A 57,671-nucleotide genomic window follows, 5' to 3' on the forward strand; every position below is an offset into this window, starting at 1 on the left:
GGTTTTCACCATTGGAGTTATATTTTTAACTGTCGGAATATCAGGTAACCCACGATATTCGTAAGAAATATCAATACCACGTGTCTTGAAGAAATCAGTACCCGTAGCTCCTAATGAAATAACAGTGAATTTGCTCTTATCGCCATGATACTTCTTGCGAAAAATATCCATCATAGCTTTGAGAATATTACTGTTATATCCACCAACTAAACCACGGTCACTTGTAATAACAACATACGCTGTTTTCTTTACCTCACGTACTTGAAGAAGATTGTTCAAACTCCAAGGATCAGAAGAATTTTCTGTGACTGGAATTTCATTGAACAAATTACCCATAGTTAAATGTCTAATAATATCTTCAACTTTTTTTGCGTACAATTGATAAGCAATAGATTTCTTTTCAATACGAGAGAGTTTAGCACCAGAAACCATTTGCATGGCTCTTGTTATTTGACCGGTTTTCTTAGTAGAAGAAATTCTTCTTTTGATATCCATAAGTGACTCAGCCATAATTTAAACCTCCTGTATTATTTATCTTGCTTTTCAGATTTTGAAGCCAAGAAGTTTTCGGTAAATTCATTAACACCGTCACTCATCTTGTCTTCGTCAGGTAGTGTACCTTTTTCTTTAATTTCTTGTAAGAGATCAGAATGGTTAGCGTCGAAGAATTCAGAAAGTGAAGCTTCATATTCTTTAATATCATCAACTTTGATCTTATCAAGGAAGCCTCTTGTCAAAGCAAACAAGATCAATACTTGTTTTTCAACAGCGATCGGTGAATGTACAGGTTGTTTTAGAACCTCAACTGTACGACGACCACGGTCTAGCTTAGCCTTAGTAGCTTCATCAAGATCAGAACCAAATTGAGCAAATGATTCTAGCTCACGGTATGAAGAAAGGTCTAGACGCAAAGTACCAGCAACTTTCTTCATAGCCTTGATCTGTGCATCACCACCAACACGAGAAACAGACTCACCAGCATTAATAGCTGGACGTGTACCTGAATAGAATAAGTCACTACTCAAGAAGATCTGTCCATCAGTGATGGAAATAACGTTTGTTGGGATATATGCGGAAATATCACCGGCTTGTGTCTCAACGATTGGTAAGGCAGTCATTGAACCACCACCAAGATCGTCACTCAACTTAGCAGCACGTTCTAGCAAACGTGAATGCAAGTAGAAAACATCACCAGGATATGCTTCACGCCCAGGTGGTCTACGAAGCAATAGTGACAGTTCACGATAGGCAGTAGCTTGCTTACTTAAATCATCGTATACGATAAGAACATGCTTGCCGTTATACATGAAGTATTCACCCATAGCTGCTCCAGCATATGGTGCGAAGTACAACATAGGGGCAGGTTGACTAGGACCAGCTTCGACAACGATAGTGTAGTCCATAGCGCCGTTCTTTCTTAAAGTTTCAACCTGATTTCTGATTGTTGACTCTTTTTGACCAATAGCGACATAAACACAAATCATATCTTGATCTTTTTGGTTGATAATTGTATCAATAGCGATTGAAGTTTTACCAGTCTTACGGTCTCCGATAATCAACTCACGTTGACCACGACCAATTGGTACTAATGAATCGACAGCCTTCAAACCTGTTTGTAATGGTTGGAAAACTGATTTACGTTGCATAACACCTGGTGCAGGTGATTCAATAGGTCTTGTTTTATCTGTCTTTATTTCACCCAATCCGTCAACTGGTCGTCCCAAAGAATTAACAACACGTCCGATAAGTTCGTCACCTACTGGAACTTCCATGATACGACCAGTTCTCTTAACTGTATCGCCTTCACGAATCTTGTCGTAATCTCCTAAAATGATGATACCAACATCATCACTTTCAAGGTTTTGAGCCACACCATATGTACCGTCTGGGAATTCAAGTAACTCAGATGCCATAGCATTTTCAAGGCCATTAGCACGAGCGATACCATCACCGACGTATGTAACTGTACCTACTTCATCAACTGAGAGTTCATTTTTATAGTTCTTCAACTGTTCTTTGATCAGTGAACTAATCTCTTCAGTTTTGATGCTCATTCTTTTCACCTCGACTTATTTGTTAACCAATAGCATATGTTTAATGTCGTTAAATCTCTTAGCGACACTTCCATCTAGAACTTGATCACCAACACGGATTATCATCCCACCGATGATGGATGGATCTACTATTTTCGTTAAATTTACTTTATTTACTGAAAATCTTTGTTCAATAACCGATTTCAACTTATCTTCTTGATCGGAATCCAATTCGACAACAGATGATACAGTCACTTCTACAATACCGTTATCGATATCGTATCTTTTGACATAAGCATCATAAATGTCTTCAAAACAGTTTAGTCTGTTTCTGTCAAAAAGCATGTCGATAAAATCTTGCATGAGTTCACTATGACCAGATTTTAAGTTGCTTACGATCTTTGACTTTTCAGTGCGAGAAATTGAACGTCCTGAAAAAGCTATGTTAAGATCGGGATTTTCTGTAAATATTACATTAAGTGATTCTAACTCTTCCAATGTATCTTTAACAGAATCCTGCTCTTCAGCTACTTCATAAAGCGCTCTACTGTAACGTTTTCCCACTTGAAATTTACTTAGTTTCATTGTTTACGGTCAACTCCTTAATGTAAGAGTCGATCAGTGATTTTTGGTCATTTGCATTGAGCTCTTTGGAAATAATCTTTGAGGCTACTTCCAAAGACAAGCCAGCAATGTCGTTTTGTGCTTCATTCATTGCTTCTTGTTTAGCTCGTTCAGCATCTGACTTAGCTTTTTGTCTTACTGACTCAGCTTCACTATGAGCATCGGCCATGATGTTTTTCTTTTGATCTTCACCATTCTCTTTGGCCTTGTTAACAATCTCAATAGCTTCAGCACGTGAATTTTTAAGAGCTTCTTCACGTTCCTTCCCAAGCTTGTCAGCACGTGCACGTTCTTGATCAGCGTAATCTAGATCTCCAGATATTTTCTCTGATCTGGCATCCATCATTTTAGTGACGGGACCCCATGCAAATTTCTTAACAGCTGCGGTAAGGATGACGAACGACACAAGAATAAAAAGCATATCACCTAAAGCTAATTTACCTGCTCCAAGCACTAATAAACTTGCCAATATTCTTCACTCCTTCCTTTCCTATAAAACATAAAAAGGCGATTTATTTTATTATCGCCGAATGAAATTGTATGTATTATACGAAAAGAATAACGAAAGCAATAGCAATGGCGATGATAGGAACAGCTTCAATCAAACCAACACCAATGAACATTGTTGCTCTTAAGTCACCAGAGATTTCTGGTTGACGAGCCATACTGTCCAAAGTCTTTGAAATAACAAGTCCGTTACCGATAGATGCTCCAAGAGCTGCAAAACTAGCTGCAATAGCTGCCGCGATTTCTTTCATGATTTAAAATTCCTCCAATAAAAATTATTCTTTTTCCAGTTTACGCGAGATATAAACCATTGATAATGTGGTAAATACGTACGCTTGGATGGCTCCAATAAAGACTGAAAAGCCTTGCCAAATCATTTCCAGTGGTAAAGCGACCACGAGAGAAACAATCCCAAAACTCTTAGCAACAGTTCCAATAAGTGCAAGAAGTACTTCACCGGCAAAAATATTACCGTAAAGACGTAGTGATAACGTCAAGAAGTTGGTGAACTCTTCAAGAATATTTATTGGTAACAAGAAACCTACGGGTTTCACGTAGTTGCTAACGTAACCGCCAAATCCAAACTTCTTCACTGAATAATAATGTGAAATCAGCAACGATATCAAGGCAAGTGCCATGGTTACCATTGGATTGGTCGTAGGAGATTTAATATAAGTATAACCGCCTACCTTCACTTGGAATATTAATCCCAATTGGTTTGCAAAGAAGACGAATGTGAATAATACGAATGCGTACAATCCGAATTGCTTTACCGCCGCATCAGGCATTAATGATTTTATAATTCCATTTGTAAAATCAATTAGCCATTCTAACAAATTCTGCGCCTTGCCCGGCTTCATAGTTACTTTACGAGACAGTGCAAAGACGAAGATAAATACCAGTATCGCAGCAATCAACGCTGACAAGTCATTAGCAACATTGAATCTTAAACCAAGGAAATCAATAAACTTATATTTATCATCCAATAATACCCCCCCTTTCTTCGCTTATTGAAAACAATTGATACCACAAAATAATAACACTTCTAAAAATATATTCAAACCATGTTTTTATTTTATTTAGTACCAAATAATCTATCACCAGCATCACCTAAACCAGGGAAAATGTATCCACTCTCAGTGATTTTTTCATCAAGAGAGGCTGCATAAATGTCTACATCAGGATGTGCTTCTTGAACTGCCTTAACACCTTCTGGGGCAGCGACTAGAACGACTAAGCGCATGTGCTTTGCACCACGTTTTTTAAGTGCTTCAATAGCCATATTTGCTGAACCACCAGTAGCTAACATTGGATCAACGATGAATAGTTCACGTTCGTCAATATCGCTAGGAAGTTTTACAAAATATTCATGTGGTTGAAGTGTTTTTTCGTCACGATACATACCGATATGACCAACTTTGGCGGCAGGGATCAACTCCAGAACACCGTCAACCATGCCTAAACCTGCACGTAGAATAGGAATAACAGCCAATTTCTTACCTGCAAGTACCTTTTGAGTAGACTTACCCATTGGAGTTTCGATCTCAATATCTTTAAGTGGCAGATCTCTTGTGATTTCATAGACCATTAATTCACCAATTTCATTGGCAACTTCACGGAATACCTTTGTTCCAGTATGTTTGTTTCTAATAATCGTTAGCTTATGTTGGATCAGTGGATGATTTAATACTTGAAATTTAGACATTTTGTAATTCTCCCTTTTAACTAGTTATTTATAATAACCATTTCATTATTTAGTAAAATGCTTTTGACCAGCAGATTTATTCAAACGGTTTCTGTATGCCTCGCCATGATCAGAATCTGGAAATCCCTGTGCCAAGATGTACTCTACACCTGTACTATCTAAGCCACGTAAACCTGCAAACAACTCTCTAGATGCACTGTAAATGTCACTTCCTAATGAGAACTTAGTAAAGTTAGCTTCATCAGAAATAGTTGACAATATGTCCTCAGTTGCCATGATTCCCAATTTTGAATTCTTATATTGAGCAACAGCAGTTGAAAAATCATTTGTATCATCAACGATGATCACCTGTGCACTAGGCGCGTAATGCTTATATTTCATTCCAGGGGCCCTTGGCGTCTCACCGGCACCTACTTTATGGTGATCGCTATTAACCGTGTCTAGGACCTGTAAAAGGTCCTCCTCGGTGATCATACCCGGACGTAAGATAGCCGGAATGTCAGTCGAAAGGTCAATGACCGTCGATTCAACCCCGATCTTAGTTGGACCATCATCTAAAATAGCAGATATCTTACCATTTAAATCATGAAAGACATGCTTCGCCAAAGTTGGACTGGGTTTGCCACTAGTATTGGCTGACGGACCAACGATCGGCTTGCCAAATTCTGCAATCAGATTCAAAGTTGTTTGGTTGTTTGGCATTCTAAAAGCTGCCGTAGCTAATCCACCCGTCACTTCTTTTGATAAACTTCCTGCTTGAATCGGCATGATGATCGTTAGTGGACCGGGCCAAAACTTATTCATGAGTTTTTCAGCCAATGGCTTGTAGCTGTTATCTGCATATTCCCAAACCATATCTGGACTGGAAACATGAACGATCAGCGGGTTATCACTCGGACGACCCTTCGCTGCATACACATCCTTTACTACGTCAGGACGCGTTGCGTCTGCACCTAATCCATAGACAGTCTCGGTTGGAAACGCGACAAGCTTACCATCAGCAAGAAACTTAACCGCCTCCGATATTTGAGTATTTTTTAATATCTCTGTTTCCAAAATCTATAACCCCTCCCTTTGGGCTTTAAGGTATCGATAATTGCCACTCATGTCCTTATGAAATTCTACATTAAATTCAGGCATATTTTTAGCAAAAATTTCTTCTAAAGCAGATTTTTGACGATATCCAAATTCCATATACAATATACCGTCTTTAGTTAAATATTTGGCGGCACTTTGCGATATGTCTTGGTAAAATTTTAATCCATTTTCCTCTCCATATAAAGCTAAATCAGGTTCATATTTTATAACACTTGAATCCATGACTGATTTTTCTTCATGTGAGATATATGGTGGATTAGAAACGATAATATCAAATGGCTCTGGTTCAACTTCCTTAAACAAATTGCTTTGCTTTAAGAAGACATTATTGGCTTGATAATTGTCAGCATTCAACTGGGCAACGTCAAGCGCTTCTTCTGAGATATCTGTTGCTAAAACATTATCTTCAGGGAATTCCTTCGCCAAGCAGATTGCAATCACACCGGAGCCAGTTCCGATATCCCAGATATTCTTTGGTCGATCATCATGATCATCGATGACTCTTTGAACCATCTCCTCAGTATCTTGTCGAGGTATGAGAGTAGCCGAGCTAACCGTAAAACTCTTATTCATAAAATAACCATAGCCCAAAATATACTGAACGGGTTCGTCCATGCCCAATCTGATGACTCCATCATGAAATTGTCGCATTATATTGCCGGGCATAGGTTCATTTCGATGTAATTGCAATTGAGTGTAATTGAAGCCAGTCAATTCCTCCATCAAATATTCTGCATCTTCTGAATATTTGTTTTGTTGTTTTAGCATCAAAAAAGCCCTTTTCAGGGCACTAGAATAACTTAGTCTCTCCACTTTGAATTTGCTCCAATTTTTGTGTTTGGTCATTAACGATCAATGCATTGATGATTTCATCGAGCTCACCATTCATGATTCGGTCAAGTTTGTTCAATGATAATCCAATACGGTGATCAGTAACACGGTTTTGTGGATAATTATAAGTTCTTATACGTTCTGAACGATCCCCTGTACCAACAGCTGATTTTCTTTTTTCGTCATATTCACTTTGGTTTTCTGATTCATAGTAATCATAAACACGTGACTTTAGAATTTGCATAGCTTTTTCACGGTTTTGTTGTTGTGAACGTTGATCTTGCATTGCAACAACAATACCAGTTGGTAAATGGGTCATACGAACGGCTGATGATGTCTTATTGATATGTTGTCCACCAGCACCTGATGAACGATATACATCTGTACGAATATCCTTAGGGTCGATATCAATATCGACTTCGTCATATTCTGGCATCACAGCTACAGTCGCTGTCGAAGTATGAACACGACCAGCAGATTCAGTTGATGGTATACGTTGAACACGATGAGCACCATTTTCATACTTTAATTTTGAATAAACACGGCTACCAGTGATCATAACCGCAACGTCCTTGTATCCGCCGACTTCAGTGGAATTTTCATCAATGATATCAAAATTCCAGCCTTGTTTTTCGGCGTATTTACTATACATGCCTAACAAATCAGCGGCAAATAAGCTGGCTTCATCTCCACCGGCAGCTCCACGGATCTCCATGATAATATTCTTATCGTCATTAGGATCCTTAGGGAGCATCAATAGCGTGATGTCATGCTCCAATTTTTCTGATTCCTCTTTTGAAGAGTTTAATTCATCCTTAGCCATAGCTTGCATCTCAGGATCATCAGTTTCACGCATGATCTCGTCGCTGTCACTGATGCTCTGTTGCAATTCTTTGTAGTGATTGTACGCCTTAACGATATCACGCATATCAGCTTCTTCTTTTGAATAGGCCATGTAACGCTTTGTATCATTAATAACTTCTGGATCACTCATTAGTTCTTGTAGTTCAGCATATCTTTCAACTAGTGTTTCAAGTTGTTCTAGTATTTTGTCCAATTAATTCATTTTCCTTTCTTAGTTATTATCTAACATTGGAGGATGATTGTAGTGTCGACGACAAACTGGGTAATATGCTTCATTACCACCGATTGACACCTGATCACCTTCATATACAGGCTTACCGTTAGCCATACGCATATTCATTGTGGCCTTCTTCTTACAGAACCAACAAATAGTTTTCATTTCTTCCAACTTATCCGCGTACAATAATAGATATTTCGATCCTTCAAACAAATCATTCATGAAGTCATTCTTCAACCCAAACGCCATAACCGGAATGCCGAGGTCATCTACGACTTCTGTAGCCTCAAGAACTTGGCTCTTAGTCATAAACTGACATTCATCGATCAATACACATGCTGCATCAGGATTCTCACCCTTAACAATATCATAAATATTAGAGTCTTTCTTCAATGCGATCGCATCGCGATCTAGACCCATTCGACTTTTTATTTTACCAGTTCCTGATCGAGTGTCCAAAATACTCGTCATCAATATAACTGGCTTCCCTTGTTCTTCATAGTTATGGGCTACTTTTAAAATCTCAATCGATTTACCACTATTCATAGCACCATACTTAAAAAATAATTGCGCCAATATTTTGCCTCCAATTTTACGTCCTTGAAGATTATAACTAAAAAAATGCCGATTGAACATATTAAACATTGACTAAATTGAATCAAAATTCGATAATTTGTAATTTAGGTGTGATAATATATTTTTAATATAAACAAATTGGGGTTTTAAAATGACATTCAAATCAAGTATTGCTACACTCACTGGAAAAACTTCTTACTTCATATTAAGTAAGTTTTTTAATGGTGGATCTTCCTATCCCGGAAAAATTGCCTACAAAATTGATCCGGATATTTTAAAAAGTCTAGGTAAAAATTACGATTTGATCATCGTAACTGGAACAAATGGAAAAACTCTAACAACTTCACTCATCAATAAAATGGTCCAACAAAAGTATGACGATGTTCTAACTAATCCTACTGGATCTAATATGATTCAAGGTATCGTTACTAGTTTTGTCACACATCACAAAAAAAGCAAACGTCCTTTGGCAGTTCTTGAAGTCGATGAAGCTAATGTTGAAATTATTTGTCGATACATCAAGCCCAAATACTTCGTACTTACAAACATCTTTCGTGACCAGATGGATAGATATGGTGAGATCTACACGACTTATCAAAAAATCCTTGATGGTATCAAATTAGCTCCTGAAGCTACAATTATCGCCAATGGAGATGCCGCCATCTTCTCTTCAAAAGAACTACCTAACAAAGTTATCTATTATGGCTTCTCAAGTAAAGGACATGAAAATGATGACATCAAGGCTCCTACCAATACTGACGGAGTTTTGTGCCCAAATTGCAATCACATCATGCATTATCACACTATCTCTTATGCTAATCTCGGTAATTACTTCTGCCCTAATTGTGGATTCAAACAAAACGAATTGAAGTATCAAGTTACTGACATCCAAACCCTTTTACCCAACAAAACCGAATTTGAAATTGATGGACATTCCTTCACGATGAACATAGGTGGTAAATATAACGTCTATAATGCCCTTGCTGCCTATGCTATTGCATCTGAACTCGGTGTCACTATTGAACAAATGACCACCGCCTTCTCATATGACGAAAAAGTCTTTGGCCGTCAAGAAACGATCAGCGTTGATGACAAAGACGTCAATATTATTTTGGTCAAGAACCCAGTTGGTTTGAATCAAGTAATTGAAACCATTCTTAGTGATCAAGCTGATTATTCACTAGCCTTCCTTCTCAATGCCAATTACGCAGACGGTATCGATACTAGTTGGATCTGGGATGCTAATTTTGAAGATTTCGACTACGACAGACTACCACTAGTCATTACTGGTGGAAAGCGTGTTAAAGATGTTACATATCGTTTCAAAATAGCCGGATTGGATATGAAGAAAAACATTGAAACCGTTGAAATAGAAGATTTCGTTAAACAAATTCCCCAAATACCTACTAAGAAAATTTACGTCCTTGCAACTTATACAGCAATGTTAGGCCTTAGAAAAGTCTTGAATGATAAAGGTTATATTAAATAAAAAAACTCCTCAAACTAGAGATTGAATCTCTAACTGGAGGAGTTTTTATTTACTTTCATTTATGAAACTATTCAAAATTGTTTGGCGACGTTCCAAGAATATTTGATTGTGTTCAACCGGATGTACACGATTAGTCAATACTACCATGGCGTTTTGATGTACATAATCTAAGGCAATGAAATGACCGGTATAACCAGTATGGAATAAAATATTCCCCGGCTTAATATCCCAGCCCAGTGACCTTCCTGGATTCAAATCAGTAAAGTTTTTATACAGAAATTTATATTTGTTTTGTAGCATGATTTTAGCAAACTGCATCATGTCGATCAGATTTGAAAACATACCTGCGGAACCACAATGTTCACCCAACTGACGGGCTTTAGGATCATTGGGCACACCGATCAACATTCGACCATCGACTTCATATGTCGGCGTACACAGACTGATTTCAGGTTTGAAACTCGTATCAGTCAAATCCCAATTTTCATGAACAAAGCTATTAATAACCTCTTGAACCGGCTTTTCATAGATTTTTTCAATGATTAATCCTAAAAAAATCATTCCTGTATCAGTATAAACTACCTTGTGATCAAAATTATCAGTCACCGGCAAATTCAACAATGCATCGATAAGTTGCTGGCTATTCAAACTATCACGATTGGGAATATAACCAGCGATGCCCGAAGTATGGGTCAATAAATGAAAGATTTCTACTCGATCATCTTTGAATGCAGGTAAATACTTATTGACTCGATCGTGTAATTTGAGCTTTTTCTCATCGATCAACTGCAAAATTATCGGCACCGTTCCCATGATCTTAGTCAGCGATGCCAAATCATACAATTCATTACCTATTAAAGGGGTTATCTCAGGTCTCCACGACTTGTCACCAGCAAAATTCGATTCATCATAACTCGTCTTGATTTCATTATTATCATAGTTACTAATGAAACCGTAGCTTACACCTGGAACGACTTGTTGATTCACCAAGTCCAAAATTTGTGCTTCTGTTTGTTGAAATTTTTTCATATTGTTATCTCCACAATTGTGATATGTCAATTGTAGCGTAAAACTAGTCTTTGAACACTATTAATAGCCTATCGGCTTATCACCATCAGTCCCCGGTTGATCCACTCCCAAGCTAGCATATGAATGTAATTCTGGGTCATTGATAATTCTTATTATCAAGTCAGCAATACTCTTCCGAGAAATAATTGTTCCCTTGTATTGCTCACCCTTTTCAGTTAACTCATAATCAATTTTATCTTCATCAGTCATGTATGCACAGCGAAGTATCGTGTAATTAATATCACTGTCTTCGATTATCTTTGCCGCACGACGAGTGTCTTCCATGACCTCATGCCCGATAATTCTTTCATTCCATTCTTCGAATTTCTCAGGTAGTTCGTGGTACAATCCCAGACCGGTAACATAGATCAGACGCTTAACGCCACTGGCATCCATCGCCTTGACGATACTTTCAGCTAGTGGCTCAAATTTACCACCCAAATTGGCGTAAACAATGTCTTGATCTTTCATGACTTCAGTCAGCTTAGCAGTATCATTGACATCTCCGTCGATAATAGTTTCTCTATCAGCATCTTTAAGTTGTAATCTACTAGCATCACGTAGGTACAATGTGAGGTTATTTTCCGTTTCTTTCAATAGACGGTCACGAACTAGCTTAGCTATCTGACCGTTGGCACCTAAAATTAATATATTTGTCATAACGTTCTCCTTTTTATAGTTAGTCTAATCCTTAAAGTGGACTTTAAGGCAACAAAAAAAGAGCTTTTATATCAATTTTTGATATAAGAACCCTTTATTTTGTCGTTAAAATACATCTTCTGCCTTTACCCATTCATTCGTTGCGACACGATACATCTTTTCACCATTGATCATGGCAAACATATCCGTCTTCCAAGCAGTATTTGCACTTAAACTTCTAGTTCCGACTACTTGTCCCTTCTCATCATAAAGCGTTGTTAGACCTGAAGTATGGACGACTGAATCAACAGGTGTATATTCGAGAACATCATCTGCGCTAACAAATTCGTTCGTTGATACACGATAGTACTTATCACCGTTGATTCCTTGATAGCGATCTGAGAACCATTTAGTCGAAGGTGCTAATTGTCTTGAAGCAGCCTCACCATAAGTCTGCACTACATCCTTGTTGCTACCGACATAAGTCTTGATGTAAACAGGATTATCAGTGTAAAGATAGACTTCAGAAGCTTTGACCCATTCATTCGTTGCGACACGGTAATATTTCTCTCCGTTAACAACTTTTACTTTATCTATATACCAATTAGTGCCAGCTGATAGACTACGATTTTCAACTAAGTTACCGTCCACGTCATAGACCTTGAGATCTGGTTGATCATGGTGAATAGATCCCTTGAGAGTTACATCTTCAGATTGACCATTGTTGGAATTGCCAGAAGAACTAGACTTCTTAACATAAGTAACCTCTTGTGGAGTATCCAAGACTAAGTTACCATCTTCATCAATCGTTGCCTTAAGAACATTTGATGGTTTACCGTTGACTTTAGTTGTGTAGCCAGTCTTTTCTGGAATGGTAACAGTTACTCCATTTTCCTCGTCCCAGTTTACTTGTCCAGTTACTTTGTCAGCGTCATCCTTGCTGTTTGGTTTTACTGGCACGTCTATGGTATTTGGTACATAGGTTACTGTTGGTAGACCTGTGATATTACCATCTTTGTCGATTTTTCCGTTGATGATATTATCAGCTAATGGCTTGTTATTGACATAGGCCTTGTAGCCATCTCGGTTATCTAGTTTAACATTAACTGATTCACCGACGACACTGTCGACTGTTCCTGTTGTTGGTTCAGTACCTGATGTTTTAATATCTGTAACTTTATTTGGAACAAAGTTAACTACATCTGTTTGAGTCACTTTTCCCGTATCTGGGTCTATTGTTACAGTTGCTGCATTGGCTTTTTCACCATTTACTGTTGTGGTATAACCAGGTTTGTTTGGTATTTCAACTGTTGTTTCACCAGTATCTGGGTTAACTGTTACTGTCATATTTGTTGGATCTGTATCATCCACGTTATCCGTCTTAGTTGGCACATCTACAGTATCTGGTACATAGATTACTGTTGGTAGACCCGTGATATTGCCATCTTTGTCGATTTTTCCGTTGATGATATTATCAGCTAATGGCTTGTTATTGACATAGGCCTTGTAGCCATCTCGGTTATCTAGTTTAACATTAACTGATTCACCGACGACACTGTCGACTGTTCCTGTTGTTGGTTCAGTACCTGATGTTTTAATATCTGTAACTTTATTTGGAACAAAGTTAACTACATCTGTTTGAGTCACTTTTCCCGTATCTGGGTCTATTGTTACAGTTGCTGCATTGGCTTTTTCACCATTTACTGTTGTGGTATAACCAGGTTTGTTTGGTATTTCAACTGTTGTTTCACCGGTATCTGGGTTAACTGTTACTGTCATATTTGTTGGATCTGTATCATCCACGTTATCCGTCTTAGTTGGCACATCTACAGTATCTGGTACATAGATTACTGTTGGTAGACCCGTGATATTGCCATCTTTGTCGATTTTTCCGTTGATGATATTGTTATCTACTGGTTTGTTATCAACGTAGGCCTTGTAGCCATCTGGGGTATCTAGTTTAACATTAACTGATTCACCGGCGACACTGTCGACTGTTCCTGTTGTTGGTTCAGTACCTGATGTTTTAATATCCGTAACTTTATTTGGTTCATAAGTTACTACATACGTTGTCGTTACTACTCCTGTATCTGGATTCAACGTTCCAGAAATAGGAGTAGTCGTTTTCGTAGTATAGCCTGGCAAGTTTGGAACTGTAACTGTCACTGCCCCATCCTTATCAATGCTTACACTACCTTCAACAGTGCTTTCAGTATCACCAACTTTGGCAGCTAAACTAGCCTTGTCGGTTACATACAAAACCGTTTCGTCTGATTGAGCTACACCATTAGAACCAATAGTTCCTTCAACTTCAGTTGCTGGCTTTCCATCAATTGTTGCAATTGATCCATCACGAGATGGTATCGTCATTGTGACCTTATCGCCGACCTTCAACTCGGTGCTGTCATTAGTATTTTTAGTATAAACTGTTGAACTACCATCTTCCTCAGTTGGTGTTTCCGTGCTTCCATCTTTTAAACTGATAGATCCGGTTACATTTTCCACCTTATTACCAACGTAAGTAACACGCTTATCAGAAATTGGATTGGAAGTATTATCTATAGTAGCAGTGACTTCAGTAACATCGGGTGTATATCCCTTAACCTGTGGAACTGCTACTGTAACGCTAGTTGCGTCCCCAGCGACAAATGTAGGGCTAGAAGTAAGCGTTAAGCCAAGATTGTTTTGAACAGAAACATTTACGACTTTACCATTCTTATCAGTAAAGGTTGTAGTTCCAGGATAAGCAGTTGATACAGTTGATGAGTCAGAATAAATTTTAGATATATCTGAAGCGGTATAACCATTAACATACTCGCCAGAAGTATTTATTTTTGTGCCATTCTCATCATATGCATCAAATGTATAACTGGAATCAAACCCTACATTATTTCCCGTGTCCTGGATAAGAATTGTATTAGGACCAAGTATAATTTGATGTAAATTACTTAATCCACCTAGCATTACATTCATAGATTTATCTGATTTATTGTACTTATCATCATGGTTATTTAGTATAGCTGTAGAAGTATCTAGTCCCGATAAATCTAATGATTGAATGTTACTTGCCTCAAAAAACATACCATTCATATTCCAAACATTTTTTGTATCTACATGTACCATTTTTACACTCTCTAATGAGCTATCTCCAGAGAACATAAACGCCATAGTTTTAACGTTTTTCATATCCCAATTACTGATATCTACAGATTTTAATGAAGTATTTGCGGCAAAAAAGTGATCCATACTTTCGGATTGAGAAACATCTATATTTTGTAAATTATTAATTGTGGTCAGGCTTGGAAGTTCGCCAACAAAATAGGTATTATCTCCAACTAACGAAAGATTACCATCGAAATTGACTTCGGTTACAATTTTTGCGTTATCTGTTGTAATTGATGATTTTATTCCAGTAGAACTACCATTACCAGAAATAGTTCCGGAACCAACATGCAGGGCGTTTTTATCATCAATATACCAATTCACTTCATAATTCTGTACTGGATCATCTGGTTTTGTTGGATCAGCCGGCTTAGGTGTCTTAATCGTTCCACTAGATACTCCGTCGGATTCCATTCTCTTATTAAATTCTTCATCCGAAATCACTGTTGAATCCTTAGTATCAGCCGCGAGCTCCAATGCTGTCGCCTCAGCATCAGCCAAAGCTACGTCCTTAACATCCTCCTCTGCAACAGGCAAGACAGCTTCTTCAGTAGTATCTAAGCTAGTTTCTACAGCATCTTGTTCTACTCCATCTGCAACCGCATCATCACCGACAGCAGTTTCATCTGCAGTATCTTTCACTGTCTGATCATCCGATGGATTGGTAACATCATCAGTAGCTTCATCCCCAGTAACATCAGCAGCCGCTACGCTATAAGAACTCACTAAAGAATTAGTCTCCTGAACTCCAGCACTCGTATCATCACTAGATTCATCATTAACAACATCCGAACCAGTATCAGTAACTGTTGCCTCTTTTTGGACAGAGCTATCCTCTGAATCTTTCACCGTTGTCAATGGTGTTGTTTCAGAATTATCACCGATTGATCCATCCTCACTGGTGGTAGATGTACTTTCAGTTTGAGATGAATCATTCTGTGATGTCGCTGTAACTGTATTTGATGTAGTTTCTTTAGATGCAGTCGTAGTCGATGTGTTACTTGCTGCACTATCGGTGGAGCCGTTACTAGGCGACTCCGACTTGGTGGCACCAGCACTTGAACTAACGCTTGTAGTCGGTGCAGAATCAACGGTATCAGCCTGTACCGTCTCTGTCGACATCCCACCCAAGATTATTCCAGCAAACGACAAAGAAGACACAACGACCCATTTAGTCCCCGCCTTCACTAGTTTTTTACGCATAATTGAATTTGGATCTTTTTTTAATTGCATGAATCTCATAATATGAACCCCCATATACAATATGTATTTAAAAAAATAATAATATAAAAATCATGATTTTTTTGTTCATTTTATGAAAGAAATTCTTTGTAAAATGACACAATGCATATTTACCAACGTAAAGCGCTATCATCGCCAGATAATACGGATAATAAACAGTTTAGTAAACATCATGATATATAGATATCATGATGTAAACAAATATAAGTCTATTTATCGATAAACAGATTTAACACTTTCTAATACAATTAAATTTTTAAAATATCATAAATATTGAATCATTTATATCTTTCAGACCTTTCAGGTACAAAAAATGAGCCTTCACGCTATAATCAGCATGAAGACTCATTTTTTAATTAAATATTACATTGCAACATTTCCAGCGAATTGTGAATTATATAGATCAGCATAGAAACCATTTTTAGCCATTAATTCATCATGATTTCCGGTCTCAATAATGGAACCGTGATTCATAACGATAATATTATCAGCATCTCTGATAGTTGATAATCTATGAGCTACAACGAAACTAGTTCTATTCTTGAGCAATCTTTCCATCGCATGTTGGATATGAACTTCGGTTCTAGTATCGACCGAAGATGTCGCCTCATCCAATATCAAGATCTCCGGATCAGCAACGAAAGCTCTGGCAATCGTGATCAGCTGACGTTGACCTTGAGAAATATTAGAGGCTTCTTCGTTCAAGATAGTATCGTACCCATCTGGAAGCTGTCTGACGAAATTATCAACGTGAGCTGCTTTTGCGGCTTTGATTATATCTTCTTCAGTAGCATCTTCGTTACTATACTTCAAGTTGTCATAAATAGAACCTGTGAAGAGCCAAGTATCTTGTAGAACCATCGCATAATGGCTCCGTACCTCTTCACGTGTCATGTTTCTAACATCCTTGCCGTCAATCTTGACCGAACCACCGTTGACGTCATAGAAACGTTCTAACAAGTTGATGATGGTTGTCTTACCGGCACCTGTTGGTCCAACGATTGCGACCATTTCCCCTGGCTTGACGTGTAAATTATAATCTTCTAGCAAGATTGGTTTACCATCATAACCAAATTTGACATGATCCAAAGTGACCTTATCCTCGGTCGTCACGTCTGGAACATCAACGTCATCATTAGTCATTTCTGGTTCATCAATGATTTCGAAGATACGTTCCGCAGATGCGATCGTTGCTTGAATAGTATTAGTCAAATTGGCTAATTGAGAGATTGGTTGTGAGAATTGGTTCATATATTGTAGGAAGGCCTGAATATCACCAAGTGGTAATTTACCATTGGCAACCTGAATACCACCATACATCGCTACAAAAACATAACCTAAGTTATTCAAGAAAGTCATCAAAGGCATGACGATACCTGAAATCATTTGAGCTTTCCAAGAAGCCTTATATAATTTCTCGTTTTCTTTTTCAAAAACTTCAATCGACTCACCTTCGTGGTTAAAACTCTTAACTACAACGTGACCTGAATAGTTCTCTTCAACTTGGTTATTCAACAGTCCTAGCGACTTTTGTTGTCTCTTGAAGAACTTCTGTGACTGTGGAGCAATAACACCCACAACTATCAAGCTGACAGGAATCGTTGCTAGAGCAATCAATGTCAACTTCCAACTAATAGTGAACATCATCCACAAGACACCAATAAAGGTAACGGTACTTGTCACTAGTTGCGTAACACTCTGCTGTAAAGTTCCGGCGATGTTATCCATATCATTGATCGCACGTGACATGATATCACCGTTGGAATGTGAATCATAATAGCTGATCGGTAATCGTTCCATCTTGGATTTTAGATCACGTCTCAACTTATAAACTGTTTTTTGAGAGATCCGTGTCATCGTAAATTGTTGCAAAAAAGTAAAAAGTGCAGCTGCCAAGTACATCAACATTACGATCAAGATAATGTGCTCGATCTTAGTAAAGTTGATAGGTAGTTGGCTGACTTGAATACCGGCTTTTTGTTGAGCGGCGCCTGTCATAACACCCTTGTAAATCTCGGTTGTAGCTTCACCTAAAATCTTAGGTGTACGGATTTGGAAAATAGCTGAAGCAATTGCCAAAGCCATAACGATGATAATTCCAACAACATATGAAGACATGTATTTTGCTAGTCTTCCAGTCGTCTTCCAAAAATTCTTTGGTTTCACAACTAAACCTGGACCATGTCCGCCGGGACCGTGACCACCAGTTGTTGGTTGTGGAGCCTTAGTATCTTCTTTAGCCATTACTTAGCCTCCTTAATTTGAGACTTGATGATTTCTTGATAAGTCTTATTGTTCTCTTTCAGCTCTTCATGAGTTCCCAAGCCAACCATCTTACCATCATCTAAGACGACGATTTGGTCCGCATCAGCAACTGTCGAGATTCTTTGACCAACAATAACGACAACGCTCTTACTAATTTTTTTATCATTTTTAAGAGCAGTTCTCAAGTTCAAATCAGTCTTGAAGTCAAGTGCTGAGAACGAATCATCGAAGACATAGATTGAAGCGTCTTTGACCAGAGCCCGAGCAATTGCCAGACGTTGTTTTTGACCACCGGAGAAATTATCTCCGCCTTGTTCGACGACTGCATCAAGTTGCCCATCTAGTTCTTTAACGAAGTCTGCAGCTTGAGCTACTTCCAAAGCATGCCAGATTTCATCATCAGTAGCATCTTCTTTACCATAAGTCATATTCGTCTTAACGGTACCCTTAAACAAGATTGCCTTTTGCGGAACCATGGCTACTTTTTTGTTGATATCTTCAGTACTCAATGCTTTTACATCGGTACCATTCAAGCTGATAACACCTGTTTCAGAATCGAAAAATCTTGGTATCATATTAATCAAAGTACTCTTACCCGAACCAGTGCCACCAATGATAGCCAGGGTTTGTCCAGCCTCAATACTGAAGTTCAAATTTGACAAAGCCAAATTCTCAGCTCCACTATATCGGAAGTTAACGTCGCTGAAGCCTAATGATGGATCATCCTTGATCTTAGCTGGTTTGGCAACGGTGTCGATCGTGCTTTCAGTTGCAAAAACTTCTTGAATACGAGCGGCTGAAGCTGAAGCACGAGGAACGAATACAAACACCATTGATAAAATCATAAAACTCATCAATATCTGCATTGCATATGTCATAAATGCAATTAGATTACCAACTTGCATCGATTGGTCAGCGATATACTTGGCACCAAGCCAAGTGATACCGACATTAGTTCCACTCATTACTAATGTAACAATTGGAAACATCAATGCTACAATAGTAAATACCTTGATAGCATTATTCGTGTAATCAGCATTGGCATCTTTAAAACGATCTTGTTCAAAAAGATCCTGTCTAAAGGCTCTGATAACACGTACACCTGTCAAACCTTCACGGAAGATGAGGTTCAATCGATCAGTCTTCTTCTGCATAGCCTTGAATAATGGCACGGCAAAAAACATGACTAATCCGACAAGGACTATCAATATAGGAATAGAAACTAAAAATATCTTAGTCATTTCAGCATTTTTTTGATAAGCCATAACGCTGGCGCCAATCAACATGATCGGTGCCATGATCATCATACGAAGCATCATGATCATTACGTTTTGAATTTGGATAACATCATTTGTCGTTCTAGTTGTCAGTGATGATGTATCGAATTTATCGAACTCATCATTTGTGAAGAATAGTGTTTTTCTAAATAAATCTGATCGTAATTTTCTACCTAACCCTTGTGATGCCTGAGCAGCCATCAAAACATTTCCCACAGCTGCAATCACACTGACGATTGAAATCAATATCATTTTCATACTGGCATGTATAATATAATTAGTATCACCAGTTGAAACACCATTGTTAACAATGTCAGATGTAATGTTTGGCAGATATAATGTGGTAATAACTTGCACAGTCATAAATAACACTGCACCAAGCACTTGCCAAAGATTAATCCTACCACGAGCAATCTTAAACAATATATTCACTCCTTCATAAAAAAACTCATTATAGTATTAAAGCACTTATTTGTTCAAAATACTAATAATAATTATCAATAAGGTGGTCTCCCATTGAATAATAAAACTAACACCCTCAACCCAGTTAGAGGACTGTTTCGTATTATAGCATTCATATTGCTATTTTTAGCGGAGCAAATCCCATTAGGTATATTGACATTAAGTAAAGAAAACCTCGGATCAAGATACGCCGACTACTTAAAATATGCTCCAATAGTGACACTGATATTACTAGCATTCGTTACAGTTTTGTTACTGTATATCTTCAAAAAATCCCAAAAATTCAAGACAGTCAAATTTACCAGGTCTACTTGGATCATTATTGTACTCGCCTCAGCTCTAGTATTCGCAGTCAATTTAATAACCGTTCCAATGATGAGAGAGACCAACGATAATGTGGCTGCCTTAGAATTGATTGCTAAGAATAACATGCTTATTCTAATCTTTTTTACAATCGTTGTCGCTCCTATATTAGAAGAAATATTATTTAGAGGTATATTGATGAATTGGTTCTTCGCTAATAATCAACTTATATCTGTAATAATCAGCGGCATAGCCTTCGGTTATGCTCATACATCGTTTTCGACCGATACCGATTGGATGTATGCACTGTCGAAGATACTCCTAGGAATAATCTTAGCCTCAGTCTATGCACGAACCAAAAATATCAAAGCAAGTATGACAGTTCACTTTATGAATAATCTACTTGCGATAGTAGCAGGCATGATATGAAAGAACACGATCGCAAAAAAATAAACGAGGCCTATCAAGACGTTCTTAGAAAAGTAGTGATTTGGGGAGTCTTGTCAATGTTACTACTTGCAACCTCAAAAGTCACTGGTTGGGTGGTTATGGAGTTTGCTGGTCTGGCTAGTGTCGTTTATACAATAATCTTGGTTGGTATTTTGTTTTATATAGCATTCATGAGAAGCCGCATGAAGTAATGACCTTTTGGATTTTGATAATTGAATTTCTATTCATAGATATGCTAACGATATATTAATAACTCAATTACAAGGAGAAAATATAATGAAAGTAATTTATCCTGTTATTATTACTAAAACTGAGGTAAGTCAATAGCTGATTCCATCGAGATGGCGCGTGATTATATCGGTCTTAAAGTTATGGATTTACAAGACTCTAATGGAATAGTTCCTGATTCAAACTATATAATCCCCAACTCAAAAAAAACCGATATTACAACTTTAGTAGATGTTGATATCGACAAGTACAGAAAAAAGCCGAACCCGATTAGTGGGACATTTGTGGGACAAGAGTTTAATTTGGGTCAGTTCGAGTGAATTAATAAAAAGCAAAAGTGCTGTAAACTCAAGGTTTACAGCACTTTTATATAGATAGAATTTGATATAGAATAGTACAATATCACCCGTGAGGGAATAAATAGGTTAGTCAATGTACTGATACAACTAAGTTTCAACTTCCCGTGTGGGGGATTTGTGGGATAAAATAAAAGAAGCTATCAACCTATATAAAACTAGATTGATAGCTTCTTTAGTTTACTTGTTTCCACCACCAATTGTGTAGAAACAATCAACATACTCATCTGTTGCAACTTTAAAATAATTACGTCCGTTAATTTGATACAAATTATCTTCAGTCTTCCATTGAGATAGATCATTCAAAACATGATTTAATTTCTTACCTTTACTATTCACAGTATTTATACCAGCAATTGCATTAATAGTAACCACTCCTGACTGATCCGTATATTTCTTAGGAATAAATTCATTGGTAGCAATTTGATACATTGGTAGTCCATTAACTTTCTTAATACCTGAAGTTTTCCAACTTGAAGCATTGACCAACTTAGTATTGGAACCAGAGATAATTTCACCCTTAGAGTTCCAACCTGCAATACCCGTTGTTGGACCATGTTTAATAGTAATCTGATCACGATTAGGTGTTTGAGGTGCAGGTTCTACAGTAGTTTCATTAATACCCTTCGCAATGTCATGCGCTAACTGCTCTTTAGTGATTCCCCAAATGGGCTTCAAATAGCTATCAACTGGATCCACATGTGAACCCCAGATATTATTTGATATCCATTTGTGTGTTTTAATTCCACGCTGATTAGATGTGTCCAGTTCTACTGGTATTCCATATTGTTTAGCTTTAGCACGTGCGAAGTTAACGAATGTTGCATAATCCCTTTCAAAAGTGACCCTATCATACGTCCTAGCCAGTTCAATCTGTACAGGTGAATTAGCATTAGCATAACTCCCAGCACCCCAAGCAACATACCCTTCCTCACCTACTTGATATATCCTGCCACCATCACCGATAACATATTGAACATATGTCTGTGCAGTATTTACATTATTTTTGAAATACATGGCATTATTCTTAGCGCCAACATTAGTAGTCTCGTGCAATACAATTAAATTATTAGCTGTACGTTGGCTTGAACCTTCATTGGCTCCAAGCATGTAAGTTTTATTGATATTGAATTCTGTCATTTTGTCTTACCTTCCATATCATCATTTGTAAGCTTTGCCAATCTATTGACCAGCCATTTTGGAATTGGGATACCCATTTCACCAAGATTTTCTAAAATAGAAATACCATACTGACCAATAAAAAAGGCCAAAAACATATTTGCATATTCAGATAGTCCCCAAGATGCAACAAGGGGATAAAATATCGTAGCCACTCCTGCAATAGTAAAATGTCTGATTAATCCTTCTCGACCGACTGTTGAATTAACCTTTTGTTTCGAATATTTAAAAAACCCTTTGATAAACCCTGTCATTAAATCAACAATTATAATAATTAAGAAAGTGGTAAACCAAGGATTTTCAGACAACTGATTGGCTGCCATCCACCATTCAGCCAGTCCAATTTTTGGAACTGGTGCATCATACAATTTCATTCCTTCTTTCTTTCACTCCAAAATAAAAAGGCTAGCGTCTGCTAACCTTCTGAATAATCTTCACCTGTAATGTCTTTAAAATCATCTGTTGAGATGATCGAAGGTACATATGCTGTGATATCTTCCTTTTTTAAGAATCCCCAGCCGAATTCCATTTTAAGTAAATTGATCATGATTAGTCTCTCCTATTCTGTGGTTTCAGTGTTTGATTTTAGTGTTATCAGTTGCTGTGTTAAATCTAAATTCTGTTTAGTTAACTCTGTAATACCACTTTGCAGCTCTGTTTGTGCTTGAGTTGATGCTAAGTTCTGTTTAGTGAGTTCAGTGGCCACTTTCTTTAAATCAGTGACGTCTGAAGTCAGTTGTAGATTTTGTAACGTTAGTTCTGTTATACTTTTTTGTTTTTCTTCATCAGGCGTCATGCCAGTTGTAGTGTGAACCAGTTTATTATCTGACGCTCTAGCTGTCCAGAGAGACATTTCCGAAATCAAAAAGGCTGGGTCACTTTCAACGAGTTCCCAGCCTTTAATTTTGGCTTGCTTATTGGCGGCTTCTTCATTGGTATTATTAACACCAACAATACTTCTACCATCGCTTAATTTAACAGCTATTTTCATTAGATTCCTCCTTAACTAATAAGTTTCTATTCTAATTATTTCTAAGTGAAATGGATATTTAGGGTCTCCACTTTCTGCGGCAGTGAATACATTATTTGCAGTTATACTTTTCTTATTAATGCTCAACGGTTGTTGAAACCCAGCCGCTTTATCAAAATAATATCTTTTATATTGCTGGTGATTATCATAAATTTATTTGACATTAGTAAAAGTATTTGCGTTGCCAATAAATAAGTCTTCTTTACTTAATGGAAGCTCGCTTTCTTCATTTAATTCATATAACGGAATCTCACCGAGCGTCGAACGCAAATATCCAGATGTCGTAATTACAATCCCATTTCCAACGTTCGCAAAATAATCTTCAACCGTATTTAGAGCAACCTCCCCAAATGCCTTGCCTGTGAATAATATTGAACCTGATGGAAGTTGTGGTACGGCTTCCTGAACATTAAACGTTGTTATTGTGTCAACTATTACATCATACGTCGCTCCAGTTACACCACCGGGGTTCCCGTCATTGCTAAAACCTGTTACTGATTCTATATCCATTGTCTTATCAGCATTAAACGTGAGCTTCAATACTGGCGCTTGATTGTTTGCAAGTTCGGTATTTTCACCGACACCATTAAATGGGACTTCAAGTGTCTGTCCAACTTCAAAATCCTCTGCCTTGATATATACCGGGACTGATGACGTTGTCGTATAACACTCCTCTTTAACAACGTTGTTAGGGTCATAATTTAATTTAATTTCTGCCGTTTCGCCCCTTTCGCCCGCTGTAATCGGAGTTTTAATCATGTGAATTAGAAATGATAAGCCTTCGCCAACCATGTTCATTTTTGAACCGACATCTTCAACGAATGAAATATTAGTTACTTTCGTAGGGTCTGTTGCACCTTGATACCTCATCATTCTTCCAACTATTTCACCCCTTAATAAATCACCAGCATAGTAGTCAGCGCCTGAACTTGGATGTGTATCTCCCGGATTAATCACCGTACCACCCGTCAAAGAGCCAATTTTTGAGATATCAATTGAATGATCATCGTCAGGCGTCAACGTTACTAAATTGTTATCCTTATCCTTCAACTTCAACGACATTGGCATATTTCTGACCAGTCTGGCCGTTCTCGTCAAATCATTTTCTTCAGGAATGTCTGTTTCCTTTGTGTAGGCCATCATCTGATTCAATTCGGCAGAAACTTCTGAATCTTCAATCAAATCGTCCATGTTGGCATTTGCAATTGCTTTTTTGATTTTGCTATCAACGTAGTCTTTAGATGCCATACCAGTTTCATTGATCAAAACTGTGACATTCTCAGTTCGACCTACGATAACGTAAATAGTAAATGTAAACTTTAATAAGACTTGATCTGCAAAATCAGGAATGAATTCCGGTTCTTGGGCTGTTGTGATTGCATATAAAATCTCTTCATCAGATCCGTCTTCCTTGGCATAAACACCCACGGCGTTGATCGAATATGCCTCGGTCAAGCCTTTATTTGTAAATAGGATTTCAGTTCCAATCACAGCATTGCTATCAGCAATATTCTCTTCCTGATTGGTAATAGTTCCTGATTGAACTTCATTTGGTAATGCCACAAGTGCTTGTAATTCAGATTCAGACAGCTTACTTAAATCGTCCGACGTAGATGCCGCACGTGTGATTGTGAATTTCACTTTGCCATTGGCTGCACGACTGGCCAAATCTAATCCGGCTGTAGTCAATACAGATTCATTATATTTAGACATGCACTTTTTTCTCCTTTACGATTAAATTGATACTAATTTGAGGTTTGATTGCCCCCAATTTCTTATTGCTATTTGTGTTGGTTGATATTGCTAATATTGCTCTGCTAACCGTCCTGAGCGTAGTTTGTACGCCTGTTGATCCAAAATAAGTGGGAGCATAGTTCAATTTATTATTGAAGATTGCTTTTGCTGGTGACTTGATACCAGTGGTGTTTCCAAAATTCAAAACTCCAAAATGTTGCTTGGTTGTTGAACTGGATTTAGTTTTCAACCTTGGCATGGTGCTAGTTACAATATATTTATCCACAACCGTACCAAGATATTCCCGTTGCTCAGTTTCAGTTTCAGAAGTCGTAATAATTTGAAAAGTGAGATTAGCAGGCAGATAAACGTTTAATAGATATTTCAAACGCTTAATCTGGTCCTTACTAATCTCACTTCTTTTTGCTGTCGTAGCGACATTTCTGATTGCGTATTCAACATTGATTGAGGCTGGTATGTCTAACGTATGAAGTAACTCTTTGAAATATTTTAGGGTTATCGGTTTGGGTGGCAACATTCTCATCAATACGTTGTATCTTCTTGTATCTAAAGAATCATTAGGATTAGCATCGATACCTAGCTGATCTTCAAAGATTGAAATACCCTCGAGATCAGCCTGAACAACAAATTGATTTAAAAGTGTTCTCAAAATCAGATCATCAAAATTACCAAAATCCACTTGTTCAGCTGCTACCAGCTTCTGCATCTCATAAACATCATCGTAGTAATCAGGTAAATAGTCTTGTAGTTTAACCATTCAAATTCACCTCGCCCACTACTGGTAGTTGTGATAACTCATTATTAAATTGCAACGCTATATCATCATCTATCCCATTTAAAGTTGGAATTGAAGCATTGACAACGCCGTCAACTTTCATAATTGAGCTAAGAATTTTAGAGCGGTAAATAGTGAGTGCATAGCCTCTATCAGTTGATTTATTAATTTGGCTCCAAGCAATTCTCCTAAACTTGAAATAGTCTTCAACAGCATTCAATATCTTAGGTTTTAAGGTCTCAATATCGGCTTGATCATCAACCTCAACTTTAGTATTAATATCTATTGTGACGGGCTCTGGTGCCACTACAGTAACAGCATGGTCAATAGGTGCTAGTCCATAACCTTCGCTTTCAGCATCTATAGGATCAATGGACTGTTTGACTTGGTCAATCAGTTCTTGGCTGGCCGGCATTAAATCATTATCTAGAATGACTAGTTTAACCGTACCTCCACCATTCCACGTTGGATAGACCTGAGCAGAACCAACAGAATCAAGTTTTGAAAGCATATCTAAGTAATTAGCGATATTGCCACCATAGGCTATCCAAGAATCAGCAGATAATAGCCTTTCACGCAAGTGATCATCAGTTTCGTTATTCTTGGCCGGAACTGACACCTCAACGATTTCTGCCCAAGACAAAATATCGTTGGGTGTGACTGGTAATATTTGACCAAGGTAACCATTAGACCGTGTTCCAACTTCTTCAGCTTCCAAAATTCCAGTTAGATCATCATTAATTTTGATAACTTTGTAGAAAATTGGATTGTCTCCCAAACTAGCAAATCTATCACCAATTTCAACGTTATCAATAGCATTACCTTTTGAATCTAAGAATTTAGCTTTAACCTGTGCTGCAGTTGCTAATTGTCTTGAAGTTCCATGTTCAACAGCACGATAATCCAAATACTCATTGTCGGCTGTTTTGATATAGGTTTCCTTAACAATATTTGACAAGTCTAAGGACTGTTGGGCCATAACCATAGCAGCTGGTGCCAAAGCATCATAAATAATCGAGCCCTGTCGTTTATCAACATTATCAGGAACATTAGCCATCATCTTGCTTAAATAGTACTCAAAATTGCGCTTCTCTATTCTGCTTGATAATTCTTCAGGAGTCATTGACACTCACCTCGCTTTCAATATCAATATCGCCATAGACTGTTGTGCATGAGCCATGAACTTTAAGAATAGTTCTATCCAAAATCTCAATATCATCCACCGTCACAGTCAAAATTCGACTATCTGCAAGTAAAGCTTCTTTAATCATTCGCTCAACTTCAACAGTCGCATAATCAAAACTCTTACCAAATAATTCAAAGAAATCATTACCATACTGATTGTTATAAATTGGATAAACAAATCTTTCAGTCTTCAAAATCTTGTCAACTGCTTGAACCATAGCTTTATGGCCGTCAAATTTGTTCATTATCCGGCCATTCTTAACTTGATAGGTCAACGTTGGATTATCCATCAACATCCCTCCTATCATTTCTTCTTTCCAAAACATAAAACTGTTGGCCACCATCAAAACGAATCATAGTAACCTCATCATCAGCTTGAAGTGTTCCATCAATTTCAATTGTTTCCATTACATCAGGTCGATTACCAGAAATCTCACCAATAGTATCTGAATGAGACAACACTCTGATACGTTCTTTATGCTTAGTAACACTTCGTCCGAGGACTAAAAAAGACTCAGACAAAATCATTTGATTAGATGTCTGAATCTTCAATGGGTCGGTGCTAATTACTTTTCCATAAACAATGTCAGCATAATCAGAATCATTACCACCTTTAGCATTCATTAATTCAAGGAGTTGCTCTCCAGCCATTGCGGATTCACCTTCATTTCTAAATCACATTTATAATCTGTTCCAAAATTGTGAGTTGATTTCATGATTGCTGTGTTATCGATCCAGAATCCAGCTTTAGATAAGTCACTAATTTGGATGTTCACAGAATTACCAGCTACCAAAGATGTATCACCCAAACAGGTCAAGCTTAGTGTGTAAGTCTCCCTGTTTTTTTCTTTGAGTAACTCATCCGCACGCTGTTTCATCTGAGCATCGTTGGCCTTATCCTTAGCGTTCTCAACTGTTTGCAACTTGCCCCAATCTTGAACATTTTTAGCACTGCTATCTGTAAAACTAAAGCTAGTTTTGTCTGGATCATCACCACTAGATTCAGTATCTGTTGAAGTAGATGTCGTTTGTTGTGACTCAGCTTGATTCTTCTTAACAATTCGAACTGAATTAGCAGCATCTTCAATAGATTTTTCAAAAGAAAAGCCAGTCAATAACGACTGATCTCCGACAATAATATTCAAATTCTGATAGGGGGCCTTTCTCAGCTCAACCACATCGTAATTAGCAAAAATGTAGTACATCTGATTGGTAGCCTTCTGAGTCTTATCAATACTTGATTTCAGCATATCAAAATAAGTCTTTGAATCGGCAACCTCAGCGGGCAATTTATAACTAGAATCATTAATAACTTTATGACTGATTTCAGCCATTTTACAAACAGTATCGAATCGATCCGAAATAGTTGAGATTGGCCAAACTAGTGAATCTTGATTCTTTAAATATCTGGTCTTATCATAAGCCGTCACACCGAATTTATGATCTTCTTTGAAACTAACCTTAAAGACATAACCATAGAATATCCTCTGTTCGTCCCATTGAAACTCAACAACATCACCGCTTTGAGGGAAGAAATCATCATCAAACAGCAAATCAAAATTCAAAGTTCCGGCGGCAAAGTTTAAATCAGTCGTCCATTTAACATTACTAACTGAATTGCTAACATCCCAGGTATCTCCAGCATGTCTACGACTAATAGTAAATTTAGTAATCATGCTGATCTCACATCACTTTCTTTGACCCAGCCACGTGAACCACCATCCAAAGTAGTAATGTGATATGGATATTCAGAGTTTGGAGCTATCAATGAAATTTTCCTAGTCGCATTCTGCTCTGTCATTCCAGCACCATGACCTTGAGAATCTCTGTGCAGTTGTCCATTAACTACCACCGTTGAACCCATACCCACCTTATCTGGTGGGCTAGGACGCTCTTTAACAGTCTTTTCTGGCTGTTGTTTAGCTCCTATTTTTTTTGCTCCATACGGCCGATATTCTTTAAATGACAGCGTATAGGAATACTCACCGTCATATCCATTTTTCATGCCATATTCAAAACTTGAAATAGTTGCTTTAAGTGAAATCTTTGTAGTTGAAATGACTACTCTTACAGGTTTCTTTAGCTTTCTAGCGTTTTCAATCCAGTCTATATAATCTTGAGCGCTACCTAAGAACTCTTGTGCAGATGCGTAATGAGAGTCTTTTGGAACTAACGGTATCGTACTTTCAATATTTATTTCTTGTAACTTATCTTCACCGATTAAATTTACTTCTCCCAATTTGATTACAGATTCAGATTTATCATCACTTGCACATTTAATGGTAACTTCAGCTGGATTAACTGGTAATTCAATTGTTTCATTTGAATCGTTGGTTAAATAAAACCCTAAATGATTACTCATGTCCATCACCTCCTAACTCAACGAAGCGTTTTGCTTCTCAATAAGTTTGTTTTCGATAATTTGTAATAGTCTTTCACCATCATATTCGGCATTTCCTGATGAATTAATCTGAATAGCACCTGATGCAATAACAACTTTAGAATTTTTATTTGACTGATTATTACTAGATTTATTAACAATAGAATCAACCACACCATAATGATGACTACCTGTTCCAGAGTATGGATTTTTAACTTTGACATCCGAATTACTTGCAGCATTTATCAAAGCACTTCCAGATTTTGCAACAATATTCTTACTACTGTCCATACCTTGTGCTAAACCTTGACCAATGAACCCACCGATTTCTGCAAATAATCTAGATGGTGAATGAATCTGAGCTTTTGCACGTGCCGCTTTATTTGCTTCAGAAACTAACGCATTAGCCGCCGCGGCAACTACACTCACTTGTGACTGCATACCCTGTGCTAAACCTTGACCAATCATTACACCAATTGAACGCATTTGTGATGCACCAGACCTACCTACAGCAACAGCAGCCTGAATTCCTGACCTTACTGCACTAGCCACTTGAGTCATCCCTGATTTAGCCGCTGATGCTGCACCTCTCATAGAACTGGAAATTGATGATTTAATGGCATTCATTTGCGAAGAAACTTTCGCTCGAGCAGATGAAAGCGAACTGGTATCTACAGTTGGAACTTTAGGTTTAGCAATCTTAGGAGCAGGAATTTTAGCACCAGATACTTTCTTTTTAATATCAGCCGTTGGGTCTCCTCCTTGAACAGTCGGCTTCTTAATAGTGGGTCCCTTAATCTTAGATGAACTAATCTTTTTCTTTATATCGGCTGTTGGGTCTCCACCCTGCACCGTTGGTTTCTTGATAGTTGGACCCTTTACCTTTGTAGAACCAATTTTCTTATTAAGATTTTGTAAAGGATCCCCACCACTAAAGTCTAATTGTGTGACCTGAGGTCCTTTAATCTTCTTATTCGAGTTCTTCTTTTGCATTTTTTGGATGATATCTCCACCCTCAAATGTGGATTCAATTTTAGGACCCTTAATCTTTTTACCACTAATCTTTTTTTCTAAAGCTTTAGTTGGATCATTTGATTCTTCAAAAGTTGGTGTACTAATAGTTGGTCCTTTAATTTTTTTAGAGTTGTTCTTTTTGACAAGTCCAGTAACTTTACCCAGTGTTCCAAGAACCTTAGATGTTGCAGTGTCTGAAAAATCAAAAGCGTTTGCTAAAGATTTACCAGACTTTCCAAACGCATCTTTAGCAGCGCCAAAATCTTTCCTCATTTGACCAAAGTTACCGAGTACTCCTTCAAATGCTGCTTTGGCGCTTAATCCAACACCCATTAGTGCTTGAACTACTGCACCAGCAATATTTACAAGCATTTTTAATCCGTCAGCAAAAGCCGCAACAGCAACCGCTGCGGCCATAAATCCTGCCATTAGTAGCCCGCCAACAATTGTCGCAATTCCCATGATACCTGGTTTTAATGAATTAAATACTTCACCAAGAGTACTAAAAATATCACCAAATGTTGAGACTATGGAAGATGCTGGTCCTGATAATGATGATATTACTCCACGAACTAAATCACCAAATCCACCTAAATTTTCTTTAAAGGCGTATATTGCAAAACCGACAACACCAAAAGCAGCTGCAATTCCCAAAAGAATTGGACCTACTGATACTAATGATCCCGCAAGACCACCAAACGACGAAAATATTCCACCTAATCCAGTTAGTTTTCCAATAACAGCAGAAAATTTACTTAAACCGGATAAACCCTCACTAGCTTTTGTAAGTCCTAATAATGGTTTACTTATCCCAGAAATCATTTTAGAGACTCCTTGCAGTCCCTTCATAGTAATCATTGCTACTGCTAGTGCTTCCAAAGAAGTTGCTATGCCTTTTATCTGACTTGGACTTAATTTAGACACTGCTCTGGCTATACTATCAATGATATTTGCAACATCTTTAACACCTTTACCAACGCCTTTACCTATATCCTTTAAAAATGCAAATGGGTCTTTATTACCGCTAGACAATCCTTTGAATACGTTTGATGCAGCTTTACCCAAATCTTCAAACATTCGTTTTGTAGATGAAATTGCCTCGGTATCTTTAAAGCCTGATGATAAACTTTCAAAGCCTTTTTTGGCATTGGTAACAACTGAGGTAATGGTACTCTGAATTGTTGGTATAGCATCTTTTAATTTCTGAGTTACATCGTTTATACCATCTGTTAAACCGTTTTTTGCTAAGGTGTCTATTCCCCCGGCTACAACTCTTGTAACTGCAGTTTTAAAATTAGTCATTGACGTTCCAATACCAGCAGTTGAATCCTTAGCGATTTTGCTAAGTGATTTCATACCACCTCCGCCTTTTTCATCAAGTTCAATCAAAGCATCTTGAAACTTCTTAGCCGAAATAGTTCCATCAGATAATCCATCTTTTAACTTTCCGGTAGTGGTTCCCATTTGTTTAGCTATTGCATTTAGAGCAGGACCCATACCACCATTAATCATTGAATTCCATGTTTGAGCATCAACTTTTCCATTAGAAAATGCCTGTGATAATTGAATAACTGATTCATTCACTTGATTAGCGGAACCACCAAAACCTAAAATACCATCGTTCATAGCTTTAAATATTTTAGTTGATTTACCAATATCTCCAGTGGAAGCAGCCAATAATTGAGTTTGACTAACAGCCGAATCCATAGATGTTGGTAATCCGTTGATTGCCTTATCCAAATCATTCATGGCCGTTTTAGTTTGAGTTGCAGAGAATCCCATATTGATAAATGAACGACTAGCATTATTTAATGTATCGACACGTTTAACAGCATCTCCCAAAGAATCCTTAATAAGCCCAATACCTTTAGTAATGCCAGTACCAATAATATTGGCTCCAAGCATCTTTTTAAAAATACCACCAGTATTCTCGGCTTGTTGGCCGGCACTTTCCAATGGTTGTTGAATATTACCGTTAAAACCATCTTTAAAAGCACTTTTGAATTTACTCATCGAAGATTTACTTCTACTGAGATCAGAGTTTAATTTATCCAATGGACTACTAAATTCATCATAAATTTTAATTGTTGAACTGATAGTAGCCATATATTTTAACCTCCTTTCCAAAAAAATCGCCAAAACTATGAAATAGTCTTAGCGATTTTTAAATTTCCTTTTGTGCTTCTTCTTGTTTTTCAATAATTATGTCAATACAAGCTATAACCAAAGATTTCTCTCTTTTGTTTAATTTCACCCACTGATCAGGGGTCCACTTAAACTCATTAAGTGAATACAAGTAATACCCCATATCACTATAATCTTCGGTCTTGATTATTTTTTTGCTTCATCCACCAGTTCAGTGACATTTTCAGTATCAAAGCCACTTAATGTTTGAGCTTGTGATAATAATTCGGTATATTCACCTGCCATCAACATCTTTTTCAACAATCCTACTGGGTCAGCAATTGCTCCCCATGATTTTTGCAATTCAGCATTCTTTAAATCTGGAGATACAACTGATTCGCTTAAAAGTAAATCACCATATTCTTGAACGTTTAAATCATTTGTTAATGCACCAGTTTTAGGATTTTTAATAGGATGGGTTGCTTCCTTTTGCAATCTGGAACTTGTTTCAGCATCAAGTGATTCCAGTTCAAATGGTGCATTAAAGCGTTCAAGCTTAAATTTCAATTTCTTTACAGCTGTATCTACGTTAGTTTTTAAAAAATCATTTACATCAGTCATATTTAATTATCCCCTTTAATGTCATTAAATTCTTCAACTAGTTCAACGCCTTCGAATGCGAACGCTGTTTTCCAAGACATTACATCCTTACCAGCTTTAATATCCAAAAGTGGAATTTCATCTAAGTTAATATTGTGAATGATAAGAACTTGTTTTCCTGTACGACTGGTTGGGTCTTCAACCACTACCGTTGCATCAAAATAAACATCTTTACCATTATTTGCATATTCCAAACCATATTTAATAAAATCTGAAGTAATTAGATAAGAACTTAAATTTCCTGTACCCGAAATTCCGACAACTTTCTTACCTTGCCACCGTGAACCTAAAATATTTACATCAGTTTTTGTTTTCTTAATCGTTGCCGAAAATTCGTTTGCTTCCATCATTTTGATATTTCGGCCACCAGTTTCTAAAAAGAGCTTAGCTTCATTACTAGAGATAGTATCTCTAGTGTTCAAAAAACCATCTATTGTTCCTAACATTGTTTTCGTCTCCCTACGCAACAGTAATTGTCATATAAAGTTTTTCCATTGAATCAATTGGTTTAACCGCTAAATCAACTAGGATTGAATCCCCATCATTACCAGGGGCAACGGTTAAATCCTCCGGTTTAAAATCTGTAATAATATTGGCACTCATTAAATTAGACATGTATGAAACCCGATTAGCTTTAAACAAGTCTCGACCAGTTTCATCATTATTGACCTTACCAATAAACATCGTTTCAAATGCCTCTTCGCTATCAGTTGCAATCTGATCCAAAGTCCTAATGATTCGATTCTTAGATAATTCCTTAGGCTTTTCATCTGAATAAGTAGTTAATGAATTAATATCCTGCTCAATTACTACACGTCCACCACGCTTAACCGTAAAGACGATCCAGCCATTATTTAAGGCCTTGATGGTCAATTCATTATTTAACTTAGGAACCACATTAGTAGCACCAGGATACTCAGCATAAGTTAATGACGAACTTGCACCAGCGGCTGACGATGCTCCAGCAAAATAACCAGCTGCAGTTGTCGTATCAATTTGTGTGCCATCTTCTAAGACGACTCCGTTAGCAACAACTGATACACCCTCATGATCGTAATCATAGCCACCTTCGTAAGCCGGTACTACCGCTCTAACCTTATAGCCTTCACCATCGCGTAGTCGCTGTACAGCTTGTGCTACCAATTGATGAATGTTGTTATCAGGTTCAAATCCCGCTGCTGTCACAACATTAAATTGTTCTGTTTCAAGCGCATCATTTAGTAATTCAGTAATCTCAACTGGTTTGGTTGTACCACCAACCAGGTCATATGTTGATGAAGCCGCCAATGATACCAATTTATTAGTAGCAGGTTTGTCCTCAACACCTAGCACCTCGTCATTTGTATATTCAACATCAATGTACTCATTTGATTGCAAACCTTTAGCTGTCGTTGTACGGATGACTTGTTGATCAACAACCTCAGTCCCATAGATTGTTGAAACTGTGATTCTGGTATCATCATTAGGATCTTTAACCACCGTTACATGTAGTTCATTACCTTTTGTTCCTGGATACTTAGCTGTGAAGTTCCAAGGTAATAAGTCATTGGTAATAGTAGCTTTGTCACCGTCGTTGTCATTCAAAAGCAATACGGTCAAAGCACCTTTAAGCGTCTCTCTCAGTGCGCCAAATTCCGGTGTTGAAAGTGGTGCTCCCAGCAACGCTTTAAAGTCTGAATTAGCATTCAGTTCAATTACTCCTTTGGCACCCCAATTCAGAGCCGTGTGGTTGATCAGCAATGTACGTCCTAGACTTGTATCTTGTGCTGGTTGTTCAGCACCAACTGTGTTGATATATGCTCCAGGTCGGCGTTTATTTTGTGTTGTCCATGTTCCACCCATTTATTTGATTCCTCCTTTAAACTCTTTGATCAGTTTCTTAACTTCACGCATTGAATATAGTTTTTTATCATCCAATACAATTTTTAAAATGTCACGATCAATAACATCAAAGCCTGTGCTATTAATTAGTGAACCCTTAGAATACTTATCCACCACCTGCGACACCTCCATTTAGTTTCATATGCTGTTGCTTAATACCTGTATCCTGCTTGTGTGCTCTGATTTGAACCTCAAATGTCATTTGTAAAGTGTTATCAGTCGACTGATTAAACTCACGGTTACGCAAGTTACCAAAATCAGTCAGCATAGTGAAGTTATCTAGTAGGATTTCTTCAACCATCTGCATATCTTGTTTAGGATTATCAATAGTTGGGAAGTAGACAATTTGATAAGAATACTTTCGATTTTGAATCTCAAACATTTCTGGACTTGATCGAGTTGAGATTTTCTCAATAAAAAAAGAAGGCTCTTCAAAACCTTCCTTATGATTCTCACGATAAATTGCAATGGTAGGAAATAGTTTTAATAATTCTTCACCAATCAATTTAATAATGTCATATTTCAATCAAACAAACCTCCTAACGCTTTTTTAAGCGCTGGTGTCAGTAATTGTGGCATCATATCAGTTAATTCAGCCACTGTTTCTGACATCATATGTTGGCCAGGAATCCAATGAACACCTTTGGATCGTTTAATAGATTCCGGCTTATGAGGGGGTCTTGTTCTGTGGCCATATTCAACATAGGGCGCATACTCTGTATCATTGTACAGCTCCATAGTTATTGCCATACCCGAAATAATCGGTTGACTAAAGTGCCATGTACGCCTCAAATGTCCACCAGTTTTTCCGGATCCTTTTGGATACTGCCCAACCGGTGTTCTTTTTTTAACGGTTCGCATACCCAAAGTGCGCACCTTTCTAGCCGATTTTAAAACACTCTGTTTTAATTCTTCGGCTTCAATATTAGCATTTACTCTATTAGCAAACTCTTGAAACTCTTCATCATCAATTGTTCCCCATGCCATCAGATGCCACCTCCTTAGCTTTCTCATCACGTACCATTGCAACTTCTTGATGACTAACATAACCACGATATCCCTTACTGGAGCGCTTGTATTGTGTCACATGACCATTTACATCAGTGACCTCAATATCAGCTCCTGCAGGTATAAAAACCTCGTTATCAATCAATAACTTGGCATCAAATCGATCTGTACCATAGAAAGATTGGTCGCTAGGTTTTTGACCGCTAAGAATGACTTTGGCTGGATGATTTTTTACTATTGTAACTGGACCATTCTCAGTAAATGGACCATTCTTAACATTCTTAAATCCAGTAATGGTCACCCGATCATTCCAAACTTTTTCAATGACTCCATTCATCTTGTTAAATATTGATTTCATCGCTTCACCTTCCTAAAACCATTGAGTTGCGTGATAAAGTTGTCAGTTATGGAATTAGCTTCTTGAAGCGACTTGTACACATCACCAGGTAATTTAAAAGTAACCGATACATCACCTTCTGACATTGATGAAACGTTGCTAGAGCGGTCTGCGATAGGTGTTAAGTAATCATGTGTCTCAATAAGTTGCTGACACATGCCAACAATAGTTAACTCTAACGCTTCAGGAATATCATCAATCCCAGCATGAATGTAATTGGCCACATCGTTAATTGTTTTTGAAACAATTAATTCAAGAATGACATCGAAATTATCATTTTCGTTATCTGGAATCAAAATTTTAAGTTTTGTAATAATATCTTCTTTACTCATTTGATGACCCCCTAATCCTTCGGAACTAATGTCAACAAATCTGCCTTAGTAGTCTTGCCTGAATGGTCAATAAAGTGAGAATCTAACCAATCAGTGATTTCAGCTACAGTATTTTTATCTGTCGGTTTATCCAATGGTGGGGTTACGCTTTTGGGGCTACTACTTTGTCAGACGTAACAAATTCAATACCCTTGGTCTTAGCCTTCAACAACAGAACATCATCGTAAGATTGTTCGTAATATAGATAGTTGCCACTGTTGCCAGCCGTAGGTGCATCAAAACCAACAAAGCTGTACTTTTGTGGCGCAATCTGAACACCGTTGTAGATTAAGAACATCTCAATTTGCTTGGCATCATCCTTAATTTTTGAACCAACTGTAAAATCAAACGATGTTTGCATCAAATCGGATGGTACTACCACGATAGATACATCATCTAAACTATAAACTGTACGTTGTACATTATTTGGATCCTTTAAGTTCAGTTCACGATTCAAAGCTTCGGCACGCTTCAAAATAGCATTGTTTTTTGGCGTGATATATAGAACACGATTTTGATTAGGAATTCGTGCTTCATCAAAGTTGACCATCATGTTATCAAAAGCAGTCAAGATGTTTTTTTCATCTAACGTATCGGTATGCAACCCACCATCATTAGCATCAGCCTTCTCTTGATACAGCTTACTAAACATTTGACGGTCCATTTCTGGCATCTTTTCATCTAAGTTAAATTGCTTGGTAATATTAGCAATTGAAACGACCATATTTGATTCATCAATATCACTTGGATCTACCAAAGTAGACCAGTAACGTTCATTCTTCAATTCATATGAATCCCAATCATTTGAATAGTTAGCGTTAGGTTGCGTAATTGTTCGGCGTGTACGATCACGACGACCTTCGTCAATCGTCAAACGTGGCACTTTAATATGCTTGGCTCCGTCGAATTTAATTGTACTGTTAGATGGCGATTGCCATAATGTCTGTGAAAATAAATGCCCATCGTAAAATGCTTGTTGGATAGCTTGTTGATAGGCCTCCGCGTAGTTAATTGTTGCCATAAATAACTTCCTTCTTTCTATTCTTTAAATGCGTCAATCAAAGTTTGAACTTGGTTGTTATCGTCAGAGCCATTGCCACCCTTAGGTTCATAACCACCTTTTTGACCTTCATCAAATAGATAGCCATCAGACTCTTTTAAAGTTGTTAGCTGGTCGTTTAGCCCTGTCAGTTCATCTTTATCATTGAGTTTAATGGTATCCATGTCTAATAAGCCTTTGATGGCCTTAGTATTGCGAACTTTAGCACCAGTTAAGGCGGTATCAAGCGCTGAATTGAGTTTAGTCTGGCCAAGTTGATCATTGAGCTGCTGAGTATCAGTTTTGTATTTATCTTGTAAGTCAGTGAATTGTTTGGATAAATCCTCATTATCTGACACCTGCTTTTTAAGCGATTTAATATCCTTGTCACGTTCTGTCATTTGAGTTTTAAGTGATTCATTTTCAGTCTTGATAGACTCGACATCCCCAAACGACTTCTTAGTATTCTCAATATCAGAGCCATTGGCAGACATAATCTGGTCAATAACTTTATCTCCCAAGTCCAAACCTTTTAAAAATTCTCGTTTCATAATTACAAATCCTCTCTCGTTAGATTTACGTGGAACGGCCACATTTGAGGTATAAAAAATAAGCCTTTTTACGACTTACTCAGGTCAAAAGGGTACAAAAATAGCACTCAACGATTTTGCTGGGTGCTAACTAAATACCACATTCTTTATTTATTCTCTTTTCGGCTTCAGCCATCCGTTCCTTGTACCCAGGCTGACTTTCGATAAGCTTGATATGCTCTTTTTCTTGTTGGGTTAATGGACGATTATTGCTATCGTCAATCAACATATAAAACTCATCATTGCTAGTTCTGATCATGAATAATCGCCCCCGATTCATAGACTTTATCTGTTGCCAATATATTAGCTTCTTGTTTTGCATAGCCCTCTCTTACAAACAGATTATACCATCTCTTGTATAGAAACTCTATGTCAATACTCCTTGGACTTATCTTTATAGTGGCTACTTTGCCATTATGAGAAACAACAACACTTTGCATAATTTTAGGGTTGCGGAATAAAGTCAAAATATCAGCAATCGACGGTCTTGAACTATTGGGATGGTTATGCAGTAACACCATTGGTTCCGCGTACTCCTGCACCTCACAAAACTGATCGTACGTTAAGCCAGTCTTTCCTTCTTCAATCGAAGTATCTTGCTTAACGACCAGCTCCCCAGTTCGCTGATCAATGACATACAGGTCTTCGTAATTTGAACCATCACGATGTTCTAGTATAGTCATTGAGTTTTTATAAAGTGCTTCTTGAGTCTGTTTAGGCAGATCTAGCACAACAAATTTGTCATGGAACCGTTTGGAGTTAACCAGTTTGCGATTGACCGATAAACCATTTTGAGAATCTTTTTTGGAAATATTAGTTTGTTCTGCAGCTTTTATAGCAGTCGGTATATACTGCTTTTTCCACTCATCAAACTTCATATTCTTAATGAACTTACCTTTACCGGTCTCTGGATCACGGTTCCATCTATTCTCAATGTCGCTCAACCCTTCAATATATGGCACTGTAGTGCATCTGCAATTAGCATGTATTATTGGATAGTTGACTCCATCTTTGCGCTCTGATAGCTTGAACCTCTTGCCATCCAGGTGTCCACAAACTGCACACGTGTGCGATTCTAAGGTAGCCATGTACTCATATTCTTCGATATCTGACTCTTCATAGCCTTGGGCTGTTGCTTTTTCGTTAACGTGAGCCATTTCAGAATTGACTAGTCTATGAATATCCTTACGACTTACGTCCTTGAATCTTTCATGCATCATAGTTGTCAACTTATCTGGTGAGCAGCCTAGTAGTGATCCTCTCAGGAGGGTATCCATCAACTTGTTAGGCAATGTTTGAGTGTAGTTTCCCCAAATCCGTTTAGAGAAGTTGGAGCCCTTCCAAGGCTTGCTAACAATAGTTTTGAGTTGGTCCTCATTAAAGCTTGCAAAATTACCACCAAATTTCATTTTTGCTGATTGCGTTTTGTAAATAGTCCTCATGTAGCTATCATCAAATTGTTTTGACAAGGCATCAGACATATTTGTTTGTTCAGACTTAGCAAAATTTCTTGTGTGATATTTCATTTGCTCATCTAAGTTTTGAAGTCTTGATATACGACTCTTAAAATATTCAGAATCGAGTTCTTTCTCGTAGCCACCAGCCTTTGCCTTCTCCTCAAATTGCTCTAGTGTCATCTGCCAACTAGAGTTACCAATGCTGCCAAGCATCTGTTTAACTTCCTTCTCAGGAATGTTATTTGTTTGAGCATAGCGACGATAATACTTATTCAATTCACCGTCCAAGTCACGCTGTAGACCACGTAGTTTCGGTTGCAAGGCACGTTCATAGTCTTCGCTATTCTTTATCTGTTTAGCTTTCGTTTGAAGAAATCTCTTCTCCCAGTACGTTAATTCACTACTCATCATCATCACCTAAATTATTAAGTGACTCATCATTTGAGTAGCCATCATTTTTCACGACATCATCCTGACGATTCTTCAATTCTTCTTGGTAATCCTCAACAATCGGATTAGCCTTGGCTACTGCCTCATCAGATGAATAGTTTGCTACTTGTGATACAATCTGTGCTTGCTCCAAATCATTGTGAATGGCTGTTCGTGTCCACGTCTGGTGAATATTTCGACCGTCAGCATCAGATACATTCAGCCAGTTCATAATTGCTCTAACCAACTCGGAAATTCCATCCCTGAAATACGATTCCGTGATTGACGCCTTCAATTCCAGATGACTATATAGCATCTTGATTGCTACACCAGTGGCATTGTTGGCTTCAAACTTAGTTGGATCGATGCCTTGCCCGTGCACAAAAATATCCCCCTTGGTTGTCTCTAAGAGGGAATTGCGTGCATCTGTTGGAATATCAATCGTGAGCTTGTCAACACCTGACTTATCACCTGTGCCTATGCTATCTAACTTAATCGCCTTGTCTTCTTTGAGTGCCTTTTTGAAGTCATCTAGCGACTCACCACCATAATTAGTCAAGACCAGGATAACTTGCTGAACATCATCAACGTCATTCACAAAACCGTTATATACATTGTCGTAAACATCAATTAAGCCTTTGTATTTCAGCAAGTCAGGACGCTCATATTTGTTCTTAGGAAATGCAATGAAGGGGATACGGCCAAAATTATGATTCATCTTTGAACCTGTACCAACTTCATCTCCTGTTGATACGTCAAAGATTGGGAATCTATCTTCTACCGCTGACAAGTCCGAATAGTCTGGCATCTGCGACTTGAATACCGTCACATCTTTATCAGTCCAATACTCGTGAATCTTGAAGTACTTGCCATCATCTGGATCAAGTTGCCGATACGTTCGTCTGACCGCTAATAATTTGCGATTAAGGTCGTTGGAATATATCGGCGTGATCTGCCCAGGAGGTACAATGCCATATCTGAATTGATTCGATTCATCAATCCAATAATGAATCCATCCAATTCCAGCGTTGGCAGCGTCAATGACCAACTGATTCAACCGTAAATTGAAATTGTCACCTAGTGTTGTTTTAATCTTGTCATTTAGTTTTTCATCTTCGACGTCTACCGCCGGTGGAATGGTGGCTACGTACCCAGCCTCCTGATCCACAAGTAATTGGTGATAGTTGCTACTAACTCTGTTGTCAGCTGAACGTAAGGGCTCATCCTTCCCATGCTCATTTAATTTTGATTCACCATTGTTACGGTTGGTGATGTCATTCTTATTGAAATAATAATCAAGCGACTGTTGAAACTGACTAACAAATTTAGTTCTGCGTGCATCCGTATTTTTGAGTAGCTTTTTCATTGCCTTTATTTCCAAGGTTTGAAGCCTCCTTTCCGTATTATCGATTCCAGTGCATATCTGGTTGCGTCCATTGCATGGTCGTTGCCATCAGGGTAGCCAGCCTTAAAATTGCCATTTGCATCCCTTTCCAGTTCATAACTACTGAACTCACGTGCGGTGTTAGGACACTTGGCGGGGTCAATTACAATCTCTCTTAGGTCTTGCAGCCACTTGTATCCCTGGTCCCGACTTCCTGGTCCTTTCTTTGCACCCAGTACATTTAAGCTCATATCTCGATACTCTGCTATCGTTCCAGGTGATGCTGAATCAGCAATAATTGGCTTGTTGTTTGAATCAAATCGCTTAATCAGCTCAACAGCATTTCTATTCTTCAATCCCACCTGATAGATTTCATTAAATATATACAGTCGATGTCTCGTTAAATCAAAATAGACTTCGATATATGCCAACGGATCGCTAGCAAAACCAAAGTCTAAGCCTCTTTTTATATTGTCGAATAATTGATATTCAGCTTTTGTAATCTCACGTAACGTGACGTTATTGAACACTTCCGCACCAGTACCAGTTATTTCACCTAAGTATTCATGATTGAATGCTTTAGGATTATCTTTCTTTAACTGTTCAGCATCAGCTAAGAATTCACGTCCAAGCCACTCTTTTGGAACTGAAAGATAATCAGATGAATGAACCAAAGTATCATCCCTAGTACCTTCCTTAGCTGTCGTCACATTGACCCAACTGTTAACACTAGCCGGTGGATTGTAACTATAGAATGTGATGATGTCGCTACCACCACGATTTAGGGATTGATTAATGGAACGTATCTCTGCCCACTTCAGGAACTCATCCGTTTCTTCATAATGTTTATATTTTGTATAACCATGTCGAAACTTTTGTGACTTAATTTTTCGTGGTTTGTCTGCACCCTTAAATCGAATCTGCTGACCAGTGGGCTTATATGTAAGCGTCATAGGGCTAACTGAGTCCTTCCAATAATCAGCAACACCTAAAACATCAATAGCCCATAAATACTGGTCATACACCGAATCACGTAAGGTAGCTGCAACCTTCCTCAGAACTACTGCATTAGCTTCAGGGTCTTTCATTATCCCCAGTACAATCTCGATAGAGATAAAACTAGACTTGGTTGAACCACGACCACCCTTCAACCAGTAATTAGAATGCTTACGGTTCTTGATATCAACATGAAGTTGTCTGAACGATGGTGCAACTTTACTCTTTAGCATTACCTGTTGAACCATCGTCCTCATCCCCTTCAATGTTATCTAAAATCTGAACACCGCTGGTATCATCTTGGTCATTAACATATGTGTCTGCATATTTCATCAAACTATCTAAAGCCTTTTGCTTATCATACATTTCAACAACCGCTTCACCCTTATCGATCCGAATAGATTTAATATTGGCCGTATCAATTTCATTGCTGTCATGTAAATTAACAATGTTTTCGAAATAGTATTCTTGCTCGCCAGTGGCAGGATCAATTTTAGGCACCATCTTATATTTGCCATTATTATCTTCATAATTACCACTCTTGATATAGATCTTCGACCACTTATATTTTTTGACTGTCTTAAACTCAATAACGTCACGAACGTCTGATTTAGACTGTTGACGTATCTCGTTGATGATATCCTGAACGTTGAAATACAAGTCAGTTGTTTGCTGTTTTTTTAAATTTGAAAGCTGTTTTTTAATACTAGGTTTTACTAGGGCCTTACTGCCTTCCACGTTAGCTGTAGCATAATTACACTTATAAGCCTTCTGATAAGCCCATGTGGCGTTAAATCGTTGCAAATAAAAGAGGCAGAACAACTTTTGCTTATCTGTAAGCTCGTTGTTTGCCTCTAATTCATCCACTATTTTGGGTGCAACCTTTTGAGTAATAGATGCATCTCTTTTTGATTTAGGATGCATATTCTTAGGTGCACCTCTTGACCAGCCATTCCTTTGACGCCATGATTTAATTGTGTTGACCGGTACGTCAATCTCTTCTGCAATGTCTTTGTATTTAGAACCTCCCACATACATCTGCATCGCTAATTCTTGTTTATTCATTACATATCACCACACCTCCAATAAAAAAGCCAGTCCGTAGACTGACCTTCGCAACAGCTCCCGTAGAAGTACTGCCACTCACTTTAATAGCTACCCTAGGAGTCGAACCTAGCACGAAGTGTTCACCGAAAGTAGCTAACCATAACATTGAGATTAAAAATCTATTTTATGGCCGTTTTCCGCCGACCAAAGTTGATTTTGCTTCTACGCCAACATCCACTGAACTTCTTTGAAACTTTCGATAATACTAATATACACTGAAAAACTCGGCTATGGAATGTCATACTAATGTCATTTGTTAGACACTAACGTGACATTGCTTATTCCGCGATTACAGTGTCTAATAACTTGCCGAATTGAATTATGTACCTCATCACTTATATCATTAACATCTAATCCTTCAATATATCTTAATTCTAAAATTCTCGATTGTTTTGCATTGCCTACGTGATCAATTGCATTCAAAATATCATCTCTAATTGGCTTTGATTCTTTTAATAGTTTATTTATACGATTTTCTAGTTCTTCACGTTTTTCTAAATCATCATTTAGGGTTCTCGGAATACCGCCACCTGGCAAACCTGAGATTTGAACACTTTGAGTTGACTCAATTTTTAAATCTAAACTATATAATCTATGTTCTAACTCTTTAATTTGAGTAACATATGGTAAATATCTTTTTAAAAAAATTTTATTATCATCAAATTTATTCACAAAATAACTCCTTTCTGTCAATGATAAAAGATTATCTTTGACACTCTGTAAGTCTTGATATCATTGGATTTGTTTATACTTTTATGACTAAGTGTCAAAGATGAGACCCCTATATTTCTTTATATAAATAATACTAATTAGAAAGACATCTATTATATATAAAAGAAAGTAAAAACATCTTTGACATCTTTGACATTGCTCTCAATCATAAGTATATCAAGGGTTATAGCTGTCAATGATATCATTGACATGTCAATGATTCATCATTGACAGCTACTATAAACACTTAAATTAACCCATAAATAAACATATTATCAGGGTGAAAATATACCCATTTAGTTAGTTGTTTATAAATATCTGTTTACGTTTACCATCAACTCGTTGTGTTTTCGTTTTATATTTTTTAATACGACAAACTTCTCGGCTAAAAGCAATCTGCGAAACGGGTTTATAACCATTATCGTTACACCAGACAGAATACATAACATAGGTATCTTTAACTATTTCATTGATGAGTTTAGGAGTTTCATCACGTAAATATAATATAAGTGGATTGTTAAGTTCCTCATACTTAGCAGCTTCAGCGTTAATTCTTTTGGAGGTGGCGAACTTATGATTTTTAAGTAACCGTTTCAAACCATTTAACCCAAGTAATAAAACATATTGCATTGATTGTTTACTTAACAGCTTGTCAGTAATAAATGGATCATAGTCAACATCTTTAGAAGTGAAATGAGCATTGAATGGTATGAACATTAAGCGTCTGGTCAATCCATTAGAAGTGTCGTTAATACGTGGCATTTTATTAGCACTGAATATTAATTTTGAATAGTTGTTAAAGTCAAATGGATCTCGTCCTTTACGTTCCGCATTGATAGTTTCACCTGTAGTTAACTTCTTGAATTCACTATTATCTTTGATATATTCATTACTAATATCATCACCAATGTTTGCTAACTTACCAAATAATTCAGCAGTCTTGAAACGTTGTCCAAGTTCTTTTAAATCAAGTGATGATGTGTTATCTGATCCAACTAATTTACGAACAATCTTTAAATATGAACTCTTACCATTTGAACCATCCCCAGTTAGAATGAATGCTTTACCTAATTCATTTCGTCTAAATAGCACATAACCAAATATCTCTTCGAGAATTAATCGTAGCTGCTTATCTCCAACACAGATTTTATTTAGAGTATTGTCAGTGACATCATAATATGAATCTTCAACATAATTAATTGGAATCTTATTTTTGATTACTATCTCTGGATTAAAATCTTGCAGCTTCCAAGTATCAAGATTGAATAAACCATTTTGAAGTGCTATGTATCTCACATCTGCTAAAGATTTTTCTTCTGCTTGAAGTTGTAAATAGCTCAAAACTTCAATACGCCTTGATTTAGTTAAGCCTGGTAAATGTTTAATCATTGCACGTTCAATATCAGCTTGATTATCGGAATACATACCATCTTTATAAATATGTAAAACACCAGCAACCAATATAATGTGATGTTCAGCAATTAAAAACTTAGCAAATTTATCATGCAAAAATAAATTTTTACTAAAAAATGTTTCCTTCAGAAAAGCATCGTTACGCAAAATCACATTAACTTCATTCTTAGGTAACGGGTTATCTAAGATATACTCATTAATCAATCTGATGGTTTGACGAATATTATCACGTGACATGCCAGCTTTTTGAAGCACCAAGATATAGTTAAATAATTTCTGATTGCGTTCACCAGTTGATAATTCTTCAATATGATTTTTATGGTTAGATAGCGGGGTTAACCACTTTGGCATTGAATCATAGTGAGTTGTCTTTCGAACCCATTTTCGTGTTTTGCCTTCAATACGTAATGGATCTGCCGTATTTTTAATACCAAGTTTGAAATCTGCTTTAATACCTAATGCCGTATACCAGCCAATCTTATTAGTAGTCAGATCATATCCTTGAAAGTAAAAGTGAATACCATGATTGGTTTCAAGTGCAGAAAATTCAACGTTTAGATTATCCAAAATAGTTAACAACTTTTTCGATTCCGGCCAATTATCAACGTCCACACATATAAAATCATCAGATAGGATTCCGACATATGAAGCTTCTTTACGAACTGTTTCAAATTTCAATAATCTTTGTCCAGATTTAAATTTCATTGCGGCATGTTTGCCATCGCCTCTTAAATATCCACGATATAAAATTTTTATCACCTCACTTTCCTATAACTGATAACTACTTAAACAGCATGTGTTTAGTATCAGAATCTATCATGTATCCTTTACCCCAAGGCATAACTAAGAAATATAAATCATCGTACTCATCAACTTCTTCAATCGAACAAACATGCTTAGGATTAATAAGAGCTTGTGTGACCTGCAAATCTTCAAATTCATCTTCATAATAAATATCTATTTCGACCATTTTAAAACCTCTTGTAAGATCTGATTGTTATCTATAGAAATATCAAAAAGATTGTTGTTCTGTTCTCTAATAATTTCATTTTGATGTTTCAATAACCTATTTTGTTCCAAAAGATTTTTTGTATATTTGTAATGTTCAAAAAATAAAGAGAGTAATATAATACTAAAAATTATTCTTGTAATTATTTCAGTCATCAGTTTTATCCTCACTCTTACTTAAAAATGTAATTCCAATACGAACACTGCCTTTTTGATCATAGATAGATATATTAGAAACATTTTTAATTTCAATATCATCAATATATAAAATGCCGTCTTGAATTTTAATTACATTGTTCATATTCCCATACCTCTTCTTCATTTAGCTCAACTTTGAATTGATCAAATTGTGGATAATTGGTATCAATTTCAGATTGAGTGAAAACTCTTGCTAAATATCGATTTGAAAACTCCGGTTTATAAAACGTATTTCCATACCAGCCGTCATCTTCATCATTTTCACCTGCTAATAAATTAACTTTATATAATTTTTCACCAAACACAGCATCATCATTGATCAGATCAATGAAATCTTTAATGAATTGACCTTTTTCTTTATTGGTTGTCAAGCTATCAGGGTAGTCTTGTAATTCTGAAAGTGTATGATCATCAAAATAAAATTGAAGTAGTCCCAAAATATCACCATCGAAATATTTATTTTTCCAAACTTTAAAATTTTCCTTCATATCATCAGTAAAATAATATATCTTTCTCATTTATGAATACCTCGATTTCCAAACAATAGATAAGCTGCTACTTGCAATTCTTTTAGTGAACTAAACGTTTCATCACGCCATTCTTTAAATTCAGGCGATGGTGCCAGCCATTCACCGCCAAATTCACAATCTTTTTTGCAACGCTCTTCATCATAAGAAAATATAAGTGTTAACACCCCAATAAAACTCAACCCACCTGTTTCTACTTGATCATCAAAAAACTTAATTCGATTTTTAACGCAATCTGGTAAATCAAATTCTTTTGGCTGTATATACTCCCCTTTAACCTCATAATTTTTAAAAATGTCGTTCAAAATTTTTGTTTCAATATGTGGATCTATCATCATTTTTCACCTCTAACTTGACATTTCTTAATTTTTTTAACACTGAAATTAGGAACACGTCTGTTATAAATTTTATAAAAATGTTGACGTGTGATGTTCATCTGCTGACATATCTCAACTTGCGTCCCTTCAGCGATGATCGTTTTACCTTCCAAAACTTTGTAATAACAAAAACTTCTAATCATTTTTGGTTTGTGAGTTTCATGTAAGGTTTGTTTCCTAATTAATTGATGCAAGTAGTTCATTGGTATGTGATACTTGCGAACTATTTCTAACTTGTTCAACCCTCGGTCTAAATCACGTTGAATACCTTTAATGTCATATTTAGACTTGATATGTTTTGGGTGTTTATGTTGATTTTCATTCATTTTTTGAAGTTTCAAAAGTCTCGGATCATTTAGCGGGCATTTAACAACGCTATCAAAATCTTCTTCAATTGAATGTAGTAAATCTAAAATCTGATCCATGTTAACCCCCTTCGAAATCTTTAATTCTTGATTCTGCTAATCTGATATACCATTTCAGATCTAATGTGGGTGGTATTTTTTTATTTTTGACATTTCCGTTGTCAATAAAGCCATGTTTTGGAACAAATCCTATTTTTTCTAATGAACCTTTTTTTAATTTAAATAGTTGTAAATCATTCTTATCTTTACTAGCGAATACTCGTTGAACTTTACCAGGTATTTTTTTTACCAACTTATGCTGACCAGAACACGTGTCATATCCGAGTGCAACACCATCATATTTGTAGCTCAACTTAACAACTTTTTGAAACTGATGTAAGTCATTACATTCTTCAATAGTCTGTCTAACTGAAATTCCATCAGTAAAGTATTTAACAATTGCCGTGTTAATTATTGGAAGGTCATAATCCAAGTTACTAAGTCCTTTAACGTATGAACCTTTAGTCTTAACATAACCTGATTCATGATTGATCATGATATAATTGTTAACATCTTTTTGTATAACTTCATCGAAGTATTTAAATTCGAGGCTCATACCTGTACGTCCTTCCCATTCTGAACAAATGTCATCAACCGTATCAAAGTATTTATCATCTAATAAACGAATGTATAAACCATCTGTATTAGATTGAATTAATTCAACGTAAGGTTCTAGTTTCTCAATTAAATCAAGTAACAACATCATGCCGGCGATACATACGTTATTAGCCTGACGTGGGTCGTACAAGCCGTTATATTTATCCTTAGTAGCGCCATAAGTCGAGTTTAAAACAATCTTGTAAGGTGCTTGCCGTGGGTCTTTATTTGCTTTATATTCAAGTCTAGTTTTCAATATTTCAGCAAACTTTTTTGGATTAGAAATATTTCGACTTATGTACCCGTACTGAACCATGATCGTAGGATAGTAGCTGCCAACATCCACGTTGATAATGGTGCCGGTAGCGTGATAATTTTCTTTTGCACCATGCAGCCCACCCCATGCAAAAACGTGATTAACACCGGCAACGATTCGTTCATAACTTTGTTCATAGCTATCAGCCGTTTCGTAAAAATCGACAACGTCACTATATTTACTGATTCTCATTGTATCGGGAAAACTATAATCCATTTCGTCATCGTGTTGAATATGCGGTTGCCTAGCATCTAAAATAATCGCTGATAATTGAGCTTTGGTTTTCCCAATGTATTTAATAGGTAGCTTAAAAGTTTTTATCAAACCTATCGTAGTTTCAAATTCTTCACTTCGTTCAAGAAAAACGTTTATTGTTTCCTCAACATCGTGAGTGCAATATTTAATTACTTCATCAATTTCAGGATCGGTTAATTTGCGTTTGATCGTAAAATCTATCTTACTTTCTTCAATATCATCACCCATAAATGCTTCTAGTTGCTTGAGTGATTGTCTCCGGATCGTGTTAATATCAAAGTTCAAAAATTTAATATTGAATAATTGTTGACTGAACTGCCAACCCATTTTATTTTGATTAATGATAAAATCATTTATTTCTTGCGGTTCAAAGCCTGCGATGATTGCTTTGGCAATATATTGATCATAGTGACGACTATTAAACCCAACCCAAATATCAGTTTTATGTTGACCATAAAAATCAAGAAATTGACTTTTATCATTTACGATTACTGTTTTATGATGATTATCCGAATCAAGAATAACAACCAACCAATCTTTACAAAATACTTCAAAGTCATAAAATAAAATATAATCACTTCCTTAAAGGAGAATTTTTATAATGATAAAAAATGTTAAATATAATCTTCAATTTAATTCCGACTTTATGGATTTAGGCCTATTGTCAGATTACAAAAACATATCTGAATTACCAGACATTTTAAAAAACCAACTTGGAGTTTACTGTTTTACTGATAAAGATGAAATCCTGTATATTGGAAAAACAACCGAAATGCGACTCGGCCAGTCAATTTATAGCGGTCTTCGAAAACGACTCAATGATTACATAATTATAAATAAAAGTGTTTCTCCAAAAATTAAAGATTATTATGTAAGTCATGGAAACAGCTGGGGGTGTTTACATGTTTGGGTCTCCGTCCAAGGTAAAGATATGAATGCTAAGTGGTGTTCGGTCGCCTTAGAGGCCATCTTGATCAATAAATACTTACCTCGATTTAACAGTCAACACTAACGGGCTTCCCACCCCATTCGAGCGTCTTACGCCGTTGAACGATCTTATAATTTCTTTTCGATTACAATATCTTTAAAATCAGGATTCTTTGAATTAGTCGATTGTTTCAACTGATAATGAAATTCATTATTATCAATAACTTGTTCAGCTATATCTAAAGTTAGATCATTGTAGTCGTTGAATCCGTCAAATTTAACTTCGTCATCTTCGAACACATTAAGGCTTCTAAGCATTTCAGTATTTCGATGAATCTGCAAACCTAGCCATTGGCTCGTTGGCTGCATGACTCCGTTATAAAAAATGAAACTATCCTTAAAACTGCCGGCTTCGATCTTGAACCAGATTGATAGCATTGGATCATGTTTTTTTGACTCTTTTAATTCCATTTTGTTAACACTAACTTCGTAAACATCGTCAGGAATTTCAGCGTAGTCACCGCTACTACTTTCAGCTTCGTCAATGTCTTTCTTGATTTCATCCATGTTGATATTTTTATCAAATTTATCCCAGTTATAAGCCATTATTTTTCTACCTCTTTTTCAGCGTTTTCGGTTATATCGGCATCTAAGAATTCGTCTGTTTCCATGATTCCGGCTGGTGTGTTGTATTTGTAGTCAAGAACTACACGATAGTAAGAACCGTTGTTGTTACTTTTTAATGTGACTTGTTGACCACAAATGTATTGGCCTTCTTCTTCCTCTAATTTTTTGTCAACATAGTCGAGTGCCTCGTTTTGTTCAGTGATAAAGATTACTTCTTTTCTTGATAATTTTTTAATCATAGTCGGTTATTCCTTTCAATTGATGTAGTAGTTGTACTAACGGTTTTATTTGTGTGATTGATTTTTGTAGTAAATCTTCAATAATCGCTTGTTCACATAAATTTGAAAAATATTCGGGTTTTTCTTCAAAATCTTGAAGAAGGCTTTGACTGAGTTCTTTTTGTTGATCATTATCTAATTTCAAATCAAGGTTTAACCCATTTACAAGTTTTTCGTTTACTTCGTTTGCAATTTGATTAGTATCAATATTTATTAGCATTATTCTTCCTCTTTCTTAGCCGTTCTGCGGCGTCTACGGCGTGGTCTTTCTTCTTTTTCGAGCTCTGGTGCCGTTTCTTGAGCTGATTCTACATCTGTTTTTGTTTCTACTTCGGGTTCTATCTCACCCGGTGGTGTTACTTGTTCGCTTTCAGTTGTGGTTTTTCGAGTTCTGCGGCGGGTAGTTTTTGGCTTTGTTTCTGTTTCTATTTCTGATTCAGCTACTGGTTCAGGGGTTGGTTCTGGTTTGGCGGTCTTCTTTGCCTTGGCAGTCTTTCGTTCGATCGCGTTTTTTGGTTGAGCTTCTTTCAATGCTTCAATAAACGCGTCTTTTTCTAACGCCACCTCTTTAACCTTAAATTCGAATCGTCCACCGCCAAAAATATTAGGCTGTTTTTGTAACAGTAGTAAATGTTGTTCTTCATCATTAACATATGCACGAGTTGTAATATCCACGGTACCAGTCAAAAAATTGGCGGTTTTATCATCAACGTTAGGTTTAAAAGTCGTTCTAACTGCACCATTTCTCAAAGTAACATCGGTCTTTAATTCTTTACTGATGTAGACAACTTGCAAACCGCACGCTTTCAATCGTTTGATAGCATTATCAAATTCTTTAGTTACCATCGACCACCCTTTTCCATATGATCCGTCACTTTCATGTTCCCATTTATATTTGTCCATAATATAATTCCGGCAATCTTCCCGAAAGTCTTCCATTAGATCTAAAACCACCGTTTCAAAACCTTCGGAATTTTCAATTTCTAATTCAGTGATAACCTCTAAAAATGTTTGCCAAGCAAACTTTCGTTTAGCCATTCGACCTTCTTTAGTTACTTGGTCGATGATCGGAATAACCGGGCTAGTAATATTATCGGTGTTCCCGTCAGTATTCAGCATTAGTACATTATCAAATTGATCCATGAACGTTGTTTTACCAACGTATGAATCAGCATATAACCAAATGTCTGGTTTTAGATCCATCTTTTTTTGAGTTCGTTCATTTTTTGGCATTTTCATTGTAATGCCTCCTTTTTCGTTTTGAATTGCATTTAAATAGTTTGGTGCGAATCTCGGATTACAACTAAAACATTTGTTGCTTGGGTTTTTTGGAAATTCGGTACTACTTTCAATTTTTTGAATCGCGTTTCTAAAATAGACAATTTGTAACGGATCGTATTCAATTGGGACTAGTTGAACGTTTGACGCTTCAACTGTTTCAATAAGTCGTTTTCTAAATTCGAATAGACTTTCATTTTTACCTTGTTTGATACCAGTTTTGGGAATAAAGATATATCCGAGATGTGTTACATTAAAACCTTGTTTTTCCAAATAATATTTATATAAATGTAGCTGTCCTGAATCCATGTAGTTTTTAACATTGTTAGAATATTTAAAGTCTATAACTGTGGACGTTCCGTCAGGTGCTGTTAAAATCAGATCCGCAAACCCAAGAAAGTTTGACGTTGAAATTTTATATTCGTGTTGTGCTTCGCAGTCTTTAAATGAATCTAAAAGTTCATTGACTCTTGGCAATAAAATTTCAAGTTTCATAAATTCGTTTATTTGTTCATTTGTTATGATTGGAAACGAACCAAAGTAGTCTTTTTTCATAGCGTCTAACCCTGATTCGATACCTTTATGCAAAGCGTGACCAAGAAATAAAGGATTATCAGCGTTATATTTTGGCATTTCTACCAAACCGTCGATATATTTTAATTTGAAATGATATGGACACCTTAAAAATAGATCGACTCGGCTGTAACTATATTGTGTCAACTATGTCACCTACCTTTCTTTAAAAAATAGATCTTTCCACGTACTGAAGTTTAAACAATCATAGTTAAATTCTTTGTGTTTTATTGATGGTGTCTTTGTCGGTCGTAAGACGTAGCCCATTCCGCCATTTTGATTTATTCGATCTAAATTTAGCGCTTGTAATTTTGTCTCATTGTAGCTTGTCCCATCAGACTTTAATTCAATACCGTGGAACACACCGTTAATACAGGCTAAAATATCGGGTATGCCCTCTTTGGTAAATTGGGCACCGCCCCAGTATTTGACGTACCAAATATCATTATCTTTTAAAAATTTAATGACCTGTTTTTGAAATTGTGCTTCACTAACTTTTGGCATTATTTCACCGTGATCCGAATTGATTCACTGCGCTTAGTCGTTTTGGGATAATCAACTAATAATTGCGCATATTCAACAGGTTCGTGAGCTTTAAAAGTTTTTAAGTCTACGCTTGTCGATTCAGAGGCTTCTACCTTCGTGATCTTTAAAATATCGTTGTCGATTGATTTAATATCATATTTTTGCATTTGTTCTAACAGGTCACTTTTTAGCTTTTTTTCTTTTTGATTCAAATCAGTGATAGCCTCTTTCAAATGAGCATAAGTGATCATTAAGCCAACGTTTTGGTCGTTAAATTTTTCTAATTCGTTCATGCTAAAACACTTCTTTCTCAAATAATTTATCTGTGTAGTTCTTTCTCATTTTTAAAAATTCCAACATTCGCCATTCGATTGAACCGGTCGTTAACAAATAATAGTAGAAACATGGTTTTTCTTGACCAATTCGGTGAATACGCTTCTTGGACTGTTCAAATAGTTCCGACTTATCTGTTAACGTGAAATAGATAATCTTATTAGCTTTTTGCAAGTTCAATCCCATTGCGCCGGCTTGATATTGCACTAATGAAACGCTATTTGATTCATTTTCATATGCTTTCATGTCTTTCAAAGAACCGTTCATTGTTGCGATCGGTCGTTTTAATTTTTTGCAGATTTTGTACAATGCTTCGTATTCAGATTTAAAATTGTAAAAAATGATTAATCTATCGTTAGTGCTACTAATTAGATCTTCGACTTGCAATAATTTATTTTTGTTGTAAATTCCGGCGAATTGTCTCAAATATAGTTTTGCTGTGGCGGCAGTATCGCCAATTATTTCTTGACCATCAACAACTAAATAATGGTCTTTGGCAAACTTCTTGTAATCAGCGGTATTTTTGCATTTAACATAGACTTCATTTTTTTTGGGTAAGTCAAAAACTTCTTCGGATTTCATGAAAACCGCACCATATTGATGAAGTTTTTGTATTAGTCTATCAACATTTTTGTAGCCAACTATTTTAAAATGTCCAATGATCGGATCCCATTTTTGAACCGTGTATTGATTTAAAAACACGGTTTTTTTGATGTTCCAACCTAACAAATGCAATTGACTCCAAAGTTCTTCATACTTGCCACCTGTGGGCGTTCCGCTAAGTAAAATCACGTTTTCAGGTTTCAATTTAAGAATGAATTTTGATTGATTAGAGCGCTCATTCTTAATCTTTGATGATTCATCTAACATCAAAGTGAAATCCCTTAAACGTAACAATTGGGGGCGTCTCCACGCTGTTTCGTAGTTGACTACCAAAATAGAATTTTGGGGAATCTGTGAAACGGTTTGGTTTGTGTATTTGATAACCTGATAGTCGTCAGAATAGTATTGTTGAAAGTGATCCACCCAATCGTTAATCTTTGATTTTTGGCAAATTATTAAGTTGTAAGCTGTGTTCAATTCCCACAGCTTTTCAGAGCCTACAAACGTTTTACCTAAGCCCATGTCTAAGTAGTACGCCACTCGATTAAACTGCTCTGTGGCGTCTAGGGCGTCTTCTTGGTGCTTAAACAGTTTCATGAGTAAGATTAAATATTGTTCCTTGATATAATCTGTAAATTGGACCTTCATAGTTATAGTTTGTTCTAATTTTATTTATCAACTTTTTATTAAAAAATGATTGTGTATCAGCATTTTCATCTACAACGAGCGGAATATTATTTGATTCACGAACAATGAAATAAATTAACATATTCTCCATTTAGAACACCCCCGGGTGTTTTTTTATTTATATTCATTAAGGAATTTAATCATTAAACTTGAAATTGTTATTACCATAATCAATAATGTAATTCCTTTTAAAATTTCCATTTTTTTAAATCCTCATCAGTAAAATCTGTTAACGCCAAAATAATATTTTTCAATGTTCTATATCTCATAAATAGATAACTTGTTCCCGAGCTCACAATTGCTACTAAGATTGTCCATCCAACCATATTCATCACCTACTTATTTATTTTCGAAAAATTTTCTTCCATAAATTTCTTAAAACGTTTCGGTTCAAAGCTCCAAAACTTTCCATTTTCTGGGTCTGCATAATGAACACATCCACCATTTTTTGCATCTAACTCACGTTTATATGGATTTAAAATATTTTCTTTCATCCAATCCATCCTATGATGATAGCGATCATATATATCTGCTGAATTCCACCAACGTCCCTCATCTTTCAAAGACTGATATTCATTAAATTCAGTTTTAGTAATGATTACTTGGTCTGGCGAAAGTTCCATGACAATTTCTGCTTTAATTGTTTGTGGCATTGTCTTTATCTCCTTTATTCAATTTATCGCTTAAAGCGATTGAATCTCCAAAAAAAATAGAATCCAATGAGTATTTATAAATCTCAGAAAATTGACTCATATATTTTATTGGCATATCGCTTGCATCTCTTTCCCATTTCATAATCGTGTTTCGGTTTAGATTCAACATACTAGCAACTTGTTCTTGGGTTAGTCCGCTTCGTACTCGCAAAGCTTTAAGTGTCATCATCTGTTCAAGTGGCATTTTTTGCACCTCCTTTCGCTCAACACAAATGAGTATATATCGCGTAAAGCGATATTGCAAGTTAAAAATCGCATTAAGTAATATAAAAGTGGCATAACGCATTGATATATAGTCTTAAAGTGATATACTCAAATCATAAACATTTTATAGAAAGAAAAAACAAAAATCATGACAGATGAATTAAAACAAATAATTGGAAAAAATATTAAAAAATATCGTGATTTACACAATGAAACATCTGTTCAATTGGCAGAATCAATCGGATCATCCCAAAGTACCATTAGTGATTGGGAAAACGGAAAAAAGATGCCTCGTGCTGGATCAATAGAACAATTAGCACAACATTGGAAAATTCCGAAATCAAAGCTTTTGAACGAGCCAAAACCAACAAATTCAAATTTAGATGCCATTGCAGCACATATTGATGATGATGTAACTGAAGAAGAAATGAGAGATATTATGAAATATATTGATTTTGTTAAAAGTCAAAGAGATGGTAAGAATGAATAGACTTGAACAACTAATGGGTGTGAATGATAATCGCATTAATTTTATTTTTGATAATATGCCTAAAGGCTTAGGTGGGTTAACTGTTGGCAATGAAATACGTCTTAGTATTAACCAGACCTATTCTGAAATGGTCAATCAAATTGGTGAAGAAATTGGTCATTACGAAACCACTGTTGGCGATATAACTGACCAAAGGATACTATCAAATAGACGTCAGGAACTTCAAGCTCGTAAGCGCGGCTATGTTATGATTGTTGATCTTGATGGACTTATTGCCTGCTATCGTGCTGATATAACTACTCCTTGGGAAATGGCTGAATTCTTTGAATGTACTGTAAAGTATATATGGAAGGCTATTGATACTTATCGAATTACACGCGGATGTGTCTTTGATTACAAGGGTTATAGATTTAATCTTTATCATGGATTTGATATGAAAAAAATTTAATTGGAGTATCGAATATGAAAAT

The 57,671-nt window shown here is 36.6% G+C and carries 68 protein-coding genes (2 of these 68 cut by a window edge); 7 read left to right on the top strand and 61 right to left on the bottom strand.

The window, feature by feature from the left end; translation table 11 throughout:
* From AC27FM_RS02365 to AC27FM_RS02415, 11 genes are all read right to left on the bottom strand, one after another.
* A protein-coding gene (locus tag AC27FM_RS02365) for a F0F1 ATP synthase subunit gamma (RefSeq protein WP_487085724.1) crosses the window boundary here: on the bottom strand, window positions 1-510 show its 5' portion. 408 nt of this gene lie to the left of the window's left edge; the window shows 510 of its 918 coding nt (coding positions 1-510); the start codon lies at window positions 508-510; its stop codon lies beyond the left edge, outside the window.
* 17 nt (window positions 511-527) lie between these two features.
* Window positions 528-2,054, bottom strand: a complete 1,527-nt coding sequence (atpA, locus tag AC27FM_RS02370) for a F0F1 ATP synthase subunit alpha (RefSeq protein WP_487085725.1) — start codon at window positions 2,052-2,054, stop codon at window positions 528-530.
* Window positions 2,055-2,069: 15 nt separating this feature from the next.
* Window positions 2,070-2,618: an ATP synthase F1 subunit delta gene (atpH, locus tag AC27FM_RS02375; RefSeq protein ID WP_487085726.1), complete on the bottom strand. Its 549-nt coding sequence runs from the start codon at window positions 2,616-2,618 to the stop codon at window positions 2,070-2,072.
* Window positions 2,605-3,126 (bottom strand): F0F1 ATP synthase subunit B, encoded by a 522-nt coding sequence (gene atpF, locus AC27FM_RS02380; RefSeq protein ID WP_487085727.1) that lies wholly within the window; start codon window positions 3,124-3,126, stop codon window positions 2,605-2,607. Before atpF ends, atpH begins: the two co-directional genes overlap by 14 nt.
* Before the next feature lie 76 nt (window positions 3,127-3,202).
* A complete protein-coding gene (atpE, locus tag AC27FM_RS02385; protein ID WP_076617787.1) occupies window positions 3,203-3,415 on the bottom strand; it encodes a F0F1 ATP synthase subunit C in 213 nt (70 codons plus the stop codon).
* A 24-nt stretch (window positions 3,416-3,439) separates the two neighbouring features.
* Entirely contained in the window at window positions 3,440-4,150 is a 711-nt protein-coding gene (gene atpB / locus AC27FM_RS02390; RefSeq protein ID WP_487085728.1) for a F0F1 ATP synthase subunit A, read from the bottom strand.
* An 89-nt stretch (window positions 4,151-4,239) separates the two neighbouring features.
* The gene (gene upp / locus AC27FM_RS02395; protein ID WP_487085729.1) at window positions 4,240-4,869 is read right to left on the bottom strand and encodes a uracil phosphoribosyltransferase; all 630 of its coding nucleotides are present in this window, start codon (window positions 4,867-4,869) and stop codon (window positions 4,240-4,242) included.
* Window positions 4,870-4,914: 45 nt separating this feature from the next.
* Complete coding sequence (locus AC27FM_RS02400; protein ID WP_487085730.1) at window positions 4,915-5,925, bottom strand: L-threonylcarbamoyladenylate synthase; 1,011 nt, start codon at window positions 5,923-5,925, stop codon at window positions 4,915-4,917.
* A gap of 3 nt (window positions 5,926-5,928) precedes the next feature.
* A complete protein-coding gene (gene prmC / locus AC27FM_RS02405; protein ID WP_487085731.1) occupies window positions 5,929-6,813 on the bottom strand; it encodes a peptide chain release factor N(5)-glutamine methyltransferase in 885 nt (294 codons plus the stop codon).
* Entirely contained in the window at window positions 6,758-7,855 is a 1,098-nt protein-coding gene (prfA, locus tag AC27FM_RS02410; RefSeq protein ID WP_487085732.1) for a peptide chain release factor 1, read from the bottom strand. The genes prmC and prfA overlap by 56 nt, the downstream gene beginning before the upstream one ends.
* Window positions 7,856-7,873: 18 nt before the next feature.
* Window positions 7,874-8,455, bottom strand: coding sequence for a thymidine kinase (locus AC27FM_RS02415; RefSeq protein ID WP_487085733.1), 582 nt, complete (start codon window positions 8,453-8,455; stop codon window positions 7,874-7,876).
* Window positions 8,456-8,606: 151 nt separating this feature from the next.
* On the opposite strand from AC27FM_RS02415, the gene AC27FM_RS02420 reads away from it, so the two are divergent.
* Complete coding sequence (locus tag AC27FM_RS02420) at window positions 8,607-9,944, top strand: MurT ligase domain-containing protein (protein WP_487085734.1); 1,338 nt, start codon at window positions 8,607-8,609, stop codon at window positions 9,942-9,944.
* Between the two features lie 45 nt (window positions 9,945-9,989).
* Here the strand turns inward: AC27FM_RS02420 and AC27FM_RS02425 are convergent, their stop codons facing one another.
* The 5 genes from AC27FM_RS02425 to AC27FM_RS02445 form a co-directional block, all read right to left on the bottom strand.
* Window positions 9,990-10,973 (bottom strand): serine hydrolase domain-containing protein, encoded by a 984-nt coding sequence (locus AC27FM_RS02425; protein ID WP_487085735.1) that lies wholly within the window; start codon window positions 10,971-10,973, stop codon window positions 9,990-9,992.
* Window positions 10,974-11,033: 60 nt separating this feature from the next.
* Window positions 11,034-11,672, bottom strand: a complete 639-nt coding sequence (locus AC27FM_RS02430; protein WP_487085736.1) for an NAD(P)H-binding protein — start codon at window positions 11,670-11,672, stop codon at window positions 11,034-11,036.
* Window positions 11,673-11,777: 105 nt separating this feature from the next.
* Complete coding sequence (locus AC27FM_RS02435; protein ID WP_487085737.1) at window positions 11,778-16,055, bottom strand: SLAP domain-containing protein; 4,278 nt, start codon at window positions 16,053-16,055, stop codon at window positions 11,778-11,780.
* Window positions 16,056-16,418: 363 nt separating this feature from the next.
* A complete protein-coding gene (locus AC27FM_RS02440; protein WP_487085738.1) occupies window positions 16,419-18,299 on the bottom strand; it encodes an ABC transporter ATP-binding protein in 1,881 nt (626 codons plus the stop codon).
* Complete coding sequence (locus tag AC27FM_RS02445; RefSeq protein WP_487085739.1) at window positions 18,299-20,020, bottom strand: ABC transporter ATP-binding protein; 1,722 nt, start codon at window positions 20,018-20,020, stop codon at window positions 18,299-18,301. The genes AC27FM_RS02440 and AC27FM_RS02445 overlap by 1 nt, the downstream gene beginning before the upstream one ends.
* Before the next feature lie 93 nt (window positions 20,021-20,113).
* Here AC27FM_RS02445 and AC27FM_RS02450 point away from each other — a divergent pair, with 93 nt between their 5' ends.
* Both AC27FM_RS02450 and AC27FM_RS02455 read left to right on the top strand, forming a co-directional pair.
* Window positions 20,114-20,791 (top strand): CPBP family intramembrane glutamic endopeptidase, encoded by a 678-nt coding sequence (locus AC27FM_RS02450; RefSeq protein ID WP_487085740.1) that lies wholly within the window; start codon window positions 20,114-20,116, stop codon window positions 20,789-20,791.
* Window positions 20,788-21,003 (top strand): hypothetical protein, encoded by a 216-nt coding sequence (locus AC27FM_RS02455; protein WP_487085741.1) that lies wholly within the window; start codon window positions 20,788-20,790, stop codon window positions 21,001-21,003. The genes AC27FM_RS02450 and AC27FM_RS02455 overlap by 4 nt, the downstream gene beginning before the upstream one ends.
* Before the next feature lie 573 nt (window positions 21,004-21,576).
* On the opposite strand, the gene AC27FM_RS02460 is transcribed toward AC27FM_RS02455, so the two are convergent.
* From AC27FM_RS02460 to AC27FM_RS02635, 36 genes are all read right to left on the bottom strand, one after another.
* Window positions 21,577-22,536, bottom strand: a complete 960-nt coding sequence (locus AC27FM_RS02460) for a peptidoglycan recognition protein family protein (RefSeq protein WP_487085742.1) — start codon at window positions 22,534-22,536, stop codon at window positions 21,577-21,579.
* Window positions 22,533-22,943, bottom strand: coding sequence for a phage holin family protein (locus AC27FM_RS02465; RefSeq protein WP_487085743.1), 411 nt, complete (start codon window positions 22,941-22,943; stop codon window positions 22,533-22,535). The genes AC27FM_RS02460 and AC27FM_RS02465 overlap by 4 nt, the downstream gene beginning before the upstream one ends.
* Before the next feature lie 47 nt (window positions 22,944-22,990).
* Entirely contained in the window at window positions 22,991-23,122 is a 132-nt protein-coding gene (locus AC27FM_RS02470) for an XkdX family protein (protein ID WP_487085744.1), read from the bottom strand.
* A 12-nt stretch (window positions 23,123-23,134) separates the two neighbouring features.
* Window positions 23,135-23,566 carry a hypothetical protein gene (locus tag AC27FM_RS02475; RefSeq protein WP_487085745.1) on the bottom strand — a complete coding sequence of 144 codons (432 nt, stop codon included), beginning with the start codon at window positions 23,564-23,566 and terminating at the stop codon, window positions 23,135-23,137.
* A gap of 192 nt (window positions 23,567-23,758) precedes the next feature.
* Window positions 23,759-25,318, bottom strand: coding sequence for a hypothetical protein (locus AC27FM_RS02480; RefSeq protein WP_487085746.1), 1,560 nt, complete (start codon window positions 25,316-25,318; stop codon window positions 23,759-23,761).
* Window positions 25,311-26,117, bottom strand: a complete 807-nt coding sequence (locus AC27FM_RS02485; RefSeq protein WP_487085747.1) for a putative phage tail protein — start codon at window positions 26,115-26,117, stop codon at window positions 25,311-25,313. Before AC27FM_RS02485 ends, AC27FM_RS02480 begins: the two co-directional genes overlap by 8 nt.
* On the bottom strand, window positions 26,110-27,258 hold the full coding sequence (locus AC27FM_RS02490; RefSeq protein WP_487085748.1) for a baseplate J/gp47 family protein: 1,149 nt from the start codon (window positions 27,256-27,258) through the stop codon (window positions 26,110-26,112). The genes AC27FM_RS02485 and AC27FM_RS02490 overlap by 8 nt, the downstream gene beginning before the upstream one ends.
* Complete coding sequence (locus AC27FM_RS02495; protein WP_487085749.1) at window positions 27,248-27,610, bottom strand: DUF2634 domain-containing protein; 363 nt, start codon at window positions 27,608-27,610, stop codon at window positions 27,248-27,250. The genes AC27FM_RS02490 and AC27FM_RS02495 overlap by 11 nt, the downstream gene beginning before the upstream one ends.
* Window positions 27,603-27,971: a DUF2577 domain-containing protein gene (locus AC27FM_RS02500; protein ID WP_487085750.1), complete on the bottom strand. Its 369-nt coding sequence runs from the start codon at window positions 27,969-27,971 to the stop codon at window positions 27,603-27,605. Before AC27FM_RS02500 ends, AC27FM_RS02495 begins: the two co-directional genes overlap by 8 nt.
* Window positions 27,944-28,996 (bottom strand): XkdQ/YqbQ family protein, encoded by a 1,053-nt coding sequence (locus AC27FM_RS02505; RefSeq protein WP_487085751.1) that lies wholly within the window; start codon window positions 28,994-28,996, stop codon window positions 27,944-27,946. The genes AC27FM_RS02500 and AC27FM_RS02505 overlap by 28 nt, the downstream gene beginning before the upstream one ends.
* Window positions 28,993-29,682, bottom strand: a complete 690-nt coding sequence (locus tag AC27FM_RS02510; protein WP_487085752.1) for a hypothetical protein — start codon at window positions 29,680-29,682, stop codon at window positions 28,993-28,995. The genes AC27FM_RS02505 and AC27FM_RS02510 overlap by 4 nt, the downstream gene beginning before the upstream one ends.
* A 12-nt stretch (window positions 29,683-29,694) precedes the next feature.
* Window positions 29,695-32,820, bottom strand: coding sequence for a tape measure protein (locus tag AC27FM_RS02515; RefSeq protein ID WP_487085753.1), 3,126 nt, complete (start codon window positions 32,818-32,820; stop codon window positions 29,695-29,697).
* A gap of 225 nt (window positions 32,821-33,045) precedes the next feature.
* Window positions 33,046-33,459, bottom strand: a complete 414-nt coding sequence (locus AC27FM_RS02520) for a phage tail assembly chaperone (RefSeq protein ID WP_487085754.1) — start codon at window positions 33,457-33,459, stop codon at window positions 33,046-33,048.
* A gap of 2 nt (window positions 33,460-33,461) precedes the next feature.
* A complete protein-coding gene (locus tag AC27FM_RS02525) occupies window positions 33,462-33,944 on the bottom strand; it encodes a phage tail tube protein (protein WP_487085755.1) in 483 nt (160 codons plus the stop codon).
* Window positions 33,945-33,957: 13 nt separating this feature from the next.
* A complete protein-coding gene (locus tag AC27FM_RS02530) occupies window positions 33,958-35,340 on the bottom strand; it encodes a phage tail sheath family protein (RefSeq protein WP_487085756.1) in 1,383 nt (460 codons plus the stop codon).
* Entirely contained in the window at window positions 35,341-35,496 is a 156-nt protein-coding gene (locus tag AC27FM_RS02535) for a hypothetical protein (protein ID WP_487085757.1), read from the bottom strand. It abuts the gene before it with no gap.
* Window positions 35,486-35,905 (bottom strand): phage tail terminator family protein, encoded by a 420-nt coding sequence (locus AC27FM_RS02540; RefSeq protein WP_487085758.1) that lies wholly within the window; start codon window positions 35,903-35,905, stop codon window positions 35,486-35,488. The genes AC27FM_RS02535 and AC27FM_RS02540 overlap by 11 nt, the downstream gene beginning before the upstream one ends.
* Window positions 35,902-36,366 (bottom strand): HK97 gp10 family phage protein, encoded by a 465-nt coding sequence (locus tag AC27FM_RS02545; protein WP_487085759.1) that lies wholly within the window; start codon window positions 36,364-36,366, stop codon window positions 35,902-35,904. The genes AC27FM_RS02540 and AC27FM_RS02545 overlap by 4 nt, the downstream gene beginning before the upstream one ends.
* Window positions 36,347-36,745, bottom strand: a complete 399-nt coding sequence (locus tag AC27FM_RS02550) for a hypothetical protein (RefSeq protein ID WP_487085760.1) — start codon at window positions 36,743-36,745, stop codon at window positions 36,347-36,349. Before AC27FM_RS02550 ends, AC27FM_RS02545 begins: the two co-directional genes overlap by 20 nt.
* On the bottom strand, window positions 36,742-37,116 hold the full coding sequence (locus AC27FM_RS02555; RefSeq protein WP_487085761.1) for a head-tail connector protein: 375 nt from the start codon (window positions 37,114-37,116) through the stop codon (window positions 36,742-36,744). The genes AC27FM_RS02550 and AC27FM_RS02555 overlap by 4 nt, the downstream gene beginning before the upstream one ends.
* Before the next feature lie 11 nt (window positions 37,117-37,127).
* On the bottom strand, window positions 37,128-37,250 hold the full coding sequence (locus AC27FM_RS02560; protein WP_487085762.1) for a hypothetical protein: 123 nt from the start codon (window positions 37,248-37,250) through the stop codon (window positions 37,128-37,130).
* Window positions 37,251-37,258: 8 nt separating this feature from the next.
* Window positions 37,259-38,176, bottom strand: coding sequence for a capsid protein (locus AC27FM_RS02565; RefSeq protein ID WP_487085763.1), 918 nt, complete (start codon window positions 38,174-38,176; stop codon window positions 37,259-37,261).
* A 17-nt stretch (window positions 38,177-38,193) separates the two neighbouring features.
* Window positions 38,194-38,745 carry a phage scaffolding protein gene (locus AC27FM_RS02570; RefSeq protein ID WP_487085764.1) on the bottom strand — a complete coding sequence of 184 codons (552 nt, stop codon included), beginning with the start codon at window positions 38,743-38,745 and terminating at the stop codon, window positions 38,194-38,196.
* 130 nt (window positions 38,746-38,875) lie between these two features.
* Entirely contained in the window at window positions 38,876-39,043 is a 168-nt protein-coding gene (locus AC27FM_RS02575) for a hypothetical protein (RefSeq protein ID WP_487085765.1), read from the bottom strand.
* Entirely contained in the window at window positions 39,030-40,649 is a 1,620-nt protein-coding gene (locus tag AC27FM_RS02580; protein WP_487085766.1) for a minor capsid protein, read from the bottom strand. Before AC27FM_RS02580 ends, AC27FM_RS02575 begins: the two co-directional genes overlap by 14 nt.
* The gene (locus AC27FM_RS02585) at window positions 40,642-42,051 is read right to left on the bottom strand and encodes a phage portal protein (protein WP_487085767.1); all 1,410 of its coding nucleotides are present in this window, start codon (window positions 42,049-42,051) and stop codon (window positions 40,642-40,644) included. Before AC27FM_RS02585 ends, AC27FM_RS02580 begins: the two co-directional genes overlap by 8 nt.
* A complete protein-coding gene (locus AC27FM_RS02590) occupies window positions 42,042-43,298 on the bottom strand; it encodes a PBSX family phage terminase large subunit (RefSeq protein ID WP_487085768.1) in 1,257 nt (418 codons plus the stop codon). The genes AC27FM_RS02585 and AC27FM_RS02590 overlap by 10 nt, the downstream gene beginning before the upstream one ends.
* Window positions 43,270-44,115, bottom strand: a complete 846-nt coding sequence (locus tag AC27FM_RS02595; RefSeq protein WP_487085769.1) for a terminase small subunit — start codon at window positions 44,113-44,115, stop codon at window positions 43,270-43,272. The genes AC27FM_RS02590 and AC27FM_RS02595 overlap by 29 nt, the downstream gene beginning before the upstream one ends.
* Window positions 44,116-44,406: 291 nt before the next feature.
* The gene (locus AC27FM_RS02600) at window positions 44,407-44,829 is read right to left on the bottom strand and encodes a sigma-70 RNA polymerase sigma factor region 4 domain-containing protein (protein ID WP_487085770.1); all 423 of its coding nucleotides are present in this window, start codon (window positions 44,827-44,829) and stop codon (window positions 44,407-44,409) included.
* Between the two features lie 339 nt (window positions 44,830-45,168).
* Window positions 45,169-47,040, bottom strand: a complete 1,872-nt coding sequence (locus tag AC27FM_RS02605; protein WP_487085771.1) for a phage/plasmid primase, P4 family — start codon at window positions 47,038-47,040, stop codon at window positions 45,169-45,171.
* 22 nt (window positions 47,041-47,062) lie between these two features.
* Complete coding sequence (locus AC27FM_RS02610) at window positions 47,063-47,251, bottom strand: hypothetical protein (RefSeq protein WP_487085772.1); 189 nt, start codon at window positions 47,249-47,251, stop codon at window positions 47,063-47,065.
* A gap of 186 nt (window positions 47,252-47,437) precedes the next feature.
* Entirely contained in the window at window positions 47,438-47,590 is a 153-nt protein-coding gene (locus AC27FM_RS02615) for a hypothetical protein (RefSeq protein ID WP_487085773.1), read from the bottom strand.
* A complete protein-coding gene (locus AC27FM_RS02620) occupies window positions 47,574-48,005 on the bottom strand; it encodes a hypothetical protein (protein WP_487085774.1) in 432 nt (143 codons plus the stop codon). The genes AC27FM_RS02615 and AC27FM_RS02620 overlap by 17 nt, the downstream gene beginning before the upstream one ends.
* Window positions 48,002-48,352 (bottom strand): hypothetical protein, encoded by a 351-nt coding sequence (locus AC27FM_RS02625; protein ID WP_487085775.1) that lies wholly within the window; start codon window positions 48,350-48,352, stop codon window positions 48,002-48,004. The genes AC27FM_RS02620 and AC27FM_RS02625 overlap by 4 nt, the downstream gene beginning before the upstream one ends.
* Complete coding sequence (locus AC27FM_RS02630; RefSeq protein ID WP_487085776.1) at window positions 48,349-48,816, bottom strand: hypothetical protein; 468 nt, start codon at window positions 48,814-48,816, stop codon at window positions 48,349-48,351. Before AC27FM_RS02630 ends, AC27FM_RS02625 begins: the two co-directional genes overlap by 4 nt.
* Before the next feature lies 1 nt (window position 48,817).
* Entirely contained in the window at window positions 48,818-50,494 is a 1,677-nt protein-coding gene (locus AC27FM_RS02635) for a hypothetical protein (protein ID WP_487085777.1), read from the bottom strand.
* A 70-nt stretch (window positions 50,495-50,564) separates the two neighbouring features.
* On the opposite strand from AC27FM_RS02635, the gene AC27FM_RS02640 reads away from it, so the two are divergent.
* On the top strand, window positions 50,565-50,975 hold the full coding sequence (locus AC27FM_RS02640) for a GIY-YIG nuclease family protein (protein WP_487085778.1): 411 nt from the start codon (window positions 50,565-50,567) through the stop codon (window positions 50,973-50,975).
* A 44-nt stretch (window positions 50,976-51,019) separates the two neighbouring features.
* On the opposite strand, the gene AC27FM_RS02645 is transcribed toward AC27FM_RS02640, so the two are convergent.
* From AC27FM_RS02645 to AC27FM_RS02685, 9 genes are all read right to left on the bottom strand, one after another.
* Window positions 51,020-51,496: a hypothetical protein gene (locus AC27FM_RS02645; RefSeq protein ID WP_487085779.1), complete on the bottom strand. Its 477-nt coding sequence runs from the start codon at window positions 51,494-51,496 to the stop codon at window positions 51,020-51,022.
* Complete coding sequence (locus tag AC27FM_RS02650) at window positions 51,496-51,756, bottom strand: hypothetical protein (RefSeq protein ID WP_487085780.1); 261 nt, start codon at window positions 51,754-51,756, stop codon at window positions 51,496-51,498. The genes AC27FM_RS02645 and AC27FM_RS02650 overlap by 1 nt, the downstream gene beginning before the upstream one ends.
* Window positions 51,749-52,015: a hypothetical protein gene (locus AC27FM_RS02655; protein WP_487085781.1), complete on the bottom strand. Its 267-nt coding sequence runs from the start codon at window positions 52,013-52,015 to the stop codon at window positions 51,749-51,751. Before AC27FM_RS02655 ends, AC27FM_RS02650 begins: the two co-directional genes overlap by 8 nt.
* Window positions 52,015-53,793 carry an AAA family ATPase gene (locus tag AC27FM_RS02660; protein WP_487085782.1) on the bottom strand — a complete coding sequence of 593 codons (1,779 nt, stop codon included), beginning with the start codon at window positions 53,791-53,793 and terminating at the stop codon, window positions 52,015-52,017. The genes AC27FM_RS02655 and AC27FM_RS02660 overlap by 1 nt, the downstream gene beginning before the upstream one ends.
* A 9-nt stretch (window positions 53,794-53,802) precedes the next feature.
* Window positions 53,803-54,150 (bottom strand): hypothetical protein, encoded by a 348-nt coding sequence (locus AC27FM_RS02665; protein ID WP_487085783.1) that lies wholly within the window; start codon window positions 54,148-54,150, stop codon window positions 53,803-53,805.
* The gene (locus tag AC27FM_RS02670; protein ID WP_487085784.1) at window positions 54,150-54,464 is read right to left on the bottom strand and encodes a hypothetical protein; all 315 of its coding nucleotides are present in this window, start codon (window positions 54,462-54,464) and stop codon (window positions 54,150-54,152) included. The genes AC27FM_RS02665 and AC27FM_RS02670 overlap by 1 nt, the downstream gene beginning before the upstream one ends.
* Window position 54,465: 1 nt before the next feature.
* On the bottom strand, window positions 54,466-55,755 hold the full coding sequence (locus AC27FM_RS02675) for an SNF2-related protein (RefSeq protein WP_487085785.1): 1,290 nt from the start codon (window positions 55,753-55,755) through the stop codon (window positions 54,466-54,468).
* A 374-nt stretch (window positions 55,756-56,129) separates the two neighbouring features.
* Window positions 56,130-56,447, bottom strand: a complete 318-nt coding sequence (locus AC27FM_RS02680; RefSeq protein WP_487085786.1) for a DUF771 domain-containing protein — start codon at window positions 56,445-56,447, stop codon at window positions 56,130-56,132.
* On the bottom strand, window positions 56,431-56,691 hold the full coding sequence (locus AC27FM_RS02685) for a helix-turn-helix transcriptional regulator (protein ID WP_487085787.1): 261 nt from the start codon (window positions 56,689-56,691) through the stop codon (window positions 56,431-56,433). The genes AC27FM_RS02680 and AC27FM_RS02685 overlap by 17 nt, the downstream gene beginning before the upstream one ends.
* Before the next feature lie 168 nt (window positions 56,692-56,859).
* Here AC27FM_RS02685 and AC27FM_RS02690 point away from each other — a divergent pair, with 168 nt between their 5' ends.
* The 3 genes in view from AC27FM_RS02690 to AC27FM_RS02700 are tightly spaced (at most 14 nt apart) and all read left to right on the top strand, a layout consistent with a single transcriptional unit that may run on beyond the window.
* Window positions 56,860-57,201: a helix-turn-helix domain-containing protein gene (locus AC27FM_RS02690; protein WP_487085788.1), complete on the top strand. Its 342-nt coding sequence runs from the start codon at window positions 56,860-56,862 to the stop codon at window positions 57,199-57,201.
* Window positions 57,194-57,649, top strand: a complete 456-nt coding sequence (locus tag AC27FM_RS02695) for an ImmA/IrrE family metallo-endopeptidase (protein ID WP_487085789.1) — start codon at window positions 57,194-57,196, stop codon at window positions 57,647-57,649. Before AC27FM_RS02690 ends, AC27FM_RS02695 begins: the two co-directional genes overlap by 8 nt.
* A 14-nt stretch (window positions 57,650-57,663) precedes the next feature.
* Window positions 57,664-57,671 carry the start of a hypothetical protein gene (locus tag AC27FM_RS02700; protein ID WP_487085790.1) on the top strand. 175 nt of this gene lie beyond the right edge of the window, so 8 of the gene's 183 nt are visible here — the first part of the coding sequence; its start codon is at window positions 57,664-57,666; the stop codon falls past the right edge of the window.

The organism is Companilactobacillus sp. y65-5, assembly GCF_057541095.1.

Excerpts from the sequence above, each read along its gene's own strand:
- atpA (WP_487085725.1), bottom strand. The coding sequence starts at position 2,054 with ATGAGCATCAAAACTGAAGAGATTAGTTCACTGATCAAAGAACAGTTG.
- atpH (WP_487085726.1), bottom strand. The coding sequence starts at position 2,618 with ATGAAACTAAGTAAATTTCAAGTGGGAAAACGTTACAGTAGAGCGCTT.
- atpE (WP_076617787.1), bottom strand. The coding sequence starts at position 3,415 with ATGAAAGAAATCGCGGCAGCTATTGCAGCTAGTTTTGCAGCTCTTGGA.
- upp (WP_487085729.1), bottom strand. The coding sequence starts at position 4,869 with ATGTCTAAATTTCAAGTATTAAATCATCCACTGATCCAACATAAGCTA.
- prmC (WP_487085731.1), bottom strand. The coding sequence starts at position 6,813 with ATGACCAAACACAAAAATTGGAGCAAATTCAAAGTGGAGAGACTAAGT.
- AC27FM_RS02420 (WP_487085734.1), top strand. The coding sequence starts at position 8,607 with ATGACATTCAAATCAAGTATTGCTACACTCACTGGAAAAACTTCTTAC.
- AC27FM_RS02425 (WP_487085735.1), bottom strand. The coding sequence starts at position 10,973 with ATGAAAAAATTTCAACAAACAGAAGCACAAATTTTGGACTTGGTGAAT.
- AC27FM_RS02430 (WP_487085736.1), bottom strand. The coding sequence starts at position 11,672 with ATGACAAATATATTAATTTTAGGTGCCAACGGTCAGATAGCTAAGCTA.
- AC27FM_RS02435 (WP_487085737.1), bottom strand. The coding sequence starts at position 16,055 with ATGAGATTCATGCAATTAAAAAAAGATCCAAATTCAATTATGCGTAAA.
- AC27FM_RS02440 (WP_487085738.1), bottom strand. The coding sequence starts at position 18,299 with ATGGCTAAAGAAGATACTAAGGCTCCACAACCAACAACTGGTGGTCAC.
- AC27FM_RS02455 (WP_487085741.1), top strand. The coding sequence starts at position 20,788 with ATGAAAGAACACGATCGCAAAAAAATAAACGAGGCCTATCAAGACGTT.
- AC27FM_RS02460 (WP_487085742.1), bottom strand. The coding sequence starts at position 22,536 with ATGACAGAATTCAATATCAATAAAACTTACATGCTTGGAGCCAATGAA.
- AC27FM_RS02470 (WP_487085744.1), bottom strand. The coding sequence starts at position 23,122 with ATGATCAATTTACTTAAAATGGAATTCGGCTGGGGATTCTTAAAAAAG.
- AC27FM_RS02475 (WP_487085745.1), bottom strand. The coding sequence starts at position 23,566 with ATGAAAATAGCTGTTAAATTAAGCGATGGTAGAAGTATTGTTGGTGTT.
- AC27FM_RS02480 (WP_487085746.1), bottom strand. The coding sequence starts at position 25,318 with ATGTCTAAATATAATGAATCTGTATTGACTACAGCCGGATTAGATTTG.
- AC27FM_RS02485 (WP_487085747.1), bottom strand. The coding sequence starts at position 26,117 with ATGGTTAAACTACAAGACTATTTACCTGATTACTACGATGATGTTTAT.
- AC27FM_RS02490 (WP_487085748.1), bottom strand. The coding sequence starts at position 27,258 with ATGACTCCTGAAGAATTATCAAGCAGAATAGAGAAGCGCAATTTTGAG.
- AC27FM_RS02495 (WP_487085749.1), bottom strand. The coding sequence starts at position 27,610 with ATGGATAATCCAACGTTGACCTATCAAGTTAAGAATGGCCGGATAATG.
- AC27FM_RS02500 (WP_487085750.1), bottom strand. The coding sequence starts at position 27,971 with ATGGCTGGAGAGCAACTCCTTGAATTAATGAATGCTAAAGGTGGTAAT.
- AC27FM_RS02505 (WP_487085751.1), bottom strand. The coding sequence starts at position 28,996 with ATGATTACTAAATTTACTATTAGTCGTAGACATGCTGGAGATACCTGG.
- AC27FM_RS02510 (WP_487085752.1), bottom strand. The coding sequence starts at position 29,682 with ATGAGTAATCATTTAGGGTTTTATTTAACCAACGATTCAAATGAAACA.
- AC27FM_RS02515 (WP_487085753.1), bottom strand. The coding sequence starts at position 32,820 with ATGGCTACTATCAGTTCAACAATTAAAATTTATGATGAATTTAGTAGT.
- AC27FM_RS02520 (WP_487085754.1), bottom strand. The coding sequence starts at position 33,459 with ATGACTGATGTAAATGATTTTTTAAAAACTAACGTAGATACAGCTGTA.
- AC27FM_RS02525 (WP_487085755.1), bottom strand. The coding sequence starts at position 33,944 with ATGTTAGGAACAATAGATGGTTTTTTGAACACTAGAGATACTATCTCT.
- AC27FM_RS02530 (WP_487085756.1), bottom strand. The coding sequence starts at position 35,340 with ATGGGTGGAACATGGACAACACAAAATAAACGCCGACCTGGAGCATAT.
- AC27FM_RS02545 (WP_487085759.1), bottom strand. The coding sequence starts at position 36,366 with ATGGCATGGGGAACAATTGATGATGAAGAGTTTCAAGAGTTTGCTAAT.
- AC27FM_RS02550 (WP_487085760.1), bottom strand. The coding sequence starts at position 36,745 with ATGAAATCAATATTTAACAAGATGAATGGAGTCATTGAAAAAGTTTGG.
- AC27FM_RS02555 (WP_487085761.1), bottom strand. The coding sequence starts at position 37,116 with ATGAGTAAAGAAGATATTATTACAAAACTTAAAATTTTGATTCCAGAT.
- AC27FM_RS02565 (WP_487085763.1), bottom strand. The coding sequence starts at position 38,176 with ATGGCAACAATTAACTACGCGGAGGCCTATCAACAAGCTATCCAACAA.
- AC27FM_RS02570 (WP_487085764.1), bottom strand. The coding sequence starts at position 38,745 with ATGAAACGAGAATTTTTAAAAGGTTTGGACTTGGGAGATAAAGTTATT.
- AC27FM_RS02575 (WP_487085765.1), bottom strand. The coding sequence starts at position 39,043 with ATGATCAGAACTAGCAATGATGAGTTTTATATGTTGATTGACGATAGC.
- AC27FM_RS02580 (WP_487085766.1), bottom strand. The coding sequence starts at position 40,649 with ATGAGTAGTGAATTAACGTACTGGGAGAAGAGATTTCTTCAAACGAAA.
- AC27FM_RS02590 (WP_487085768.1), bottom strand. The coding sequence starts at position 43,298 with ATGGTTCAACAGGTAATGCTAAAGAGTAAAGTTGCACCATCGTTCAGA.
- AC27FM_RS02595 (WP_487085769.1), bottom strand. The coding sequence starts at position 44,115 with ATGAATAAACAAGAATTAGCGATGCAGATGTATGTGGGAGGTTCTAAA.
- AC27FM_RS02610 (WP_487085772.1), bottom strand. The coding sequence starts at position 47,251 with ATGGTCGAAATAGATATTTATTATGAAGATGAATTTGAAGATTTGCAG.
- AC27FM_RS02615 (WP_487085773.1), bottom strand. The coding sequence starts at position 47,590 with ATGAACAATGTAATTAAAATTCAAGACGGCATTTTATATATTGATGAT.
- AC27FM_RS02620 (WP_487085774.1), bottom strand. The coding sequence starts at position 48,005 with ATGAGAAAGATATATTATTTTACTGATGATATGAAGGAAAATTTTAAA.
- AC27FM_RS02625 (WP_487085775.1), bottom strand. The coding sequence starts at position 48,352 with ATGATGATAGATCCACATATTGAAACAAAAATTTTGAACGACATTTTT.
- AC27FM_RS02630 (WP_487085776.1), bottom strand. The coding sequence starts at position 48,816 with ATGGATCAGATTTTAGATTTACTACATTCAATTGAAGAAGATTTTGAT.
- AC27FM_RS02640 (WP_487085778.1), top strand. The coding sequence starts at position 50,565 with ATGATAAAAAATGTTAAATATAATCTTCAATTTAATTCCGACTTTATG.
- AC27FM_RS02645 (WP_487085779.1), bottom strand. The coding sequence starts at position 51,496 with ATGGCTTATAACTGGGATAAATTTGATAAAAATATCAACATGGATGAA.
- AC27FM_RS02650 (WP_487085780.1), bottom strand. The coding sequence starts at position 51,756 with ATGATTAAAAAATTATCAAGAAAAGAAGTAATCTTTATCACTGAACAA.
- AC27FM_RS02655 (WP_487085781.1), bottom strand. The coding sequence starts at position 52,015 with ATGCTAATAAATATTGATACTAATCAAATTGCAAACGAAGTAAACGAA.
- AC27FM_RS02665 (WP_487085783.1), bottom strand. The coding sequence starts at position 54,150 with ATGCCAAAAGTTAGTGAAGCACAATTTCAAAAACAGGTCATTAAATTT.
- AC27FM_RS02670 (WP_487085784.1), bottom strand. The coding sequence starts at position 54,464 with ATGAACGAATTAGAAAAATTTAACGACCAAAACGTTGGCTTAATGATC.
- AC27FM_RS02675 (WP_487085785.1), bottom strand. The coding sequence starts at position 55,755 with ATGAAGGTCCAATTTACAGATTATATCAAGGAACAATATTTAATCTTA.
- AC27FM_RS02680 (WP_487085786.1), bottom strand. The coding sequence starts at position 56,447 with ATGCCACAAACAATTAAAGCAGAAATTGTCATGGAACTTTCGCCAGAC.
- AC27FM_RS02685 (WP_487085787.1), bottom strand. The coding sequence starts at position 56,691 with ATGCCACTTGAACAGATGATGACACTTAAAGCTTTGCGAGTACGAAGC.
- AC27FM_RS02690 (WP_487085788.1), top strand. The coding sequence starts at position 56,860 with ATGACAGATGAATTAAAACAAATAATTGGAAAAAATATTAAAAAATAT.
- AC27FM_RS02695 (WP_487085789.1), top strand. The coding sequence starts at position 57,194 with ATGAATAGACTTGAACAACTAATGGGTGTGAATGATAATCGCATTAAT.